This window comes from Methanofollis fontis (assembly GCF_004297185.1).
Classification (GTDB): domain Archaea; phylum Halobacteriota; class Methanomicrobia; order Methanomicrobiales; family Methanofollaceae; genus Methanofollis; species Methanofollis fontis.
Genome location: NZ_PGCL01000004.1, coordinates 52,977 through 110,186, shown reverse-complemented (window position 1 = coordinate 110,186; position 57,210 = coordinate 52,977). Strand labels below are relative to the sequence as shown.

Sequence of the window (57,210 nt, the reverse complement as noted above, 5' to 3'; positions counted from 1 at the left end):
AGAAAGGTTTGATTGAAGGGTAACTACATGAAGAGAATTCTGATGCTTGGTGAGGCGTTTGCGCAGATCACTGCCATAGGGGGAGTCAGATAAAACCAGGGGTCATGATATTCCGGTAAATTGGAGTTTTGTCCCAAAACGTCTTTGCCGGGCGGGAACACCCACTTGAAACTCTTCGAGTTTCTCATGCACCCAGCAAAACAGGGGGTGCACTTCTCGGCCCCCCCCTGTAGAGCGATATCAGGACAACACCTTCCCTGTTCTGACCTCTGTTATGGCCTAGGGGGCGGAAATCTTCTAGAAAGATGTTCCGATAAGGGTACAACAAAATTTTGCAAACCCTTTTAAAATGACCTCAGAGATAGGTATTTGGTGATGAAGGAGCAATGATTATGGACGGATATAGAGTCAACTGGGAATCAAAAAAGATTCATTACACTTCCAAATTGTGTGACGGAATGTTTCCCATTACAATGCGTGAGTTCATAACATCTGATTGTAACGGAGTTCTCCTGCTATCAGGGGAAGTATCCATTCGAAGGGGATTCAGTTGCGCAGAATGTGAGCAAAAGAGTTGTGCCTGCCGATGCATGATACACTTGAAACAGAGACTGTAAAAAAATGTCAAAAATAAGGAGTAGATAGCCAATATGTGTGCTTCAATATTCACTGGCGTTGATATAATCGCCATCTCCCGCTTCCATGCTCCAACCACACAAAAGAAATCCTTCCTCAACCTCTGCTTTACCCCGCACGAACAAGCGTACTGCTTCTCCAAAGCAGATCCAGCGCAGCACCTTGCCGCACGCTTTGCTGCAAAAGAAGCTGTAATCAAAGCACTCTCTGGTCTCGACCTCTATCTGGAAAGAAACAAAATTGAAGTATTCAATAATAAAACAGGCAGACCCTATCTCGTACTCCATACAAATAACGACAAAATCCTATCTTTAAAATCAGATATAAGTATAAGCCACTCAGAAACCTCCGCAATTGCTTTTGTTATCCTCTACACAGATACAAAAAAAACTATATGTTCATATAAAGAGAATAGTAAAACAACTCAGATTCAAAGAGGTCATGAGCTTGTCAAATTTGGAAAAATACAACAACGCCTTCCAAGAGGCGTTTGGAATCGACGAATCAAAACTCAATGCAGACTTAAAGTATCAGAGTATCCCCGAATGGGACTCGGTTGGTCACATGAGTTTAATCGCCGAACTCGAAGACACCTTTGATATCATGATGGAAACAGATGATATCATTGATCTCTCATCTTATGAAAAAGGACGGGAAATTCTTGCAAAATATGGTATGGAGTTCTAACCAACTCAATACATTCAGGTAGTGCCCATGACATTTACTTTTTTCAACTCCCTTGATCAGTATGGAAATAAAACTGCCCTCATAACTAATGCAGGAGTTGAAATCTCTTATCACACATTGCTATCCGTGGCAGACAAAGTCGCTGGAACGATTGAAAAAAGATGTCTCGTTTTTTGTGTCTGCAACAATAATTTTGAATCAGTAGCAGGTTATATCGGTTTTTTACGAGCGCAAATTGTCCCTATTTTAATTAATCCTGATATTGACACAGCCCTTTACACTGAACTGGAACGTACTTATCAGCCTTCCTATGTATGGGCTCCAAAAAATTTTGCAAAAGGAACTCTCAGTTATGCATATGGAAATTACGAACTCAACAAAACCAGATACAATATCGTGCATGAACTTTATGATGAACTTGCGCTTCTCTTAACTACATCTGGCAGTACAGGCAGTCCAAAACTCGTCCGTCAGTCCTACAAAAATATTGAGAGCAATACCAATTCGATTATTGAATACCTCAGCATCACAGAAATCGACCGTGCGATAACCACACTTCCTCTGAGTTACACCTACGGTCTCTCTATTCTTCACACTCACTTTGCAGCAGGTGCAACAGTTATTCTGACCGATGCGTCTCTCATGAGCAAATCATTCTGGTCTCTGTTAAAAGAACAGAAAGCAACAACATTCGGTGGAGTGCCCTATACCTATGAAATGCTGAAAAAACTCAGGTTTGATAGAATGGATTTGCCGTCTCTCACATATCTGACACAGGCTGGGGGCAAACTTTCCAAAGAACTCTCACTTGAATTTTCGGAAATCTGTGCAAAGCAGGAAAAGAAATTCATTGTCATGTATGGGCAGTCTGAAGCGACTGCACGCATGTCTTACCTTCCATGGGAATATGCAATTATAAAAGCAGGCAGTATAGGTATTGCAATTCCTCACGGCAAGTTTACTCTGATTGATCCCAATGGTGAGGAGATTACAACACCACATGTTACTGGCGAGTTGGAATATGAAGGAGACAATGTCACCCTTGGCTATGCAGAGTCGATTGAAGATTTGGCAAAGGGTGATGAAAATTATGGTGTTTTGCAAACTGGTGACATGGCGGAGTTTGATGAGGAGGGATTTTTTTATATCGTCGGTCGCAAAAAACGATTCCTAAAGATATTTGGCAACCGTGTGAATCTCGATGAAGTAGAAGGTCTGCTAAAATCAAAGGGCTATGACTGTGCAGTTGGTGGCGTTGATGACCACATGAAAATATTTGTCACGGATAAACGTCAATTGGAAAATGTAAAGCATTTTGTCAGTGGAAAAACCGGCCTGAATCCTGCGGCATTTACCTCAGTGTACATCGAATCAATTCCAAGAAACGAATCAGGTAAAATTTTATATGCGAATCTGGAGGAGATGTAGTGTCTGCGGTTGATGAGTTATTATCAGCGGCTCCGTTCTCACTGAGCAAAGATGAGAAGAGTGAGTTGTATGCCAAATCTCTTTTTGAACTGACGAAGAACAGTTATGATAACTGCGACTATTATAAACGAATATTACAGATTCTGAATTTTTATCCTAATGTGTCACATAAGAAAGAAGACTATCCTTTTCTTCCAGTCAGATTGTTCAAGGACTTTAATTTGCTGAATGTCCCACACGAAGAAATTGTAAAAACGATGACATCATCAGGGACTACTGGTCAGAAAGTTTCAAAAATTTATCTTGACAGAACTACGTCAACCAATCAGACAAAGGTTCTTGCAAAAATCTGTTCTGAGTTCTTGGGAAGTCAACGCAGACCAATGTTGATTATAGATTCCAAATCTGCTTTAAAAGACAGAAATATGTTTTCTGCCCGTGGTGCGGGAATTATTGGTTTTTCTATGGTTGGCAGAGGAGCCACGTATGCTCTTGATGAGGAGATGAACCTTGACCTTGATTCAGTTAATGCATTTCTGGCGAAATATCCAAACGAACCAGTACTGCTGTTTGGGTTCACCTCAATTATCTGGGAGCATTTTTTCAAGGCTCTTGAGCGGTTGGATGTAAAACTGCCTTTAGACGGTGCGGTTTTGATCCATGGCGGCGGATGGAAGAAACTTATTGACCAACAGGTGGATAATGAGACATTTAAAAAATCACTCATAAGCCGTTGCGGAAACATTACTGTTCTGAATTATTACGGGATGGTTGAACAGACAGGCTCCATCTTTATGGAGTGCGAGTGCGGACGGCTTCATGCTTCAAACTACTCTGATGTGATTATCAGAAATCCTGATGATTTTTCAGCATGTGGAGTTGAAGAGAGAGGACTTGTGCAGTTGATTTCACTGTTACCGGAAAGTTATCCCGGACACAGCATTTTAACCGAAGATATTGGTGAACTTACCGGCGAGGATGACTGCCCCTGTGGACGACGCGGTAAGACATTTATTATCCATGGGAGAATTAAAAATACAGAGCTACGGGGATGCAGTGACACCTATGAAAAACGATAATATTACCTGGCTCGTAGGAGACAAAATTCCCGAATACAGAGTGTTTGAACCGTATTCTGATGTGGTATGCAGTTTTCTAAGTGATTTATCTCAGACATTACTGAAGGATAAATCTGCCACACAATATCCAGATATTGCATCCTTCGCATATTTCTGTCGTAAGGCAAATATTTTGAAAAAGAAAGAATCTTTTGTTGATAGGAAGATTCGGCTTGGACGTGGCATCATATTTCACATTTCTCCATCAAATGTCCCCATCAATTTTGCATTTTCCTACGTCTTTGGTCTTTTAGCAGGGAATGGAAACATCGTGCGGGTTCCATCAAAAACTTCTCCTCAGACTGACATTGTCTGCAATGCAGTAAAAATACTCATCACCGATGAAAAATACGGTGACATTCATGCCTCCACCGCATTTGTGAAATATGGGCATGAAGATGAGATCACAGCATATTTTTCATCAATTGCACAGGGAAGGATTATCTGGGGAGGGGATGGAACAATCGCATACATCAGAAAGTTTGCACTTCCTTCGCGAGGTGTAGATATTGCCTTCTCTGACCGGTATTCTTGTGCAGTAATTGACAGTGATGCGGTGATGGATGCAGATACAAAAGAGATTAAGAGACTTGCCAATGCTTTCTACAATGATACCTATCTGATGGACCAAAATGCATGCTCCTCTCCACAGTTGATTGTGTGGAGGGGTGATGCCTGCAAGGAAGCACAGAAAAAGTTCTGGAATGCAGTTGCAGATTTTGCATCAAGAAAGTATGATCTCCAGCCGGTCTCGGCAGTTGACAAGTACACGAAGCTTTGTTCTGAAGCTATTGAAAATAAGTATGTCTCTGCTGTTTCACGCTACGGGAATATCCTGTATATTGCTGATTTAACTGAACTTCCTGATACAGTAGATAATTTCAGAGGGATCTGTGGGTATTTCTATCAGTATCACTGTGACGATTTGGCTGAGATAGCGCACATCGTGAATGAAAAATATCAGACGTTAGTTTACTATGGGTTATCCCCGCCAGAGTTATCTGAATTTGTAACAAAGAATCAGTTGAAAGGAATTGACCGCATTGTCCCGATTGGTCAGGCACTGGATATTGATGTCATCTGGGACGGTTATGATTTGATTAAAACACTATCAAGAATTATTGACGTGAGGTAAAAATGTTATTAAAAGGAAAAACAGCGGTAATTACTGGTTGCCTTCGGGGAATAGGGCGGACAACAATGGATCTGTTTGCAGAAAACAGAGCAAATATATTTGCCTGTGCACAGATCGAAGATGTTGAATTTTCCTCACATATAGAGAAAATCGCAAAAAAATATGATATATCCATCACTCCAATATATTTTGATTTAATGGATGAAAATGCCATAAAATCAGGTATGAAAAAAATACTTTCTGCAAAGCAACCTATTGATATTCTAGTAAATAACGCTGGAATGACCTCCAATGCGTTATTCCAGATGACAAGTATCGCAAAAATGCGGGATGTTTTTGAAGTAGATTTCTTTTCTCAGATGCTGATAACGCAAAGCATTGTAAGAGTCATGCTTAAACAGAAATCAGGCAGTATCATTAACATTTCATCTATCGCCGGAATTGATGGAAATGCCGGCCAAATTGCCTATTCCGCAGCGAAAGCAGCTCTCATCGGGGCTACAAAGACTATGGCATTGGAACTCGGTTCATCGGGCATTCGTGTAAATGCAGTTGCACCAGGAGTTATTGATACCGATATGACACGCTCCCTCTCTGATGAAATTAAAACTGAATTAATTGCTCCTGCATCAATACCCAGACTTGGAACAAAAGAAGAAGTTGCCAAAGTTCTCCTTTATCTTGGCAGTGATTTGTCAGAATACGTCACAGGGCAGGTAATACGCATTGATGGTGGAATAGGGTGTTAATGTGCTATTAAAAGGAAAAACGGCAGTAATTACCGGATGTAATCGAGGTATTGGGAAAGCAATCCTTGAAACCTTCGCAGAGAATGGTGCAGATATATGGGCTCTCGTTAGAAAAGAAAATGATGAATTTACTAATCTTATTACCTCCCTCTCTAAAAAATATGAAGTGACTATCACCCCCATCTATGTTGATTTCGCAGACATGGAACAGATCAAAAATGCTGCTAAGGCTATTATCTCATCAAAACAACAAGTTGATATTTTGGTGAATAACGCAGGGATAACCTATAATGCTTTGTTTCAGATGACATCACTGGAAAAAACGCATGAAGTATTTCAGATAAATTACTTTGCACCTCTTATATTGACCCAGTATATTGTAAAAATGATGGTAAAATATGGTGGAGGGAACATTGTTAATCTATCTTCATCTGCAGCAATTGATTCGAATCCTGGGCGTGGAGTTTATGGTGCAAGTAAAGCAGCACTGCTCTGTTCTACCAAAACAATAGCAGCAGAACTTGGAGAAAAGGGAATCCGTGCAAACTGTATCGCTCCTGGGATAACAAGTACAGATATGGTCGCCGAAAGTATGTCTGACGCGGTTATTGCAGAGACTGTTTCGAAGACAATGTTGCACAGGATGGGAAAACCAATGGATATTGCAAACACTGCCTTATTCTTAGCATCCGATTTATCAAGTTATATAACGGGTCAGGTTATTCGTGTTGACGGTGGATTAAGGAGATGACTGGTCATGCAGCCTCAAGCTAGATTAAACGACTTAAATGCAATGTCAAAACGCATGCGCCTGAATATCATCAAACTTGCTTATCAGGTTGGCAATAATGGTGCTCATATCGCTCCCGCGTTATCATGTAATGAAATTATAGCTGTTCTCTATGGTGACGTGATGAATCTTAATCCAAAAAACCCAGTATCGCAGGAGAGAGATCGTTTTCTTATTGGAAAAGGTCATGGGGCGCTTGCATTATATGCAGCATTATGCGACACTGGATTTTTTTCAGAAGAGTTACTTTTCACTTACCAGAAAAATGGAGGCGACCTGCCGGGGCAGCCTTCAATGAATCTATCACTTGGTATCGAAGTTTCCAGCGGGAGTTTAGGCAATGCACTGTCTGTCGGAGAAGGGATAGCTCTTTCCGCAAAGAAGAATGGGGATAAATACAAGACCTATGTTTTACTTGGAGATGGTGAATGTAATGAAGGAACAATCTGGGAAACTGCAATGTCCGCATCTCATTTTAGACTTGATAACCTGATCGCTATTGTAGATTTAAATGGTATGCAAAGTGATGGTCAATCTGCTAAAATTCTCAATATGGGCAATTTCCGCGAAAAATGGAGTTCATTTGGGTGGAATGTAATTGAAGCAGATGGTCATGATATTGAGAGTTTGTACAATGCCTTTCATGCAATAAAACAGGAACGAAAACCAACTGTCATTCTTGCTCATACCATAAAAGGTCACGGAGTCTCTTTCATGGAAAACAATAATTCATGGCATCATAATCACCTCTCAAGTGAACAGTATGAACTTGCGTTATCTGAATTGGAGGCAAAGTAATGCTTGATATATCATCAAAGAATGTCAGAACTTGGTCAAAACTCGGTTCACGCGGAACATTGGGGTCTGCTCTTCTTGATTTAGCCTCCTCCAAAGAAGATTTAGTTGTTCTGAGTGCAGACCTAGGCAATACTTCCGGTCTTGGAAGATTCATGAATGTGCATCCTAACAAATTCTATAATCTGGGTATTGCAGAATCAAACATGGTCGGTGTTGCAGCGGGAATGGCGAAAGAAGGAAATTGTGTGTTTGCAACAACATTTTCCAATTTCCTTGCCATGCGAAGTTATGAGCAGATTCGGCTGAATATGGGATATATGCAGTTCCCGATAATTCTGGTTGGTGTTGGGAGCGGTTTTGAAATGGGTATGTTTGGAAACACGCATTATGGAATTGAAGACATGGCATTAATGCGTGCTGTTCCAAACATGACTTTACTATCACCCGCAGATGGTGCAGAGATCATAAAAACTGTCAATGCTGCTGTTGAGTATGCTAGACCCGTATACATTCGTCTTACAGGTGGAATGAATCTTCCAATTGTCTACAAAGAAAATTATGAATTTGAAATCGGCAGGGCAGTTACCCTTCGTGAGGGTGATGACATGACGATTATTGCGACCGGAACTATGGTGTATGAGAGCCTGTGTGCCGCTGAGTATCTTGCAGAACACGATATTGAGGCTGAGGTTGTTGATATGCATACTATTAAACCACTTGATACATCAGTGATTGATCGCGCTGTTTCCAAAAAACTGATCATAACTGTGGAAGAACACAGTGTTGTTGGTGGGTTGGGTGGAGCAGTTGCCGAATATAAGACAACACTGCATAGTGCCCCGCCACAGTTGTTTATCGGTGTTCCTGATACATTTGGGAAAGCCGGTGAATACAAATGGATGCTAGAACATTATGGTTTGACTGCGAAGGGAATTGCGGAAAAGATATTTGATATGTATGTTGTCTAATATACTATTATTTAAACACTTTTTTGTCTTCATTGGTTTTCATAGGTCTTGCCGGATTTCCTAATGCAATTACTGTATCAGGAATCTCACGAACAACGACTGAAGCTATACCGATAATAACCTCGTTGCCTATCTTTAGACCTTCTTTTACACAAGCATTCATTCCAATATACGATTCATGGCCTATGTGGCACGACCCTGCAACATGTACTAAGCCAGAAATAATCGTGTTGTCTGCGATAACCGTGTTATGACCAACTAACGCATTGGGCTGAATATAAACATTCTTCCCAATTACAACATCGCAAGATATTATGGCTTGAGCGCAAATCACTGTACCACCGCCTATTTCTGTTGACGCAGGGATGTGGACGTTGGGGTGGATAAGTGTTGCAAATTTATATCCCTCAGTTTGAAGTGTTTCAGCTAACATCTTTCTATTTTTAGGTTCACCCACTGCGACGATAATTTCGATGTCATCGTGATTGTTAATCTGTTTTAGTTCCTGAAATGAAGTAACTTGACAATTTTGAAAATTCTTCTCATCTCTAAAATCATCAATAAAGAATATCTGATTCCACCTGTGTTGTACATTATTAATTTGTTTAGCGAGTTCCAAGACTTCTCTACCAAGGCCCCCTGTTCCATAAATCCCAAGTATCATCATTTACTCTTATGTTGTTTTCATACTTGAGGATGTTGAAGAGAGGAGAGGCGCATTGGCGAGTAAAAATAAAATAAGAAATAGATAATTAATTCTTAAACTGCATAAAAAAACCATGTCCTATGAAACATAGGGGTTGTCCTAAAATATCTTCACCGGGAGGGAGACACCCACTCGAAACTCGTCAAGTTGTCATAACCCCGCCGTTTCGCCGGATGCGCCTCTCAGTCCATTCACTACGTGACGATTACCTAGGCAAAGACCCTTACCCCATTCTGACCTCTGATAGGGTCTTGGTAGCCGAAATATTCTAACAAGGGGTGAAAGACTCAAAACCGTAACCTCAAATAGAAACGAACCCAATAAAATCCCACTCGTGCATGCCAGAAGATAATCTCAAAACCAGCGTACTCACATCCCTCTTCTGGAAACTTCTGGAGCGAGGAGGAGTAACCGGAGTACAATTCATTGTACAGATTATCCTCGCACGCCTGCTCCTCCCCGAAGACTTTGGCGTAATCGCACTGATTATAGTATTCATCTCAATCTCTCAGACATTTGTGCAAAGCGGGCTTGGAACAGCCCTCATCCAGAAAAAAGAAGTAACAGATGAAGATTACTCGTCTGTATTCTACCTCACTCTTGGGGTTGCAATCGTATTCTACTGCATCCTCTTCCTGGCATCTCCCTTCATTGCGGCATTCTATAACCAGCCATTAATATCCCCGGTCCTCCGCGTACTGGGTCTCACGCTCTTCTTCGGAGCCATAAACTCCATCCAGAACGCAGTCATCGCAAGAAACTTTCAGTTCAGAAAACTCTTCATCAGCAGCCTTGGTGCAGTCCTCCTCTCGGGAGGCGTAGGAGTTGCCATGGCCCACGCAGGATACGGCGTCTGGGCACTTGTCGGCCAACAACTGACATCGATCATAGCACTCTGCACCATTATGTGGTTCACTGTACAATGGAGACCAAAACTCCTCTTCTCACTTACACGGGTAAAAGAATTATTCTCATTTGGCTGGAAACTCCTGGTATCAGGCCTTATAGACGTAACATACAATAACATCAGTTCTCTGGTTATCGGGAGACTCTATCCTGCAAGCATGCTCGGGTACTACACAAAAGGGCAGGAGTTCCCGAAAGTACTTGTATCAAACATCAACAGTTCGATTCAGGCAGTGATGTTTCCTGCATACTCCAGAAACCAGGACAACAGACCCCTGGTAAAACAAATTGTGCGCAGATCATTGGTCACCAGTTCATTCCTAGTCTTCCCTGCAATGGCTGGTCTTGCAGCCATTGCAGAGCCCCTGATCGAACTGCTGTTAACAGAAAAATGGCTCATGTGTGTTCCATTTCTCCAGATATTCTGTGCAGTGTATGCACTCTGGCCGATCCATACAGCAAATCTTCAGGCAATCAATGCCCTTGGGCGCAGTGACGTCTTCCTGAAGCTTGAAATCGTGAAGAAAGTTATCGGGTTGTCCGTGCTTGCGGTTACTATCCCGATCGGTATCTATGCCATGGCTCTGGGAATGGTTGTGACGGGAGTAATCGGAACACTCATCAATGCATATCCCAACAAAAAACTGCTAGACTATAGTTTCACCGAGCTGTGGAAAGATCTCATGCCAGCCCTTACGCTCTCTCTGGTAATGTGTGGGATTGTATACAGTATTCAGTTTCTGGGATTGTCGATTTGGGCCACGCTTATTTTACAGATCATGGTTGGAGTTGGCGTATATGTGGGACTTGCGTGGTTGTTGAAGTTGGAGTCATTAACATACATGATGAATACGGTGAAAGAATACGTGCCAGGAAGAAAAGGGTCGTGCTAGAAATAGTTCTATTTAAGCACGAAGGCGACCACAACGGGTAAAGATAAATGACAGGATCTGAGTGAGTTGGAGATCACCCCGATACCTTTTCGATTTGGGTAGCTACTTTTCCGTGGAAGATATCACTTTATTTATTAATTTTTCTATCTTATTTAGTACCACTTTTTGGCCATACAGTGACAATAAAATCTGCCGATTATGTTCAATATCGACTTCAGATAAATGTGAATCTAGTAAATCAGGGGAATCAAATAATTCATCGATTGAAAAAATAACTGCACCTTTTTCTTTTAAAAAAGAATATAGGGGGTTTATTTTATTTAAAAAAACATTTGCTCCCAATGCCAGCATCACTACGATATTGCCAACAGCTTGTTGTCGGTGATGATTCATTATCACATTGGAACAGGTACCAATCAGCTCGGTATACTCTTCATATGGCATGAAAGTATCCAAATCCAAAAAACTTTCCCCAAAATAAGATTTCCCTCTATTTTTTATAACACTAGCATAGTCAGAATTACCATAACTCAATGGGCAAATAATTTTTCTGTTGCCTATGTTTCGGGTTCTTAGGAGGTCAAAAACCTCTATATGATTATTTGTGGGTTTAGCACTGTTCCCTATGAGTATATTGTTGCCATTTGGATTACAATGACTCTTTCTTTCATTATTAAAGAAAGCTGCCGGAGAACCATAGTTCCAGGCAACGTATTCTGGAAAAGAAGAGCCAAATATTGAAGCAACTATATTATATTCATTTTCTAAAACAGGGGCGAAAAAGTTGATCTTCTCTACTATCGCTTTTTTATCAAAGTAGTTATAAAATATCTTTCGACCTATTGGCCTAAGAATACGCTGCTTAGATATAGTAAGTAATGAATTTTGATTAGAGTCTAACTCTCCAATTATTGCCTTAGTTTGCTCCTGGTACAGCCAATTGCGGTCTTCATAAATAAGATTATAGTAATCATAGCCATATCCGATCCATACAAATGTTAGATTCGGATTGGCATTTGCTAACAGTCTTTGATTAAATGTGTTGAGCGAGTGGAGCATAATGAAATCATATTTCTCCAACGACTTCATAAAGAAGGGATTTTTAAATGAGAAAGGATTAATAAATTTCACAGGTGTATTCTTAATATATTTCAGTTTTTTATCCCATGAAGGAACGAAGAACGTATTGCATGAGGGCGCAACAGATTCAAAATTCTTATATGCAATATCGATAAACTTTTCATCAGAGACAAGATGAAGAATACTAATGTTTTTAATCATAATTCACAACTCATTTAGGATTCACTGCAATACGCGTCTATAAAGGTCCTCTTTACTCTGTACCTCATTTAATGCTATTGCTCCCTGTGCTCCACCACCTTAAGGTACTATATTCCAATTATTTAAGGGTGTTAGTTGAGATTAATTCTTAGTGTATCTTGCCCTTTATTTTTATAACCCAACCTTTCGCAGGAGCACCCCAATTCCCAGAATTATCAAACCGCAATATCCTTGTACTTTCAGGAAAAACCTCTGCTGTGCCCTCCTCTGCTGACTTCATCGAAGGCTCCAACATCTCGATCGGCCATCTCGGGCTCGTTGCCGGTGCCTTCGACACCCTTGGCATCGCCCCGGTTATCGACCGTGCCATCCCCAAAACGCGGCAGTATCATCTCACCCATGGAGATATCGTCAAGGCCGTGGTGCTCAACGGTCTCGGGTTCGTAGAACCGCGCCTCTATCTTTACCCGGCCTTCTTCTCGGATATCGCCATTGAACGTCTTCTTGGCGAAGGCGTGACCACCGACCATCTTAACGATGACGTCCTGGGCAGGACGCTCGACGCGATCGCCTTATTTGGCCCGACCGAACTCTTCAACGAAATCGTTGTGGAGTGCCTGCTTGCCAGCGATTACGGTACGCACTGCCTCCATGTGGATACCACAGCTTTCAGCGTCAGCGGCGACTATGACGTTGATTTCGATTCCCGTGATATCACCCTCACCCACGGCCGTCCCAAGGACGGCCGGTGGGACCTCAAGCAGTTCGTTCTCGGGACTGCAACCGATCAGCATGGCATTCCCCTCTTCTTGCAGGCTTTCTCCGGGAACGAGTCGGATAAGAAAACTCTGATGCGATCATCACCCAGCTCACCGAAAACCTGCAGTATCCGGGCAAGGTCTACCATATCGCTGATGCCGCGTTCTATACCGCCGAGAATGTCACCGCCCTTGGCACCCATACCTTCTTGGATCAGTCGGGTGCCGGCGACCCTGAACGAGGTGAAAGATCTTGTCGTCGCAGACCTTGATCTGCAGCCATGCGCGGACGAGCGCTACCAATATGCGGAGCATGCATCCGAATATGCCGGCATCCCTCAGAAGTGGGTGGTGTATCACTCGGTACCAATGCAGGAACGGCAGGAGAAAACGTTTGAAAAACGGCTGGAGACAGACAAGAAACAGGCCGAAACATCGCTGCGGAAACTTGGTGCACGGGAGTTCGCCTGCGAGCCGGACGCCCGCATAGCCGCCGAGAAGTGGCTGCAGGAGCACCCGCAGTTCTGCTTCACTTCCCTGGACATCAGAGTAATCACCCGGAAGAAAGAGAAGAAACGGGGTAGACCGAAGGCAGATGAGCCGGTGGAGTTGGCCTATACGGTCGTTGCAGAGATTGAGCACGACCCCTGTGCTGTTGAAGAGAAGCGGCAGAAACTCGGGCAGTTTATCCTGGCAACGAATGATCGGGATCTCTCCCCCGACGAACTCCTGAAGAACTACAAGCAGCAGGGCGCGGTGGAGCGGGGGTTCCGATTTCTCAAGGATCCCTCGTTCAGGGTGGCGGAGATCTTTCTGAAGAAGCCGTCCCGGATCCATGCACTGGTGATTACCATGGTGATCTGCCTATTTATCTATGCAATGACAGAGTTTCGGCTGCGCAGGGGACTGCAGAACGCCAGCGAAACGGTGACCGGACAGACGAAGAAGCAGAACCAGAACCCAACCCTGAAATGGACCTTCTTCCTCTTTCGGGGAGTTATGGAACTGAGTTTCAGGGCAATAGATGGTGTAAAAGTGCTTGTTACCCCATCATCCGCAGTAAGATAATCCTCTTTCCGAATTCTCAAAACCGCAAGATCTTTGTACTTTCAGGAAATACCTTGCAGTATGCCCCTTGTCGACGGTTTCGATGACACCTCAATCCTCTCCATCGGCCACCTTGGCGTTGTCGCCGGAGCCTATGACTCTCTCCAGATCGCCGCTGTGATCGATACCGCCATCCCAAAGACCCGTCATCACAACCTCAGTCACTCCCAGGCAGTCAAGGCAATGGTGCTCAACGGTCTCGGGTTCATTGAACGCCGTCTCTACCTGTTCCCAGAATTCTTCGATGATATCGCCGTTGAACGCCTCCTCGGCGATGGTATCACCCGCGAACACCTCAACGACGATGTGCTTGGCCGAACCCTCGATGCGATCACCGCCTACGGTCCCACCGAACTCTTCAACGAGATCGTTGCACAATGCCTCCTTCCGACCGAATTCGGCTCACATTGCATCCATATCGATACCACCAACTTCAGTGTCACCGGGGCGTACGAACCCGACTTCAATGTCGGAGAGATCGAGATCACCTACGGCCATCCAAAGGATGGCCAGTGGGATCTCAAGCGGTTCGTCCTCGGCATGGCCTCAAACCAGTACGGTGTACCCCTCTTTCTCCAGACTTTCTCCGGGAATGAATCAGACAAAGAAACGATCATGACGATCATCGAGAATCTCAAGGAGAATCTGAGATCCGATGAAAAGGTCTATCATGTGGCCGATTCTGCGTTTTACGCGGCAAAAAATCTGCAGAACATGGGGCAGCATCTGTTCTGGATCAGCCGGGTACCGGTGACGATCACCGAAACACGCACCCTGATCCATTCTGAGTGTTCATTCTCTCCCTGCACCGACGAACGATACGGATACTCCGAGCATTTTAGCGAATACGCCGGGATCCAGCAGAAATGGGTTCTTTATCACTCCGCAGAGATGCATACACGCCAGGAGAAGACCTTTGAGAAGAATCTGGAGAAGGATCTGGCGAAGGCGAAGACCGCCCTTCGAAAACTCGGTGCACGCGAGTTCGTCTGTGGACCGGATGCCCGGATCGCAGCTGAAAAGTGGCTGGAGGATCACCCAGGATTCCGGTTCAACTCCCTCGATATCACCGCAGTCTCCCGAAAAATGGAGAAGAAGCGTGGGAGGCCAAAAACGATGAACCGGTTGTTCTCTCCTACCGGATCGACGCGGAGATCGAACTCGATCCAGAAGCCGTTGAAACGGAACGGCAGAAACTCGGAAGATTTGTGCTGGCAACGAATGATACAGGGATTTCTGCCGATGAACTGCTCGCAAACTACAAAGGGCAGGGAGCGGTTGAAAGAGGATTCCGGTTCCTGAAGGACAAATCGTTCCGGGTTGCAGAGGTCTTCTTGAAGAAGACTTCCCGCATTCAGGCACTGGCGATGATCATGGTGCTCTGTCTGTTTATCTACTCGATGACCGAGTTTCGGTTGAGGAGGGAACTGGAACGAACCGGAGAGTCGGTGACCAGCCAGACGAAGAAGCAGACCCAGAAGTCCACCCTGAAATGGATGTTCTTCCGGTTTCGGAGGGTGCGGGAGTTTGTGGTGGTTGAGGATGGGAGGAGAATGAAACGAGTGAAGAACCTGAATGAAGAATTGATGAAGATTTTAGGGCTGCTTGGGGCAGAGTACGAAAAATACTACTCATGAAGGAGGATCTGCGGAATATCGGGTGGAAGATACTCCGGTTGCTTGGGAAGGAGTACGAAAATTACTATTTGTGATCAAAGATCTGCGGAATGTGAGCTCAAAGACTAGAATGTCGCAATAAACTTTGGCTTAACGCCAGCCCAGATCAGTTACGTGATTTTAGAGTCACACATCTCTTTAGATAAGTAATTAAACTAAATGGTGTAATAATATAACTAAGAAATACCAAATTGAGATACTCTTTTTTGATATTCCAAATATAATCAAAAGACTTTAAGAAATACTGCATCCCCAACTTTGCATTGTCTTTTTTAAAGCAAAATCCAGACAATTCTAAGTATTGTAAAAGTGATATGGGCACGCCATTCATTTCAAAATAGTCTATCTCACGTTCAAATTTTTTAAAAAATTTTTGTTTAACCTCTATAAGTACTTCAGGAGATAAGTCCCTTTCACCCTTATCTAGAATAACAAGTGGTTGATCTAGGTATGCTAGTTTCTGGTCCCTCAGGAAAGTAATTAAGAACTCCCGATCTTGGTGTCTTTTAAAGGTTTCATCGAATCCACCCATTGCCAATATTGCATCCCTATGAATAAGAAGGGTTGAACCAGTATGTCTTACGTTATTTAGAAATACACTCTTTATTAATTCAAAACCGCCTTCTCGGGGCAATTTTCTACGCGAAAATTCAAAAAGTACGCTCGTAAGAGCTTTTTTATTGTTTACTGCTTCGCAATAAATTGCGGCATAATCGCTGCCTTTTCGGCCCAGGTGTATGAGTTGGCATTCTAACTTTGATGGGAGCCACTTATCATCTGAATCTAGAAAGCAAACATATTGACCATAGGAATGTTTAATTCCTGTATTTCTCGCAGAAGATCCTCCTTTGTTGTATTCATGCTTTATATATTTGACCCTTTCGTCCTTATTTATATACATACTTACGATATCTTCAGTATTATCAGTAGATCCATCATCTACAATGATTAATTCAATATTTCGATATGTTTGATTTAATACACTATCAATTGCGTTTGTTATTCTATTTCCTCTGTTATACGTTGGAATTATAACACTCACACAACTATTCATTGCCAGTGAAGAGTTTTTCCCCTCAAACTCTTTTTTTGGAACATTATCTAAGTTCTCTAAGTAGTTGGGCATATTTTCATTAAGCATGTGCTAATCTACTCCAGATAACTCAGGGACACGATTATAATTTGCACGCTATAGTTATTATAATGGTCGGTAACGTAACGAATGCTATGGTGTGAATAACATTCCCGGTGTTTTCGCCGTTGTTACAAAGCATCTGCTCGTCCTAATCCGGTTCCGGCGTGCCGTTCCTTTCTCCTACCCTGGTTCTCTCAGGTTCCTCACCACGTATCCATCATCGATGAGAGTCTCAATCATTTGTTGCACATCGTACTGTTGAACCGGCATCGGTTTAGGTAACCAGCTATTTCCCTATGGTTTCTCCTCGCTCTCAAAGAACTCCTGCTGCGTGAGCAGATAATGAATAATGGTCAGGAGTTTTCTGGCAAGAGCGACGATTGCAATCTTGTACCCTTTCTTCCGTCGAATTCTCTGGAAGAATTCCTTCAGGAATCTGGGGCCTCCTCGGGCGATCACATGGGTCGCTTCGATGAGAACCGTTCTGGGGTGTTTTGAGCCGCGCTTGGTGATATGACCATGAGATGGTTTGATAACGTCTCAGATCTTCTGTAATTTGCCTGAGCCCTGTCTCCTTGCCTGATCATTCCTTCTCCATCGTCAAATACCTTCTGCCGGTGACCCACTCCTCGTTGATGTCCATCAGGATGGATCCAACCAGCCGGGGAAGGGATTCCTCATCCAAGAATGCCCCTAAGACCTTGATCCTCCGTTTGAGCTCCTTGTTGACCCGTTCCATCATGTTGGTGGTTCGGATCCGCTTCCCGTGCTGTTTCGGGAATGCCGTGTAACTCATAAGCCCGGGGAGGAATCGCTCGATGTTGTTGGCGACTTTCCGGTATCCCCGGGCATTCAGGTCATCGGCGAGATCCTGAAGTCTTTGTTCACTCCCATACGCCTCCTTCAGACCCTCTGCAACCTCATTCTGGCGTTTCGGGGGAATATTTCTCAGTACCGCCCGGGTACAGTGGACCGAGCACATCTGCCAAGATGCGCTGAGGAAGGCGGTCTCAGCCGCCTTCTGGATGCCGGTATGGCCATCCGAGACGACCAATTGAACCCCAGCAAGTCCCCGTTCTTTGAGGTCCTCGAAGATTCCCGACCAGAACGCTTCATTCTCACAATCCGCGATTCTTGCGCCCAGGATCTCCCGGTAGCCATCTTCTCGCACTCCAGCAACTACCAGGACAGCCTTAGTGACGTACCGTGCTCCGTCCCGTACTTTGTAGTAGGAGGCATCCACGAAAAGGTACGGGGTTGCCTGCTCAATTGGCCGCAGGAGAAATGCCTGAACCTGATCGTCGAGGTCCTTGGCCATCTGGGAAACCGAAGCCGGGGAGAGGTGTTCGATGCAAAGATGGGCAACGATCTCTTGGATCTTTCTCGTCGAGGCCCCCTGGAGATACGACTCAAAGATTGCATTCACCAGAGCCTGCTCTACCCGGGCATACCTCCCAAAGACCTGCGTCTCGAACGAGAGCTCCCGGAAATGCGGTTTCCGGAGGATCATCTTGCCATACCGGGTCTTGAGGGATCGGTCCTTGTAACCGTTTCGATGCGCCTTCCGCGCATCGGTTCGCTCGTATGAATCAGCTCCGGCCTGCTGGAGAGCCTCCTAGAGCATCGCCTGGTTGAGGAACAAGGTGATGAGAGTATTCATGCCGTTCTCCTGATCGGAAAGATAATCTTCGATAAACGCGAAGGGATCCATGGCCCTGTTTCTCCTTTGTGCAAATCTAGGTTGGATTCAGGGCCAATTCAGTTTTACAGAAGATTCGTTACACTATCAAAATGGAGAAGAAGCGCGGGAGGCCAAAGAACGATGAACCGGTTGTTCTTTCCTACCGGATCGACGCGGAGATCGACCTCGATCCAGAAGCCGTTGAAACGGAACGGCAGAAACTCGGAAGATTTGTGCTGGCAACGAATGATACAGGGATTTCTGCCGATGAACTGCTCGCAAACTACAAAGGGCAGGGAGCGGTTGAAAGAGGATTTCGGTTCCTGAAGGACAAATCGTTCCGGGTTGCAGAGGTCTTCTTGAAGAAGACCTCCCGCATCCAGGCACTGGCGATGATCATGGTGCTCTGTCTGTTCATTTATTCGATGACCGAGTTTCGGTTGAGGAGAGAGTTGGAACAGTCTGTCGAGACCGTGACCAGCCAGACGAAAAAGCAGACCCGGAAGCCCACCCTGAAATGGATGTTCTTCCGGTTCCGGAGGGTGCGGAAGTTTGTGGTGGTTGAGGATGGGAGGAGAACAAAACGAGTGACGAACCTGAATGAAGAATTGATGAAGATTTTAGGGCTGCTTGGGGCAGATTACGAAAAATACTACTCATGAAGGAGGACCTGCGGAATGTCGGCTGAACGAGGAGTTGAGGAAGATTCTGGGGTTGCTTGGAGTAGAATACGAAAATTACTACTCATAAAATATTGGTGCGGAATGTCGGATCAAGGTTGGATTCAGAGCCAATTCAGTTTCATAGAAGATTCGTTACGCTACTTTTTCATGGATTTAGGAAAAGGATTGCACCCCCAGGTCACTGGACATCATAAAGGATATCCGCCCTCTGATTAGAAAATAGTTTATGCTGCTCATGAAGAAAATTAGTTATAATATAATTATCATAGAATCCATCAGATATTTCAAAGTTACCGAAATAAATGTAGGAATCATTATGGTCCCTAGTATTTAATGAATTTAGAGGAAATCTACCTGCACTCCATAATTCCTTGAGCCCGGACTTTGGACGTAGTATATTTGTATTTTTATCATGCTTTTCTTTTAACCATATTGCGGCGAATTTCTCACCTTCGTATATGTTCACCTGCATATAATCGATTGAATCTTGACTCAGATGACTTTGTTGAATTCCTGCAATTTGATAGGGTAAACCAAGAGTGAAAAGAGAGTAGCTAATAATAAGAATTATAACGCAGTAGCCAGCGATTCTATTAATGTCAAAATATGTCTTACTTAATGAACCTCGCATTTTTACGATGCATCTTACGATGTACATTATACCGACAATTAAAAACGGCGACAAGACTATTGCCGTCAGGGAAAAAAGTCTAGGTGAGTCATATGAATTAGAAATTGATTTCAATGATATAAACAAACCCAATAAAATAGCAGAGATTACACCAAATATGATATATTCTATCCCAATTTCAGGTAATCTGGTGTCTGGCGCCTCCCTTCCAACGCTCCAGAGATGAAGTTGTTTTTGTATATAGGATGTTAAACTATATAGCGTACCCAATCCAATAAATAGAAAACTGCTCCACACAGTGATCCAGTGAGCGGCAGTTAAATATCCATTTTTAAATTCTGGATTAAATGTCATTTTTGCTTCAGTCGTCTGTAAATTCGGTCCATTATCGGTCAGAAATTCAAGTAGCGAGTCTATAATTATTTCTATTCCAGATGTTAGAGCATGTCCTTTGAATAAGAAAAAAGTCCACGATATGATCAAGACAAAATAGAATAAGATTATACTATAATCTATGTAATTTGATCTAGATTTTAACCCATGAATACTATTTATTATAAGAACCCCTACAATTAGGATAAAGAAAAATATGTATGCAGTGGCATAATGAGACACTATAATTGCAGCGATAAACAGCAATATCAGGGTTTTTTTTAATTTCTTTTCAATATCATTATCGATTAGGAGATATAGAGTTAATGCACAAAAAAAGACTGCAATGTTCGTTCTCGGAGATCCTGCTGCATGTAGATACCCTGATTGAAAGATAAAATAAAGGGTTGCACAAAAAGCTAAAAAAGGATCGAAATATCTTTTTATAGTATAATATATTGCAACGGGTGAAAATGAACATACAAAAACATAGATAAATTTAAATAATAATTCCACATGATCTATTTGACATATTGAGTAAATAACTGTGGGGAGGAGAGTAATACTCAAAGCAGTGCCAAGATTGCCCCCTAAATATGTCCAGCAAAGATTATCATAAGTAGTTAAAAAGAACAATCCATACTCTCGTTGGATATCAACACCCCAAATAAACTGATATCGAAGCATGAAAAGCGATAATAAAGAGAATGATAGCACTAAAAGCGAGAATGGGAAAATATTGCTATTCACACGATCTCTATGAACTGTAAGAAACAATAAATAAACTGGCACCAAGAGGAGTGACCCCAGAAGGGGGACGTTATTCTCTTGCACGTTAAGAATACACACAGATATAAAAATTGCAGTTGGTATAACAAATAAAAATATAAGGATGCTCTTTTCAATTGGGGAGAACTGCAGGAAACTACAGGTATTAACTTTGTAGTATTGATTTTTGCTGCCAAGCAAAATTAAAATAATGTATAAAATATCGAAAGTGATCAATATGGAGTTTGTAGACAATGGCAGCATATAGCCCATTGACATAAGAATAATATTGATGGCTAGCCCATAAAAAAGTATAAATCCGATACTGATTCCTACAATTAAAAGACATTTTTCGAGAAAGTTGATTCTTTGAATATCTATAATGGGGAGAATTAAGAAACCAGGTAGAATAGTTAGGAAGCAGAAGCCAAAAATGAACCTTATATATGGGATATCTAGTACAACAGATAGATTGGTTAAAACTATAAATGGAAGTATACCTAATAGATACCAATGTTTGTACTCAAGTTTTGGCATAACCAAATCCTAATATGTATAAGTCTCTCTCAGTAAAAATTCATTTCTGCTGCTAGGATCTCAAGACCTGGATTGACTCGACCGCCTGTTATCATAGATCTTTTTGTACTTTTTTCCATCTTTCAACCACACGCTCAAACGTAAAATTCTCCTCCACAAACCGCCTCCCGTTCTCTGCGATCTGCTCCAGGTCTGGCGAGTCCAGCGCCCTCTTCACATTCTCAGCGATGCACTCCGGGGAGTTATTCTCCATTATAAATCCGGTCTTCCCATCTATTATAACATCTGGTATCGCCCCGACCGGCGTCGCAAGCACCAAGGTCCCACAAGCCATCGCCTCGAGCATGATGTTCGGGAGCCCTTCGGAGTAGGAAGGGAGGACGATGAGGCGCATCTGGTTCAGGTAACCAGAAAGGTTGTCACGGGAGATCCAGCCAGGGAGGTCTACACGGGCGGCGATCCCATCTTCCTGCAGAGAGGTCTCAATCGCCTCCATCAACTGCCCGTCCCCACCGAGGACCACACGAAGATCCTGCTGTTCACTGAGGATAGCAGGGAGAGCCTGAGTGAAATTCAGGACACCTTTTTCCCTGCTCAATCGACCTATGTAACCGATGATTGGGGATCGGCCAGAAAAGAGGGCAATGACAGTGAAGGTATTGAAGTCAAGAAAGTGCCGGTGAGCGATAATGATTTTACTACTATAAGGGGTTAAATCCCAGTCTCGGATTAAATTTTCAGAATATAAAATAATACGATCTGCAAAAATAAATGTAATGGACTCGAATAAAATCAATAAATTATTTAGCCAATTGTTTTGCGCCTTTGCAGATCCTTTAATTGAAGCAGCCAATGGAAATACTAATTTATTCCCTAATATCTTAGCAACTATCACCGGGAGTATAAATACATGGGAATCTAGAAAGAACACCCAAGTATTAATATTTTTACGTTGTTGCAATATGCTAAAGGATATTCTAGTCTGTAGCGAAAAATTTTCAAATATTTTTCCAAATACATCTGTCCTATATTCATAGTGAAATGAATTAATTATAATTTTTTCATTTTTTTTAGGGTTTAAATTTGCTCCTTCATTAGATGTGACGATAAATACCTGGCCAGAAACAGATGCTAATATATCCACTAAATTGGAGACAGGTACGGTCCCTCCACTGCCAAGCGGTTTAGTAATTATTCCAACATTTTTTGAATCTGTCATCTTATGCCTCTTTTTGGTATCTGAATCTTAAATAAACAGATCGTGATCCCGGGTTAGAACTCTATTATATAGATTTAAAAGACGATTTCCCATAATATCCCAGGAATAATGTTCATCATATGCTTTTCGACCATTGAGCCCAGATTGGATACATAATTGGGGATTATTTTTCAGCATATTGACTGTTTCAATAATTTCATTTATACAATTGGCATTTACAACAAATCCACAATTTGATTTTCGTACGATTTTCGCCGTAGAGCTTCCATCATTTACAATGATGGCAGTCCCACACATCATCGATTCTAGTACCTTGCTACCACAGATGTATTTATTGACAGGAAGAACAGGATCTCGGAGCATAAATAACAGATCAGCACCTATACTCCGCTGAAGGACCTCTGCATGGGTTATTTCACCGATATATTCAAGTTTCTCAGGTATTCTTTTTTCAACACTCTGTATATAGGGCACTAAGTCACCATGACCAGCAATGACAACCTTCACATTGCTTAGATTTTCTAGAGCATCAAACATCTTATCCAAATTTAGATACTTGCCCTTTTGCAAAGCACCAGCAAAAAATAATGTAAAAACACTATTTTGAGTATTTTTTGTACCTATCTCCTTGTTAGTCTCAGGAGAATCATAGATCACTTCAACATTATTATTAGGAATACCATTTACTTCTCGGATCTGCTCTTCATCCGCAAGAACTACAGCATCGACAAGCCTCATAAACAATTTATCAACTGCCACACAAAAATTACGAATAATCCGTGGCAAAAAAACAGAGTCCTCATAGTTATCAAGCATATCATATACTACAGGTTTTCGCTTTATCTTGCTTGCAACAATTGCAGGAGGGAGCGATGTGACTTGAATTACATGCGCAATATCCCACTCCATTTTCAGGAGATTGAAAAATATGAAAGCCCACCAAAAAGGCAAAGAAATAAAGCTTTTTGGACCCCAGTGAGCTTTAAAGTTGAAAGACGTTTCACTAAAACGGGTACCTGCCTCACCCCTCTCAGAACGTTGAACTTTTGAGCCTCTATCCCACCATAATAAATGTACGTCATAGTTGTTATCTGTTAGTGATTTTATGATCTTTGTGGCCCTTGTTTCCCGATCTAAGGAACTGCCTCTGATAATTATAACTTTTTTATTCTCCATCGTAAACACCAAGCGTCACCAAGGATTTGCTATACACCAGCAAGTAACTCTGATCAATGCTGCAGATATTGGCGGTAAAAATGGAGTACATTTTGGAGGAGAAATCTAAAAATTTCATTTTTTCCCTAATTCTGAGTTAACTCTGATCCCGGCCCATTTGTTACTCAAATTGGCCGTCCCAAGGATGAGCTTCAGCACCCTCCAAGAGGTATCTGGGATCCGGTACTCAGTAGGAGCCTCCATCTCCAGGCGCTCCGGCCCCTCGGCCATCACCAGCCCGACTGCGTCCAGCACCGTATCTACATCGAGGCCGGTGAGAACGATGCTCCCGGCATCCAGTGCCTCAGGCCGCTCCATCGCCTCGCGGATCGTCACCGCGGGGAAGGAGAGCACCGCGGACTCCTCGCTGATCGTACCGCTGTCCGAGATGGTGCAGAGGGCATGCATCTCCAGGTGGACGTAGTCGAAGAATCCGAAGGGCTTCAGGAACCGGATCCTCGAATCCATCTTCACATTCAGGAGGCCCTCCAGCCGTTTTCTTGTCCTCGGATGGGTGGAAACGATGACCGGCACATCATACCGTTCTGCAAGACGGTTCAGCACAGCCAGAACTTTCTTCAGGTTCCCAGGGTTGTCGACATTCTCCTCCCTGTGGACACTCACGACAAAATAGCCCTTCTTCTGGAGGTCAAGCTCGCTCAGGATAGCAGAGGCGTCGATCCTGTCCCGATAGTAGGTCAGGACCTCGTACATCGGCGAACCGGTGAGATAGATCCGCCGGTGGGGCAGCCCCTCTGAGAGGAGGTGGCGGCGGGCATGCTCGGTGTAGACCAGGTTGAAGTCCGCAATATGATCGATGATCCTGCGGTTGATCTCCTCGGGCACGTTGAAGTCGAAGCACCTGTTGCCGGCCTCCATGTGGAAGATCGGGATCTTCAGCCGCTTCGCCATGATCCCGGCAATACTGCTGTTCGTGTCCCCGAGGATGAGGACGGCATCAGGCTTCTCCTTTCTCAGGACATCCTCGATCTTGATGAGGGTGTCCCCGAGCACCGTCCCCAGAGATCGGGTATCGACCTGGAGGAAATAGTCTGGTTTTCTGATCTCCAGGTCATTAAAGAAGACCTCGTTGAGTTCATAGTCATAGTTCTGGCCGGTGTGAACGATGATATGCTGGACATGCCGGTCGAGCAGGGCCATGACCCGGGAGAGCCTGATGATCTCCGGCCTTGTGCCAAGGATGGTCATGACTTTCAGCGAACTTTTCTCCATCTGATCAAACCCCCTCGTAGAAGGTATCGGGATCCGCGGGATCAAAGAGTTCATTCGTCCAGAAGAGCGTCAGAACATCTGTGGTCCCGATATTGGTGATGTTGTGGGTGTAATAGATCGGGATATCGACAAAAGACGGCTTTGAACCATGAACATGGTACTCTATGGTCTGGTCGGCCCCGATCCTCCGGAGGCGGATCAAAGCCTCGCCCTGGATCACGCAGAACCGTTCGATCTTGCGCATGTGGAAGTGGTTCCCCCTCGTGATCCCGGGCTTCGTCACCGAAAAGAACACCTGCCCACCGGAGCGTTCCTTGAGAACCTCAGTAAGATATCCGCGGTCGTCTGTGTGAACCTCGGGATAGACCGGGAAATGATCGGACTCGATGAAGGATCTGAAGGTGTTGAAGAGGGCGGTGTCAAAAGGACCGTTCAGGTCTGGGATGATGTGTTGGTCAAGGTACCTTCCCTTGAACTCCTGCAGACGGGCGAGGATGTCGCTCACCTTCCTCTCTGCTGTGGCGTCCAGACAGACCGCCGGCAGATCATAAGCGCCCCTGATGACCTCGAAGATCTCCCTGGCAAGATCTTGGACATAGATGAGAGGAAGCGAGGCGTCCACCTTGATCTCAGGCTCCTGATGATGGGTCAACTGGTGGCAGAAGGTTGCCACGACCGAGTTGTAGAACGGCCGGCCAAAGGGCCCAAAGACATTCGGAATCACAAGAGAGGTATAGCGGGCATTGTTCCGTTCTGCCCATGCCGCAAGCAGGCGGGCACCCTCACGTTTGGACCGACCATAGGCATTGTCCCTCTCCTCCTGCGTGGAAGAAGAGAAGATGACATGAGGAGCATGTCCGGCATCTTCAAGTGCCCTGATCAACTGCTCCACCAACCTGATATTTGTCGCGTAGACTTCATCTTCAGAGCCACGGTTCATGGCAGCAAGGTGGACGACCGCGTCGCACTGCTGCACGAACCGCATCAGATTATCCTGATCCTGGAAATATGAGGGATCAAAGGGAACAATCTCGACCTCGTCCATATGCAGGCGCAAATACTGGGTAAGGTGGTAGCCGATAAAGCCGGACTGGCCAGTGATACCAACTTTCAGCAGACTCATGTGCTAACGTCCTGAGATTTTTTCAGAGACGCAAGAGACTCCCCGCCATGAGGTTTCAGGGCAAGTTCTTCCTGGATCTCTTTCAGGGTGAGGATCAGTTGTTTTGTCTCCTCAAGGGACAGACGCTGAGTGTTGGCAGAGGTGTAGCCTTCTTTTGGGATAGGGACGCCATTGCCCTCGGAAAAATACTTCTCATAATCAATTTTTTCGAGGTTCCGGATGGCATAATAATTCTTATACTCCTCTGCCTTCATGAGTTCCTCCTGCGTAACAAGGGTCTCATGCATCTTCTCGCCTTCACGGATACCGATCACATCGATACCTACATCAGACCCAAAGATCTCGAGCATCGCCCGGGCCGTATCTTCCACCGTTGCCGCGGGAGATTTTCTGACGAATATATCTCCGTTCTCCCCATGACTTAATGCGAAAAGGACCAGGTCTACCGCAATAGGCAGGGGGAGTAAAAAGCGGGTCATGCTGGGTTCTGTGATCGTCAGGGGGCGGTGATTGCGGATCTGCTCGGCAAAAAGGGGCAGGACAGAACCCCGGGAGTACATGACATTCCCATACCGCACACCGCAGAATATGGTGTCGGAACGGGTGCTCCGAGCCTTCGCAAGCATCAGTTTCTCCATGAGGGCCTTGGTCATCCCCATGGCGTTGATGGGGTATACCGCTTTGTCGGTGCTCAAGACCACGACTTTTTTAACATTATTCTCTTCGGCAGCGTCAAGGACGTTGGAGGCCCCAAGGACATTCGTCTTCACCGCTTCAAAGGGGAAGAACTCACAGCTGGGGACCTGTTTCAATGCGGCGGCATGGAAGACATAGTCTACGCCCTTCATTGCTTTCCGGACGGAGTCTTTGTCCCGCACGTCTCCGATGATAAAACTGAGCTTGGGGTTCTGGAAGTGGTTCCGCATGTCGTACTGCTTCTTCTCGTCCCGGCTGAAGACGATGACCTCTTTAGGATTAGATTCGGCGAGTATCCTCTCGACAACCTGATGACCAAATGAGCCGGTACCGCCAGTGACCAGAATGGTTTCATTATCCAGAAAATGACTTATTTCCATAATTGTGCCTCACGAAGTGCATAATAATTTAACAATACACGTTCCGCTATTCTCATCGCCAAACGGATTCTTCCACCCGGCTTCCAAGGACAACATCCTCTGCGATGCGTTTATAATCCGGTCAGGATCCGTTCCTGCAAGGACATTGCATCCGATCGCCAGGGTCTCAGGCCGCTCAGTGTCATCCCTGAGAGTAACACAGGGTACGCCAAGTATACACGCCTCCTCCTGAATGCAGCCGGAGTCGGTCAGCACAAGCCGTGCGTTTGCCTCCAGGTACAGAAAGTCAAAATAGCCGAGGGGACTGGTGCTCTGGATTCCATCAAGAGACAGACCGAACTCCCTGATCTTTTTTTCGGTCCGTGGATGGAGTGGAAAGACGACAGGAAGAGAGAGTCCGGCAGAAAGCGCTCGGAGGGCGGTCAGGATACTTTCGAGCCGCTCCTTAGAATCAACATTTTCTGCCCGGTGAGCAGTGACCAGGAGATAGCCCTTCGGAGTCAGATGCATCTCTTCAAGAATAACGGATGTTTCTTGTGCAACGGCCAGGTTCTCTCGAACGGCACTGACGATGGGATCGCCGGTGAGGATGATCTTTCTCTCGTCGATCCCTTCTTTCAGGAGGTTCCCCCTCGTGACCTCTGTGGGCGTACAGAGACGGTCTGCGATCTGATCGATGATAACGCGGTTGATCTCCTCGGGCATCATCCGGTTGTAACTTCTCCGTCCGGCCTCCACATGGCAGACAGGGATGTGCAGCTTTGCAGCTGCAAGGGCTCCCGCAAGGGCAGAGTTGGGATCGCCGAGGGCCACCACATAATCGGGGGATTCCTTCAGGAGTACGGCTTCTATTCCTGCAAGCATCTTCCCGGTCTGCTCACCATGTGGGCCTGAACCGACGTCCAGACGGTACCTGGCAGCAGGGAGACGGAGTTCTTCAAAAAAAATCCGGTCCATCTCGTACGAGTAGTGCTGGCCGGTGTGGAGGATGAAATAGTCAACCCCCCGGGCCTCGCATGCCCTGATGATCGGAGACATCTTGATAATCTCGGGGCGGGTGCCAAGGACGATCGCGATCATGGCTTAACACCTTGCCTGTGCCACATCACATATGTCCTCAAACCATCCCCGATCGTAGTTTCAGGTTTATATCCAATCAACTCGCTCGCGAGCCCCACATTCGCAAGGGTGTGCTCCGCATCCCCCTTCTGCTTGTCAGAGTACACCACCTCAGACACGCTCCCGGTAATCTCCCGAATATGAGCGATCAGATCGTTCACCGTGATCCGGTGACCGCCGCCGACGTTCATCGCATATCCATCAGCGGCACTCGTCTTCAGTAGGTCCAAGTTCGCCTTCACGATGTTGTCGATATAGGTGAAGTCGCGGGTCTGCTCGCCGTCGCCAAAGATGGTGATCGGCTCGTTCGCAAGCATCTTTCTGGTGAAGATAGAGATCCCAAGATCAGGACGCATCCTCGGCCCATAGACGGTGAAGTACCGGAGGGAGACCGTCGGGAGGCCATAGACCTCGTAGAAGACCCGGCAGTAATGCTCTGCGGCAAGTTTCGAAACCCCATATGGTGAAACGGGCTGGGTCGGGTGTTTCTCGTCAAAGGGGAGGTACTGCACCTTCCCGTAGACCGAAGAGGAAGAGGCATTGATCACCCGCTTCACGCCAGCATCCCGGGCGACCGAGAGCACATTGAGGGTGCCGGTCACATTGGCATTGTTCGGCTTGAAGGGATCCTCGACAGAGATCCGAACTCCAGCCTGGGCTGCCTCGTGATAGACAAAATCGACGGTGTCGTCGATGACACTCCTGACAAGTTCGAGATCGGTGATATCACCCCTGATAAAGGTGGCATTGCCCTTCGCCATGACACAGTCAAGGTTCCGCTGCTTCAGTGCGAGAGGGTAGTAATCGTCCAGATTGTCAACGATGACGACCTCATGGTCCTGAACCAGCGCCTCTGCAATATGTGAACCGATAAAGCCGGCCCCTCCGGTAATCACAATCTTGGACATGCTCAGATCTCCATATGTTCAGAGTGTGCCAGAACAGCCCCTTCATCACCCTGTACCTGCATGGCAGTACGCAGTCCGGCCGACCTCAGGTGCTGGAGGACAGCGTCCCTCGTCTCAGGGTTCTCAAGGGCGAAGTCGATGATCGCTTCAAGATACCCACATTTGTCGCCGGTGTCGTACCGCTTCCCTTCGAATGCATGGGCATAGACGTCCTGCCGTTGCAAAAGAATCCTGATCGCATCGGTGAGCTGGATCTCATTCCCGACGCCAGGTACCGTTTCATCCAGACAGTCAAAGATCTGGGGGGTGAACACATACCGCCCGATGGCGCCGATGCGTGAAGGAGCGTCGGCGAGCTGCGGCTTCTCGACAATATCGTCGATGTGCAGGAGGGAAGGGCCAACCCTTGTTCCCCTGATGATCCCGTAACTGCTGACCTTATCATCGGGGACCTCCTCAACCGCGATCACCGACTGTCCCTCCTGCTGGAAGATATCGATCAGCTGTCTGGTGCAGGGCGTATGGTTCTGGATGATGTCGTCACCGAGCAGGACGGCAAAGGGTTCGTCGCTGATGTGCTTCTCGGCCCGCATGATCGCATCCCCCAACCCGAGGGGCTCTTTCTGCCTGATGTAGTGGATGTCGATGAGAGAGGAGATGTCCCTGATACGCTTGAGCAGGTCCATCTTATTATGTTCCCGCAGGTGCATCTCCAGCTCTGGGGAATCGTCAAAATAATCCTCAATCGCACGCTTTCCCCTGCCGGTAATGATGATAAGGTCGTCAATGCCTGAGTTCACCGCCTCTTCGACAACATACTGGATCACCGGGCGGTCGATGAGGGGGAGCATCTCCTTGGGCATCGACTTGGTGGCAGGGAGGAACCTGGTGCCGAGGCCTGCCGCGGGTATGACTGCCTTCGTGACCTCTCTCACCAGCACACCCCCTCATAGGACTCTGCCGTGAGGGAAGCCTTCGACAACCGGCGACCATCGATGACGATCATCCCACTGAAGTCAAGGTGCTCAAACTCCTCCCATTCGGTAGTGATCAGGACAGCATCGGCGCTGAGAACCTCTTGGGCTGAGGATGCGTACTCGATCTCCGGGAAGAAGGAGGCAAATGTCCCCATCGCAAGGGGATCGTAGGCGATGACGTCTGCGCCGGCACTTAATAATTCCCGGATGACCGGGATCGCCCGGCTCTCCCTGATATCATCGGTGTTGGGCTTGAAGGCCAGCCCGAGAACACCGATCTTTCTTCCTTTCAGGTTGAGGAGGTGTTTTTGCAACAACCGGATCAGTTTAATGGGCTGGTCTTCATTCACATGCAGTGCCGCGTCGAGAATCATGAGGTGCTCCCCATAGTCCCTGGCACCGGCGATCAGGGCCCGGACATCCTTGGGGAAGCACGAACCGCCAAAGCCGATCCCTGTTCTGAAAAATGCAGGGCCGATCCGGCTGTCAAGCCCGACACCCTCAAAGATCTTTTCCGAGTCGATCCCCAGTTTTTTCGCCAGGTTGCCGATCTCGTTGGCAAAGCTGATCTTGGTGGCAAGGAAGGCGTTGCTGGTGTACTTGATCATCTCCGCTGTCCTTATCGTCGTCTCGATCTTTGGACAGGTAAAGGACGTATAGAGAGACCTCAGTGCCTCCATCGTCCTCTCATCCTCCGCACCGAGAACGATCCGATCGGGTACGCGGAAATCTTGAATTGCATTCCCTTCCCGCAGGAACTCAGGGTTTGAGCCCAGCCCAAAATCGACATATGCCTCTTTTCCTGATTCCTTCTCAAGGACAGAGCAGATCGGCCCCTCCGTGCTGCCGGGAAAGACGGTACTCTTGATGATGATGGGATGGAACTGAGGGATATCTTTCAGCGTTTTTCCGATCGCAGAGCATGCAGATAGGACATAGGTGAGGTCGATAGAACCGTCCTCCCGTGAGGGGGTGCCGACACAGACAAACGTGAGATCGGTGTCATGAACGGCCTGGATGAGATCAGAGGTGGCGGTAAGGCGCTGTTGGTTTTTCTGGATCAGTTCTTCAAGGGAGGGCTCAAAGATGGGAGCCTTTCCGGCACTGAGGGTCGCCAGTTTCTTCTGATCCACATCATAGAATACGATGTCATGGCCGAGATCTGCAAAGCAGACGCCGGTAACCGTGCCGACATACCCACAGCCGATGATTGATATCTTCATTGGGTCTCACCTTTCAGATTCAGAATGTGTTTCCTCACAGAGATCGCCCTATCCTTTCAGAATCAGGGGATCCCGATATCTTTTCCAGAGCTCCTGTCCTATCACAGTCCCCGGACACCGGACGGCCCAGAGATCGTGAAGAAATAAGTGAATCATAGAGATCAAGAGTCCTCGAAACCGTATCCTCCCAGGAAAAGTGTGAGACGACATTCACCCTCCCGGCCTTTCCAATAGAACTGGCCAGATGCGGATCCTCGGCTAATCTTGAGAGTGCATCTGCCAGAGCCTCTGAATCCCTGAGAGGAACCAGCATGCCACACCCGGAAACAATATCGACAAGTTGTGGGAGTTCAGTGCATACCACCGGTTTCCCACAGGCCATCCCCTCCAGAATCGTCCTTGGTACACCCTCTTCGAGGCTTGGAAGCACGAAGAAGGAGGAATCCTGGTAAAGCCCGGGGAGTTCATGATTCGGGATGAAATCCTGGAGAGTTACCTTATCTCCAAGTTCCATCTCCTTGATCATGTCGATGAATTCGTCCTTCAACGGGCCGCGTCCGATCATCATAAGAGAATAGTCGGGATATTCTCTGGAAAAGATCTGAAAACCTTTCAGGAGATATTCTACACCCTTCCCGGGCGTGAATCTCCCAATCCAGAGGATCTGTTTCTTTGGAGAACAGGATATTGAAGGTATAAAAACGTCGGTTTCGATGCCATTGTGGATGACATGGATCTTTGAGGAAGGCACGCCAAGGTCAATCAGCTGGGAGCGTTCTGTTTCAGTGTAACAGATAATAGCATCCGCCGATTGAAAGATCCATTTTCCTACCGTGGGGATATAGATCCGTTGCAGCCACGCAGGTGCGGTCTGTGATACAAGCCCATGGTTCGTAACCACCAGTGGCGTGGAACGGAACCTATGTACGAGTGTACAGAGTAGTGTGGAGAAAAAGAGGTGCGAGTGAGCATGAACGACATCATAGGAGTTAAAATTTTTTAAGAGGCGTTGAAAGAGGGAAAACGAAATCGAATTGCCAAATATTTTTATCGGGGCATTTAACCTGAAAATCTGATACCCATCTCCTTCTTCGGATGAAAGTTGCTGTGAGTCAGTCCTATAGGTGATGACAGTGACCTCGTGCCCTGCTCGTGCCTGCAGCCGTGACATCTCATGGGCATGGAGACCGACACCGCCGACCACAGAAGGGTAGAGATCGGATACGACGCGCAAGATCTTCATATTTTTTGTCCTGCCTTCTGCGCCTTCACAATCAGCACCAGCTCATTCAAGATCAACGCCACCGCACAGAGCAGCATCCCGGAAAACATCAGGAACGCCGTCAAAATCGAGAGCTCGTACGGGAACTTATTGGTTACATAGTACGCATGAAACGCATGCCAGCCGAGAAACGCCCCCAGTACCATCGCCAGAAACCCGGGCACCCCAAACGTGAGCATCGGTCGCCGATACCCGATCAGCGAGATGATATTCCCGAGCACACCGAGCCCGTGGCTCACCGGGTTTTTCTTGTGCTTGTGCGGGACGTCGTACCGCACCGAGATCGGCACCTCCTCGATCACGAGACCGCGGGAGGCGAAGTGGGCGATCATGTCCGATTCGACCGAGTAGCCCTCGGAGGCGAAGTCCAGGTTCGCCATCGCCCGGCGGGAGAGGGCCCGAAAGCCAGACTGGGAGTCGGTGGTCCTGCAGGTGCTGCTCGCATTCGTGCAGAGGGTGAGCACCTCCTGGCCGAAGCGGCGGTAGACTGGAATGTCGGCCTTCTCCCCGATGAAGCGGGAGCCGATGACGAGGTCGGCCTCGCCCGCGAGGACCGGTGTGGCGACGGTCATGATCTCCTCGGGGTTGTGCTGGCCGTCGGCGTCGATCATCACGACGGCCTCGGCGGAGTACTCCCGCGCACGCTCGAAGCCGGCCATCAGGGCGGCGGCCTTGCCGCCGTTCTGGGGCATCACGACGACGTCGGCCCCGGCCAGGCGGGCGATCTCGGCGGTGTTGTCCTTCGAACCGTCGTCGACGACGATCACCGTGTCGGCATTGCGGCGTGCACGCAGCACAACGCTGCCGATGACGAGTTCCTCGTTGTAGGCCGGGATCACGACCACGATGTGCCGTTCAGTGTGCCCCCCCTGGGCCGGGAGGGCGGATGCCTGCGGCAGACCGGCATAGGATCCGGCGACGAGTCCTGCACTCTCTGCTGATAACGGCAGTTTCCCTGTTTCCACGTTCCACCAACACCCTAAACCCTCCCCCCATACCCTCGCCCACCATCAAAAATTCCTGGAATTTCCGCACAATGGAAAACGCCGGAAGAGGGGGATGGGAGGGGCCGGGGGGGCCGGTTTATGTAGTGATGAATAAATTTACATGAAAGTATAAAGGGCTTCGGTTTTGGGTCATTGGTGCTAATCATTGGAATGTGGGATAATCCGGCGTGCCTGGGGAAGGTTAAAATAGGGAAAGTGGTAGCGGCCGGGAGGGGGCGCGAGCAGGGATGCGGGGTGGAGATAGGCACGGGGTCGACTTTTAAAGGTTCTGATCGGGTTTTGTGAGTGTCCTCCCTTCCCGGAGGATTTTCCGACATCCGGAAAAAAAGGTTAATGAGGGTGGGGGGCCCAGTAGAGGAGGATATGCGCACCGCCAAGTACATGGCCGCCGGGGTGCTCGCCCTCTGGGGGGGGATCGTGGCCTTCTTCATGCTGCTGAACCGCACGCTCGACCTGCAGGTCTATTTCGTGCTTGCCCTGATCGCCCTGCTGGTGGTGGCGGTGCTGATGGACACCCCCTTCGTGCAGGGGCGGCATATGCGGAGGATTAAGTACATCATCGCCGCCGGGGTGGCGGTCTTCGGATATATTGTGGTGATGAAGGTGATGGAGATCGTGGCGCGATGAGGCGGGCGACGGCTCTCCTGGGGGTGCTCGTTGTCGTCTGCGTGGCGCTGCTGGCGGTCCAGGCGGGCGACCCCGTGCTCTGGACAGCGGTGAACGCCAGCGCCACGCTCTCTGATGAGGACCTCTCCATCGCATCGAAGATGAGCGCCGATAAGGCGGAGTCGGTGCTCCCCCTGATGCAGGACCTGCTCTCGCAGTCCGGAACGGTGGTGCTCTCGGTGAAGGTGAAGGACTGGGAGAGCGCGCAACGGGATCTCGAGCGCTACGCCGAGATGACCTCCTCGATGAACAACCTGGTCGTCTCCCTGGACCTCTCGGAGACCGATATCGAGGATTTCAGGCGGAACTCCGAGGAGAACGTCGATGCCCTGCAGACGCTCGTGAACGGCACGCAGCGCTTTGCCGAGATCCAGGAGCTGCGGATCGAGTACCGGGACAGCGACGACCCCTCGAAGCTCTACTCGATCATCTATGAGGGCGAGGCCCTCAAGGACGAGCTGGCGCAGGCCTACACCTCCTATGCCGGGCGGGAGGCATCGATGGTGGCGGCCGGCCAGAAGTACGAGGCCGACACCGCGGAGTATGAGGAGTCGGTCGACGGCTACGAGGAGATCGTCGAGGAGATCGCCGACCTGCAGGAGGAGAGCAGCAGCGGGAGTGCGGCGCCCACCCTGCCGCCGCCCGGGATCACCATCTTCATCTCGCCGGATGCGGGGCGATTCGGCGATGAGATCATGATCCGCGGCACCCTGGCCACCCATGAGGGTGGGGCCGAGGTCGTGGCCTTCATCGATAGCCGCCGGTATGCGAACACCACCACCACCGACGATGGGCGCTACACCTTCACCTACCGGATCGGGCGGGTGCGGGCCGGGACACACCTGGCCTATGTGCAGAGCGGGCGCTCGGTCTCCGACCTCGCCCTGTTCACGGTGAACACGGCGCCCTCTGAGGTCACGCTCCGGGCCGTCCAGAACGCCACCGCCGGCACCGTGGAGTGCAGCGGACGCCTCACGGCCCTCGGGCAGGGGGTCGGCGGTGCCGAGGTCGCCCTCATCGCCGACGGCGCCCTCGTCGGGAGGGTACAGACCGGCGCCGATGGAAGGTATCAGGGAGATACTGTGCTCGAGCCCGGCGAACATACCCTGAAGGCGGTCTTTGCCGCCGAGGGCTTCCCCCTGGAGCCCTGCGAGAGCGAGGAGGTCCCCTTCACGATCCGCGAGCCCCTCTTCACCCTCCAGACCCTGCTGGCGACGGCCGCCGCCGTCTCGGTCGGCCTCCTGGGTGGGCTGGCCTACCTCCGCTGGGGGCGGAGGCGGAGGAGGGGAAGTGCCCAGGCAGCGGAAGAGGAAGAGGCGCCGGCACCGGTTGTGGAGGCCGTCGCCCCCGAGGAAGAGGAAGCGGTCCTGGAGGTAGAGCCCCCGGAGCCCGAGGGGCCGCTCACCCCCCTGGACGAGGCCGCCCACCTCTGGGAGCGCCTGGCCCTTGCCGCCGGAAGGCGCTACCTGATACCAAACCCCCGCGCAAAGACGCCGCGTGAGATTGCCGCCACCCTCAGAGGGACACCGGTGGAGGAGGAGGCGCGGGCGTTCGTCCGCCTCTATGAGGGTGTGCGCTATGCCGGCATCCCCTGCGGGGAGGATGAGGTCGGAGAGCTCCGGCAGCTGTATGAGGCGGTCGCCGGGGGATAACGATTGTCCCCCCCCCGGATGGCACTCCAGGCGAGGAGAAGATGCCCACCTGCAAAACCCCTATATAATGCCATATACCATTCTCCAATGGAGGGATAGATTGTCAGAGAATCGTCTCCGCTACACAGTACTCATGGAGCAGAACGAGGACGGGGGCTACACCGTAACGGTTCCATCGCTCCCCGGTTGCATCAGTGAGGGGTCCACTTGGGAAGACGCGCTGGCAAACATCGAGGAAGCGATCGCGGGCTACCTTGAGGTAGCCAGAAAACTGAGAATGCCCATTCCCGTTGAAGTTTCCGTATCTCTCAATACAATCAATGCAGTATGAAACTTCCAAGAATCACGGGGGAAAGAGCGATCAGGGCCCTGAAAAAAGCGGGCTTTGAGGAGGTTGGCGTGTGAGGCAGCCACCACTACCTCCATCATGCCGGGGGCGGTGCCATCGTCACGATTCCGGTACACTCCCGGAAGACCCTTGCTCCAAAGACACTTCAGACAATTCTATTTCAGGCCGGTCTCTCTGTCGACGAGTTTCGGACACTCCTGTAATTCCAGGATCTCCCGCACCACCCGGTCTCGGAGATGTCGTCACGCGGAGTAACCACAGTGCAGTCATTCTCCCGGATGACAGATGCCGTGATGGGGATGTGTCCAGGGAAAAAGGAGACTGGATCCCGGGCATTTGATGAAGAAGGTAATTTTCCGCTCAAGAATAGATGATATCCTCAGATATCGCCCTGAAGAGATGTTTTCTCCCCACGACCCCACCTTTCAGAACAAGGTCCACGAGCTCTCCAGTTCCTCTTTGAGGCCGACGATAGGTTCTGCCAGGTCGACGAGACGTTCGAGACCGCTTCCTCCGGCCTGTTCACCCCGTGCATACGAGCCGAAGACGCCAGATTTTTTCCTCAGCATCGATCGCCCTGAGCTGCTCGATCACCGGTTCAACCGTTCGAAGAGGGGATACGCTTCCGGCCATATCCGGGAGGGTATGGTCGCACCCTGAAACCGGACGGAGTGCGGCATCCCCTCCTGTGGCCGCAAATCTTTTCCACTCCATCTGTGTCTGTTTCCCGATTGCAGGTGTTCGGGTTCCATCTGGCTCCTGCCGGGCGGGTTTATACGCTATCCCTGGCCGGAGAGATAGATCAGCAGAACGCCGTTCACGTTTTCATCATTCTGGTGCAACAATGGTACCTTCCCTATCGCATGGGGGGTGGGTCCGGGAGGGGTGCTCCCCTCCCGGTGGAGGCGGATCCGGGTTCATGGTCGTTCTATCGGGAGGGTGAAATCTACCAGTTCGTCCCGACTAAGGGTCCCCGCCCTGTGAATCCTCTGCATCCGGGACTGGCATTTGCGTGTGCTCATCTCTCCATGGGGTCTAGCCTTCTTCATCGAAAATCGTATGGATGCACTGTTTGAGCAGCGGAAGGTCGTCTCGAACTGTCAGGAATACTGCTTCATAGTCCACACCAGAGGAGTGGTGAACGGTCCTGTCCCGCATGCCTGCGATCTCTTTCCACGGTATTTCCTTCGCAGTTGCGGTGAAATATTCTTTGCCGCCTCGCCGATTATTGTGAGCATACGCTCGATCCCGGCACGCTGGAGCGGATGACTGTTGAGTTCTGCTGCCGATGAAATGTCTCTCGAAAAGTCCTCAATGCTGGAATCAAGGATATGATGGAGGTACGCGGGATCTTCCGGCGTCATAGATCACCACTTCGTCACGGTGTATTGTATCGGCAAGGTAGGGGCTGACCGCCTTTTCTGTGACGAGATCGACGTTTCTATGGAGGGCAGCCTTGAGCTCGTCCTCTATCCGCACGATCTGGAGAAGACTTTTTGTGCGGCCGAACCTGACCAGGATATCGATGTCGCTCTCCGGGCCGGCCTCCCCCCGCGCATAGGAGCCGAAGACTGCGATCCGCTCGGCATCGTTCTGTGTCAGTACACGAATGATGGTTTCACAGATTTTCTCGGTCAGGGTATACATTCCTCTTGCTGTAGCCTGCCCCATCATCAGCCTTTCGGCAGAGGGGCGGTTTCGCCGTCACCCCTGTTCCCGGGGCGATTTTCTACAGGTCAACGCCCTCTAAGAGCGCCTCGATGATGAACGGGTTCTTCTCCTCCACAAGACGCTCGAACTCCGCCGGCGTATAGCAGAGGGGCTCGATCGGTAGATCGGTGAGGTCGAGCAGGGCGGCGATGCGTTTGTGGAAGCGTTCGGAAAAATCCCCGATCACGATCAGGTCGATATCGCTCCCTTCGTGAAGTGTCCCTGTCGCCGCCGAACCGAAGAGGATGATCCGTTCGATCCTGAACCGGGAGCGCACATCCGCCGCAAAGGCGAGGAGGGCCGCAATCAGGTCGGGAGAAGGGGTCGTGCCGCCTGTATGCATTCCTCTGCATCCTCCTCTTCGAAATATTCACAGGGTGCGAGACCTCCGGCGATGCTGTCCGGGTACGGGGTTGTGATGTATACACTGGTGTTTTGCATCACGCCGGAAAGAGAGGAGAGCGGGGTCGTCGATCTCCCTGAGCAACTCGAAGACCGAATGGGTGATGATCCGTCGCATCCCCCTCCCATAGAGCACCGCCTTCAACGCCTTTTCGGCGCTCTGCTGTGCTTGAAAGCAGGCCCATTCGAAATCTTCACTGAAATCCAGCGCTGTGCCTCCCCGAGGTTTTTATCCATGTATATACGGGTTGTATGACCCTTATGACCCTATAATAATTCTGCCGTCTACTGGCGCCGCCGAACAGAAAGGTTCATGCCCGCTCCCGTGGCGAAAAAGATGAGAATGAACCCACCAAAACGGGCCATCACCGTTCTTCTCCTCATGGCCCTCCTCATCGCCCCGGCCCCCGCCGAGAAGGTCGTCATCTCGGCCAATATCGGCCTTGCGATCACCAACCTCACGGTCTCGGCGATCGGCTGTGATGGCGCCACGGTCTGCTGGGAGACCGACCGCGAGGCGGTCGGATGGGTCGACTACGGCCCCCTCCCCGGCAACTATACGGCCCGTGCCTCCGGGGGCGAGGCGCCGGAATACCACCACTGCGTGGCCCTTCCACCTCTCACCCCGGGCTCGACCGTCTATCTCCGGGCGGTCTCAGAATGTGCGACCCTCCGGGCAGCATCGGACGAGGTGGCCTTCACGACGGCCCCTGAAAACACCGGCGACGATGATACTCTCCCCACGGTGCAGACGGCCCGGACTCCCGCGGTTCCGGCCCCCATTGAAATCGTCCAGACAACCGGGGAGAGGGTGCGTCCTGCACCACCTCCCCCCACAACAGTAGCGACGGAGGGGACGCATGGCACGCCCGGCAGCACGGTCCCCGTCCTGCCGGGCGTCCTCATCCTCCTGTTCGCCGTCGCCGCCCTGCGCTGGCGCTAACCCCACCGCCGGCGGAGGAGGGCGACCCCGATCCCGCCGACCAGCACCAGGCCGAAAATCGGGAGGACGGGGATGTCCTCGCCCCCGGCGACGACGACCACCGACCATGTGCCAGGGCGGTCCGATAGGGCGCTGAGGCTGACGCTCGCGGGATCAAACACCGTCTGGACCGGTGTCCACCTTCCCTCGACACTATCCCACCAGGCGAGGCAGAGTCGGTCGGCATCGCCGCCGGCCGAAACCAGGTCATCGGTGGAGGGGACGACCTCGATCGTCATGGGGAGGTTCAGCCGTCCGGGTATCCCGCCGATCAGGAAGGCCGTGGCCGCCGGTGCGACCCCCTCCGAAGCGGGGGGCACCTCCTGGCACGGCCCGAGGCTGAGGGTCGCCGGTGTGGAGACCGCGCCCGCCGGGATGTGGAGCGTGATCCGTCCATCTGGAGAGGTGATCACCGCCGGAGAGGCGGGGTCCAGATCGACAGAGACCTCAGAGAGGACCGGTGCCGTCTCTCTCTCCAGGCTGATCCTCTCGCTCCGTTCGTCCAGGAGGCGCCCTTCGCCGTCATAGATGCACGAACAGAGTGTATAGGTGCCCGGGGGCAAACTGACATCGACCGGCACCTGCAGGAGGACCGAACTGCCGGGGATGAGGGCATGGTGCGACGGATCGGTCCCGCCCGTCCAGATCACAGAACCGTTGGCGTCATGGATCTCGACGGTGTTCGAGAGCCCGTAGAAGTGGTGGTTGCCGGTATGGCTCACCCCGCTCACCACCGTGCACCCGCCGTCGTTGAGGAGGTCGAGGGAATCGATGTGTGCCGTTTCGGTGCAGGCGCTCCCGGCCACCGTGAGCATCACCGGTACCCGGACGGCGGTGACAAACGCCATCGACCCCTCTGCTGAGGGCAGTGGGCGAAATGAGATCAGGGCGTAGAGACCACCTGAGGCGGATGCGGGCGGCGCACATGTCACCTGCACCGTCGCCCGCTCTCCAGGGCGGAGGTGCAGGCTCGACGGCTCAACAGAGAGATAGGGGCTGGCTGAATGGGGGGAGGTGTCCTCTGCTGTGTAGGAGAGGTCGGGTCCGTTCGAAAAACCCATCACCTCGACGGCCACGTCCATCTCCCCTTCGCCGGGACTCGGTTCCACCACGATCTGATGGGGGGCCGCTTCGCCCGGTGAGATTTCCTCTGTCCACTTCACGCCCGAGACCTTGAGGGCGGCGGCGGGGTGGAGAACCGCGCTGAGGAGAATGAGGAGGACCAGGGCGACAATGCACTGATTGAGGTATCTCATGTGCAGAATTCACCTAGAGGGCCGTGATCACGAAGGTGACGATGATCCGGTATGTATGCCCGGCCGATGGAATGCGGTCGGAGGGGGCTAGTGCCTGTTTTATCCCGATATCATAGGAGTCGCCGCCGTCCTCCGAGGCACTGGCCTTTGATTCAATCGTCTGCTCATCGCCGCTCAGGCTGACATAGGCGTCCGTTCCAGAGGACTTGATCTGCAGGGCGTTTGTCAGATGGCTGTCAATATAGGCCGCTCCCGTGTAATCGGTCATATGTCCTGCCGAATCGGCGCCTTTCCCGCTGTCCAGGGCGTCATAGACCGTCACTTCATATCCGTCCGCATTGTTCGAGAGCACGGTCATGTCGATGCTGGTGGTATCTTCGTTCTCCCCGACCGTCAGGCTCCAGTCGGCGATCGATCCGCTGACCGTCAGGTCCACCGACGACCCGAAGGTGTCGGTTGTAATCTCGGCAGAGCCAGTGGAGGCTGCAGTAGACGCCTGGATGAGCAGAAACCCGGAAACAAGTGTCAGAAATATAAATTTGTTCATTATTGTTGCCCCTCGAATAATTCGACCAGATTATATTCGTAAAGAATATAAATCTCTCGATCCGGATAAAATCAAATATTTTATACGTTATGGTCGTTGGTCGCTCCAGATCTCTCTGTCAGGGCTATTTGTCGCTCCAATGATCATCGGGACCTGTCCTTGCGACATCGTGCACATGGCCCTGGATCTGTGGCTGTCCCGACAGGTCTGCGGTTTGGCGTTCAGGTAACGTGTTGAGCCCACAGGGTTGCCTGCCCCCCCGATGGATGAAAACCTCTAAACCTCCGGTTTCATACCGATCCGCATGTGCTGGTCACGGTCGAGGGCGGCGGTACAGGATACGGGGAGCGTGAGATGGCCCATGGCCCCTTTTCAATCGCCATCACGGCCGGGATGGTGCTGGCCGCCATCGCGTGTATGCCGGGCACCGTCGGTAAGGGGATCACACCCCCTCCAGCTCCCTGAACCGGAAGACCACCCGCCACTCCTGCTGCTCCCGCAGCATCACCTCGTTCGCCTCCTCGAGGAGGTCGCAGAGCTCGCCCATCCTCTCGGCCCGGCGGATCCGGAGGGTGATCGAGGAGAGGTGGCGGAGCATCGCCGCCGCCCGTTCGGCATTGTGGCGGTACTCCCGCTGGGTGCGGATCGCCGAGAGGGTGGCGGCCACCGCCGGCAGCACGATGGTGGCGGCGGCGAGCAGGGCCCCGCCGGCGTGTATGGCACCGCTTGCATGGGCGGCGGCGGTGATGAGGGTGGCGATGAAGAATCCTTCGCCGGCCAGGAGCAGGAGTTCGTAGCACCGGCGGTTGTGGCGTTCGGTGGCGGCGTAGAAGTCGACCTGCCGGTCGATCCAGGCCGAGAGCAGAAACTGCTTGAGGGGTTCGAGCGGGATGGCCAGGGAGCAGTAGTCCAGCGGGCGGACATCGAGCAGCCCCTCAAAGGCCCGGGACATCCAGTCGTCGGCATGGTGGGTGAGGGTGATCCCCGGGTGGGCGCCGGGCACCGAGCAGCGGATGCAGACAAAACAGAGGAAGATGGCGGAGCGGATCCGCTCGGCAAGAAAACGGTAGTCCAGCCACTTGCGGTGCCAGTCAAGGATGCGGGCGGCGCTGAGCAGCAGCAGCACGGCGGCGATGAAGGCGACCTCGATCCAGATGAGGAAGAGGGCCGCGGGGAAGAGGAGGGCCTGGAGGGTGACGATGGTGATCGCTGCCGCCGAAAGGGCGTAGACGGCTGTCCCGGCGCCGAGGTGGAGGAGGCCGTAGCGGTCGGCCAGGATGCGGGTGCGCACATAATGGGGGAGGAGGGAGCTGGCGAGCGGGTCCAGGAGGTCTGGCTCAAGCCCGGCAGAACGGAGGTGGGCCTGGAGCACGGCTTCACGCTCCCTTGAGACCCGCCGGATTCGCCTCCCGTCCACCCGTTCGGCGTTATAGGCGTCGGTGGAACGCAACATCTCAAGGATCCTGGGGGCGCCCGGGCCCTCGGCGACGGCGCCGCCGTCCAGCACCCGCAGCAGCGGCACCCCCGCCTGTCGTGCCGGCCCGAGCACCGATTCTGATGCGTCCGAAAAGGCGACGAGGAGGTCGAAATCGTCAAGACCCTCCGTCCCCGCCGTGCCGATCGTAACGGTATGGGGCGTATGGGCCAGGATGGCATCGATTCGCCCGATCGCCGGGGCAGGGTCGCCCGACCCGACCGTGCCAACGGTGATATCGATCGGCAGGGCGAGGGAGTCCATGGGGATCACGGCCTGCCAAGGGCGTCGCGGATCCCGCGGCGCACCGACCCGGAGGGCTCGCTCTCGAGCGCCGCCTCAAGGGCCGCCTCTGCCCCGCCGATCCGTCCGAGCGCCAGTGCCGCCGCCTTCCGTGCCGGCGGGTTCTGGTCGTGGAGCGTGCGTGAGAGGGCATCGATCGCCGCCGGATCGCCGATCTGCCCCAGGGCCTTCGCACTCATATAGCGGACATGATCCTTTTCGTCGGAAAGGGAACGGATCAGGGGGGAAACGGCCCTGGGATCGCCGATCTCACCGAGGGCCTCGGCCGCCCGGTAGCGGATTCGCCAGTCGGGGTCCCGCAGGGTGGGGATGAGAACGGTCAGCGCCTGAGTGCCGATCCGGGCGAGCGCCTGCGCCGCAGCGGAGCGCACCCCCATGTCTGGATCGCGCAGGGCCTCGAGGAGCGGCCCGGTCGCCGTTGCCGATCCCGTCCCGCCGAGGAGGAGCGAGGACATCCGCCTGACCCGGGCGTCATCGGCACCGCCGAGGGCCTGGCTGAGCGCCTCCTCTGCAACCGCTCTGTTCTCCTGGTTCATGCATCTTTCTCGCTCTCACGGCTAAAACTACTTGTGGCCGGAGGGCGGAGATCAGATCAGTATGGAAGAGGCCATCACCCCCGGCGATCCTGCCCTCTACATCAACCGGGAGCTCTCATGGATCGAGTTCAACAGGCGTGTCCTGGAGGAGGCCTTTGACGACACCCATCCCCTCCTTGAACGGGTGAAGTTCCTCTCGATCTTCTCCTCGAACCTGGACGAGTTCTTCATGATCCGGGTCGCCGGGCTGAGGCGGCAGATCATCTGCGGCGCCCTCGAGGCACCGCCGGACGGCATGTCGCCGCAGGAGCAGATGGAGGCGATCCGTGCCCGGGTGCTCCCCCTCATGGAGGAGCAGCGGCGGTGCTGGCATGAGGCGCTGCTGCCGGCGCTGCGGGAGGCCGGGATTCATATCCGCCGCTATGGCGACCTGGACGGGGATGAACGCGCCGCCCTCCGCCGCCTCTTCACCGAGGAGATCTTTCCGGTGCTCACCCCGATGGTCATCGACCCCTCGCATCCCTTCCCCGCCATCTCCAACCTCTCCCTGAACCTGGCCGTCGCCGTCCGAGACCCGGTGCGGGGGGTGCGGGCCCTGGCCCGCGTCAAGGTGCCCGCCGGGCTCGTGCCCCGCCTGGTGCGCATACCCGGCCGGCAGGGCCACACGGTCTTCATCGAGGAGGTGGTGGAGGCCAATCTGGACCTGCTGTTTGTGGGGATGGAGATCGAGGGGTGCCACACCTTCCGGGTCACCCGGGATGCCGATATCGAGATCGAGGAGGACGAGGCCTCTGACCTGCTCACGGCCATCGAGGAGGGGATGGAGGTCCGCCGGCGGGGCGCACCGGCCCGCCTCGCCGTCACCACGGCGATGCCCGAATGGATCAGGGAGCGGCTTGCCGCCTATCTCGGTCTCCCCCCCGTGCAGGTCTATACCCTCGACCCTCCCATCGGCATGGCCGACCTGATGGAGATCGCAGGGACCGACCGTCCTGACCTGCGGGATACGCCCTTCCTTCCGGCCGTCCCTGCCCTCTTCAACCGTGCCGGACCGGTCCTCCCCCGCCTGGAGGATACGGACCTCCTCCTCTACCACCCCTACGACAGCTTTGCGCCGGTGGTCGCCGTGATCAGGGAGGCCGCCCAGGACCCGGACGTCCTGGCCATCAAGCAGACCCTCTACCGGGCCGGATCGAACTCCCCGATCGTCGCCGCCCTGATGGAGGCGCGCCAGAACGGGAAACAGGTCACGGCGATAATAGAACTGAAGGCGCGTTTTGACGAGGAGAACAATATCGGCTGGGCCCGGGCGCTGGAGCGGGCGGGTGTCCATGTGGTCTACGGCATCATGGGGCTGAAGGTCCATGCAAAGGTCTGCCTGATCGTGCGGCGGGCCGGGGGGCGGATCGTCCGCCACGTCCATCTCGGCACCGGCAATTACAATGCCGGGACGGCGAAGATCTACACCGATATCGGCTACTGGACCACCGATCCGTCGATCGCCACCGATGTCTCCGATCTCTTCAATGTGCTCACCGGCCTCTCCAGAAAGGGGCGCTATGAAAAACTGCTCGTCGCCCCCCTTTCCATGCGGCAGGGAATCCTGGAGCGGATCGAAAAAGAGATCGAGCGCCGGCGGAGCGGCGGCGATGGCTGGTGCGCCTTCAAGATGAATGCACTCGTCGACCAGGAGATCATCGACGCCCTCTACCGGGCCTCGCAGGCCGGTGTCAGGATCGACCTGCAGGTGCGCGGCATCTGCTGCCTGCGCCCTGGTCTGCCCGGGATATCGGAGACGATCACCGTCACCTCGATCGTCGGGCGGTTCCTTGAGCATGTGCGGATCTATGCCTTCGGCAGCGGCGAGGTGCTCGTGGGGAGCGCCGACCTGATGCCGAGAAACCTGGACCGCCGGGTGGAGGTGCTCTTCCCGATCGACGACCCCGGGGTGCGGGAGGCGGTGCTCCGGCTCCTGCGGGTGCACCTGGCCGACGATGTGCGGGCGAGGCGTCTCCTCCCGGACGGCGCCTATGAACGTCCATTGAACGGAACATGCGATGCCCAGGCATGGATGGTCGGACACCGCGGCTGCTGGCGGGAGGACGGGGAGCAGTGACCGGCGAAGCGATCCCTCCCGGCGGGAGGGTGGTGGCGTTCGTCGACCTCGGCACCAACTCGGTCCGTCTGCTCATCGTCAGGCTTGACCCGAACGGTTCATATGCCGTTCTGACCCGGCAGAAGGAGACGATCCGTCTCGGCGAGGGCGAGTTCGAGACGGGACTCCTCCAGCCGGCCGCAATGGAACGGGCGGTCCTGGTCTGCAGCCGTTTCATGGAGGTCGCCCGGGGCTTTTCCGCCGATGAGGTGGTGGCCGTGGCGACCTCGGCAAGCCGCGAAGCACAGAACAGGGATGAATTCCTCGCCCTGCTCAGGGAACGGGCCGGGATCGCCATGCGGGTGATCTCCGGTGTCGAGGAGGCCCGTCTCATCCACCTGGGCGTGGCGTCGGGCGGCGGTGTCGGGGATGAAGAGGCGGTCTTCATCGATATCGGCGGCGGTTCGACCGAGGTCTCGGTCGGCACCCACCACTCCTCCCGCCACCGTGCAAGCCTCAGGCTCGGGGCGATCCGCCTCTCCGCCCTCTTTCCCCCTGACGGCGACGGGCGATACGGTCCAGACACCCATGCGGCGATGCGGGTGCATGTGCTCGAGGGGGTGCGCGGCGCCCTCGGTGGTTTCGGCGATATCGGCACCTTGTCCGCCTTCGGCAGCTCAGGGACGATCGAGAACCTGGCGGCGATTGCCGGGGACAAAAATGTGCTCACCTATAACGGCCTCTGCAGCACGATCCGCCGCCTGATCGGCATGACCCTTGCCGAACGGCGGGTCGTCGCCGGCATGAACCCGGAACGCGCCGACATCATCGTCGGCGGAGCGGTGATCCTGGAGGTGCTGATGGCCGAGATCGGTATACCGGAGATGCGGATCTCTGACCGGGGCGTCAGGGAGGGACTGCTCATCGATTATCTCAGCGGTATCGACGGCTTCCCGCAGGGCACACCGCTGCCCGTGCGCCGGCAGGGTGTGCTGCAGCTCGCCCGCCTCTGCCGGGCCGACGAGGGGCATTCGTGCGAGGTGGTGCGCCTCGCCCTCCGTCTCTTCGATACCGGGGGGGAGGTGGGCCTCCACTCGCTCGGCGAGACCGAGCGGGAGCTCCTCGAATATGCCGCCCTCCTCCATGATGCCGGCACCCTCATCTCGTTCCGCGGCCACCAGAACCATTCCTGCTATATCATCGAGAACGCATCCCTGCCGGGGCTGAGCAGGAGAGAGGTGCGGATCATCGCCCAGACGGCCCGATTCCACCGGAAAAAGCCCCCGACAAAGAAGGTGCTGGAGGCCGCCGGTGTCGCCGGCGGTGACGCCCGGACAGTCCGCATCCTCTCATCGATCCTCCGTATCGCCGAGAACCTCGACCGGAGTCATCGGGGATTCGTGCGGGACGCGGTCTTTGAAAAGAACGGGAATATGTTCAGGATCGTGGTCACGCCCGGGGGGGAATGCGACCTTGAGATCTGGGGACTCCGCGATGCCCTGCAGGACGTGGAAAAGGGGCTTGGAAAGCGGATCGATCTCGTAATTGCCGAAACCGACTGAGAATCTTTTTTGAATTCTTGCAAAAACATTCTGAAAATGCCTTGAATGGACAATTTCAACAAAAAGGAAGAACGCCCAGGACGGAATTCGAATCCGTGTCGATGCCGTGACAGGGCATCATGATAGGCCACTACACTACCTGGGCTCGTTGCAGATATCCCGCCTCCCGGATTCGAACCGGGGACATCGCGGTAGCCGCGCGGTCACCGTGACGGTAAACCAAACTACAGCCGCGCACTCTACCAGTCTGAGTTAAGGCGGGTATTGCGCTACATAGGTGGGTTAGACTTGTTATTAAAGGTATCGGTGGGCTCCGATGCAATCGTACTCATCTATTTATATCCGAAGGTCGTTTTTTGTGTATGTCTCGCACAGACGCAGACACAACCGGTACAAGGGGGTATCGTTTTCTTCACCCCCGGGAATGCACGTAAGAACATCGCTATTTTCGACACCACGCTCCGCGACGGCGAACAAACGCCGGGCGTATCCTTCACCATCGATCAAAAGGTCGAGATTGCACGCCAGATCGCTGCCATCGGAGTCCGCACCATCGAGGCCGGCTTCCCTGCCTCCTCGGCCGACGAACTGGAGGCGGTCAGGACGATCGCCGCCGCCGGAACGGGTGCACAGGTATGCGGACTCTCCAGGATGCGAAAGGATGACGTGGACGCCTGCATCGACGCCGGCGTCGACATGATCCATGTCTTCATCCCCACGTCCGACATCCAGCGGGAGCACACCATCAGGAAGAGCCGGACCGAGGTGATCGACGCCACGGCGACGACCGTCGCCTATGCGAGGGAACACTTCGATAGATGCCTCTTCTCGGCCATGGACGCCACCCGCACCGACTGGCCGTACCTGATCGAGGTATGCCGGACAGCGGTTGAGGCCGGGGCCACGACCGTGAACATCCCGGATACCGTCGGGGTGATGACCCCAACGGTGATGCGTGACCTCATCGCCCGCGTGGTGCGGGAGGTGCGGGCGCCCATCGACGTCCACTGCCACAACGACTTCGGGCTGGCACTGGCAAACACCCTGGCCGCCGTGGAGGCCGGCGCCTCGCAGGTCCAGGTGACGGTGAACGGCATGGGTGAACGGGCCGGAAACGCCGACCTCGCCCAGACGGTGATGGCCCTGGAACGGATCTACGGGATCGAGACCGAGGTGATCACCGAGCGCCTGGTCGAGACCTCCCGCCTCGTCTCCAGGTATGCGGGCATCAGCATCCCGCCCTGCCAGCCGGTCGTCGGTGAGAACGCCTTCTCCCATGAGAGCGGGATCCACTCGCACGGCGTGCTGGAGCGCCCCGACACCTTCGAGCCCGGGATCATGACCCCGGAGATGGTCGGGCACCGGCGGCGGCTGAAACTGGGCAAGCATGCCGGTCGCCATGCCGTCAGGCAGAGCCTGGCCGACGTCCATATCGCTCCCTCCGATGCCGAACTGGACCGGATCATGGAGAAGATGAAGTGGATCGCCGGACGGGGACGGCGGATCACCGATGCCGACCTCTATGCGATCGCCGAGGAAGTGACCGGCATGGGCGGCGTCGCTCCGGCCGTCAGCCTCAGGGACATCGCCATCCTCACCGGCAACCATGTGATGCCGACCGCCTCGGTGAACCTGACGGTGAACGGCGAGGAGAAGGTGGCGTGCAGCACCGGCAACGGCCCGGTGGACGCCGCCATGAAGGCGATCATCCACTGCCTGCCCGAACCGGTCCACCTGAAGGAGTTTGCGGTGGAATCGATCTCGGGCGGCACCGACGCCATCGGCCATGTGACCATTACCGTCGAGGACGCCACGGGCCACATCTTCGATGCATCGTCCTCCTCAGACGACGTCGTGATCGCCTCGGTGGACGCCATGGTGAATGCCATCAACCTCCTGCAGAGGGTGGCGGAGAAAAAACCCTCTCCCTGAAGGGGGGAGACCCCCTTATTTTTCGTCGAATTTTCTATTTTCTACACTATATTGGGGAATCCGCCTCTGTGCTTGTTCATGTGGGTGCCCTGCACCGGCGATTCGCCCCGTTACTGCCATTGGGAGTGGATTGAGAAAACTCTGGGAGTGTGGGTTCTCGATTGCCTTTCTCTATTTTCATCAATCGTTGGATCTGGTATATGGGGCGGCGCATCTCCCGGAAACACCGCCAGGAACCGTCCCGCCCCTATCGCAGCGACCGGGGGGTGGAACCTCCCGTCAGCACAGGGCCGGGACAGAGCAATCCCCTTCAGTGGGCGGGGCGCCCTTTCCCTGGCAAACGAGTGAAACAGGATGACATGGGCTGTACTGCACAGAAGGCACATAATGCCCGGCACCTGAATAGTGAGACGGCACCTGCCGTCCAGCGGGACAAATATCAGAACAAGAAAAAATATCGATTAAGAGGCCTGAGGGCTGCCGCTCATCGCCTGCTTGATCTGGGCCTGGAGCTGCTCGAACTTCGCCTGCATCGCCTTCTCCTGTTTCTCAAGGGACTTGATTCGCAGGTCCAGCGTTTCTGCCTTCTCGGTCAGTTCGGCGAGCACCTTCTCCTTCTCTTTCTGCATCATCACGGTCCCGACGTTCACGTACACCGGCGACTCGTCGGAAACCTCCTTCAGCTCCTCGATGGCGCGGTTCGTCTCCTTCACCGCCATCTCGTACTGGGCCTTCTGCCCTGCCACGGTCTGGAGCTGCTGCTGGATCTGCTGCAGCATTCCGAGCTGCTGCTGGACCTTGGGTGGAACACTACTCATGTATGATCATCTCCTGTAATTCGTCTGCAACGGTTATCAACCGGAGCCACATGTTCAGGGCCGCCCGAAGGGCATGGACATCGGCCGCCTGCACCCTGAGAACAAGGCGATCATCCCCCTCCAGCATGACCTCCTCACAGGACCGCGACCCCGCCACCTCACCGGCCTCAGGGGCGAGGACGCGGTGGAGGAGGGTCGCCTGCGGGGAGGTGAAGGAGAAGACTGCCTCATGCATCGTCCCCCACCTCCAGCACGATCCGTTTTTTCTGCTGTCCGTCGAAGACGATCCCGGGTTCGGTCGCCCCGGTCAGTTCTGCATCACAATATACTTTCAGGACATCATAAACCGATTGGTCGGCAATCCGGAGGCGCCGCTGGATGGTGCCCTCCCGTTCGATTATCGATGCCCGCCGGATCGTGAAATCATGGATCACATCACCCTCTTCAAGCACCTGAAGGTGGACTGAACCATGCTCCCGCGTAAAAAGGATCACCGCCTCGTCGGAAAGCGCCGCAAAACCGGTCTTTCCGCGGGGCAGATAACGGGCGCCCGTCGCAAAGGCGAGGTGCCGTGCGAGCGCCCGGAGGTCATTTGCTGCTTTTCTGGAGGTGGTGACGACGGTCATCGAGCCTTCAGCTCTTTGATCGCAGCCCCGCGCTCCTTAAACAGGATGCGGTGTCCACAGTAGGGGCATCTGACGTTCTGGTCGATTTCCACCTTCTGCTTGCACCGCGCACATTTATATGAACTTGCCACGCCGCTTACTCCTGGGTCTCGATCGCACGCTCGATGGTACGGAGGGCGACACGGAGGGACGGCGTCTGCGGGGCATAGGCGCCGCCAGCGAACTTGAAGCCGCACTTGCGACACTGCCAGATGCCGGTCCCGACACGGCGCACGGCCTTGTGGTCGCAGCGCGGGCAGGTGTGCGTGGCCTTCTGGACGCGCTCAACCTGGAGCACGCGCTTGCGGATGAATCTGCCGTATCTCGGGCCGAATCTCCCTGCACTTCCGGTGACTTTGCCTTTTGCCTTCTGTTTACGCCTCGCCATTCTGGATTACCCCTGATATGCTTACTAAGGTTAGCCGTTTTGGTTAATATACTTGCTCCAGCACCTTCACCTCTCCCTCCCCCCTGGAGAGACGGTTGACGACTGCATAGAACTCGGACTGAATACCCGCCGGGATGCGGCAGACGCAGATCCACGAACCATCCGACTGCCATTCCTCCCGTTCGACCGTTGCCGCCGACTGCATCTCGCCATAGGCGCGGGGGGCATGGTCGGCGGGAATCCGCACGGCAAGTCTGAGTTCCTCGAAGCGGATCGGGAGGATCGGGCGCAGGGCCTTCACCGTATCCTTCACCAGTTCGTCCACGTGCTTGAAGGGATCGATGTTCACCCGCGCCTCCTCCATCGCCATCTCGATCCGCTGCGGAGGGTGGGGGAGTTTTGTCTGCGGGTTGACGGCGTTTCTGGAGATGAAGGTGATGACCTTGCGCCGCTTCTCCTCGATCATCCGGCGCCGCTGGTCGGATGTCAGGTGAATCTCGCCCTTGCTGAGGATCCGGCGTGCGACCGTTTCGAATTCGGTGGTGCCAAAGACCTTCAGGAGCGCCTCATCCGAGGCGCGTTCGCCATGGGAAAAACTTTCAAAGACCGATTCGGCGGCAACAGCGTCTTCGATCGGGATCTCCTCGCCCTGCCTGATCCGCATGGCGAGATCGGGTTCGACCCCGATCTCAAAACGTTCGCCATGGCTCTCGAGACGGGCGATCACCGCCCGCTCCAGCGGGATCATCCCTCTCACTCACCCTGGTCGGCGCCGGTTTCAGATGGCGAGAACTCGACCTCGTCGACGAATGCCTTGACCTCGGCCGGTTCCATCTTGCGGAAGACCGGGTTCTGCGTCTCGATGACCCCGATCTCCACGGTGCCGACATCGAACTTGCCCTCGGTGGCGGCATGCAGGGCCTTCAGGCCGAGATGGACGGCGCCGCTGATCGTCATGGCCGGGTCGTACTCCTCCTCGAAGATCTTCATGGCGGCCGGGCGGCCGATACCGATGCCCGTCGCCTTGTACTCGAGGAGCGTGCCCGAGGGGTCGGTCTCGAAGAGGCGGACCTCGCCTTCGGAGATGCCGGCGATCAGCAGGGCCGTGCCGTAGGGGCGGGCGCCCCCGAACTGGGTGTAGACCTGCATATGGTCGCAGATCTTCTTGGCCAGACTCTCGACGTCGATGCTCTCGTCATAGGTGACGCGGTTGATCTGGGCCTCCACGCGGGCGCGGTCCACCAGCAGGCGGGCATCGCCGACAAGGCCGGACGATGCGACGCCGATATGCTCGTCGATCTTGTAGATCTTCTCGATCGACGAGGGTTCGAGAAGGCGGGAGGAAACCCGCTTGTCGACAAGGAGGATCACACCCTCGCTGCACTTGATGCCGACGGCGGTGGTCCCCCTCTTCACCGCCTCGCGTGCATACTCCACCTGATAGAGGCGGCCGTCCGGACTGAAGACCGTGATGGCCCGGTCATATCCCATCTGATATTGTGGTTGCATTAGATCTCCTCTCCTGTGTAATCTGACAAAAAGATGATGCCCTGCCTCTTATTACCCTCTTGCAGTACATCAATTTTATGCCCGCCATAGCGGAACATCTGCCTTCCGTTCTCGTCCCTCTCCTCATGCGGGGACGTGGCATGGACGCTTCCCTCCATCCGCCGCCTGAGCGCGGCGATCGTTCCGGAGGTGGCGACACTCCTGAGGGCGACAGGGTGCTCCCCGACTGCAGTGACGGTTGCGCAGGCCACGCCGAGATCCCCCTCCGTCCCGCGGACACAGCGGACGATCGCATGTCCGTCGCCGCTCCGGACGACGGCGGCACCGATCTCGGCCGCACGGGCATCGCCGAAGAGGCTGGTGACCGCCTCATTGATCGCCAGATAGAGGGCCTTACCGTCGACCTCCTGCCAGGGCGGCAGGATGCGGACGAGCAGGTATCGCCGCTTCCATCGCAGGGCCTTGGGTCGCGGCCTCATGGCACCACCCGCACCGGCCCTGAGGGCTCAAGCAGCCCCTCAACCGAGGAGAAGGCGGCGATGCACTCCTCCTCCCGCATCCCGAAGAGCGAGCAGAGCCCTGATGCCTCCCGGACGCTCCGCTGACCGAGGACCGATCGGGCATTGCTCCCGATGCAGAGCCCGAAACCGTAGCGGCGCTGGAGGTGGAGGATGTCAGCATAGCATGCGAGCACCCGCTGCCGCTCCCGACCGCGATAGGCGATGATGGGCGCAAGGTCGATCTCCACGCAGACTCCCTTCTCTGCGGCGGTCCTCGCCGCCACATGGTCAAAGGCGAACTTTCCTGCCAGGTGCACCCCCTTGAGGATATGGACGCCCGGAAAAGAGACCATCGATCTGGTGAAGCCTGCATCGCCCGCACACACCGAGACGATGGCATCGTCGGGCGCCCGCCGCACCGCCCGGATGGCGTCCTTTGCGGTTCGTTCACGGACGATCACGCCCCGGACGGCACGCACGCCATAAAACTCCCCTTCCCCGACATCCGAGACGATGATCGAATATCCGCACTCACGCGCCTCGAGGGCCATGCGTGGAAGCGAGGAATCGCCGGAAGGATAGGGATGCACGCAGGCATCAGCGTACGCCATCGGTGCGCTCCAAAAAAAATGGGGGTGGTTACTTTCCGCGGTTGCCGTGGGCGCGGATGCTCGGGCGGGTCTTCTCGGTGCCGGTGCCCTTGCGGCGCTGGCCGCGGCCCTTGCGTCCGGCCATCGTCTTACCGCGGTCGGCACGGCCGCGCTGGTTCGCCTGACCGATCCATGCAAGGTGCGGGTCGCTCATGACGGACGGGTGGCTGCCGTCGACCAGGATGACCTCATACCACTTGTAGCGGCCGTCCTGACCGACCCAGTAGGAGTTGAGCACCTCCATGTTCGGGTACTTCCGGGCGGAGCGCTCCTCGGCGATCCGCTGGATGCTCTTGCCCGAGGTGATCCGGCGCATGCCCATCCGGGCGGTGCGGCGACCGCGGATATAGCGGGACTTGCGGCGACCGCCGCGGCGGACGCGGGCACGGACGACGATGACGCCCTGCTTTGCCTTGTAGCCAAGGGTGTGTGCACGGTCGATACGGGTCGGGCGGGCGATGCGGACCACCGCACCCTCCCGCCTCCAGGTCTGCATCCGCTCCCAGAGAAGACGCTTAACCTCGGATTTCTCCGGGTTCTTCCACGCCTCGCGGACGTAGGCATACATTGACTTTGCCATGGATTTTTCACCTTGAGGTTCGGCGCATCTGCGATGCACCACATTCCTGAACGGGACGGATCCCGCAGTTCTGTACTGGTATGCGTCCGTCAGATATTAAAATCACGGTCCGGCCGGCCCCTTCCGCTTCTCGATCACCGCGATCCCCTCGATCCCGGTCCAGGGGTACTGCCCGTCTTCGTCCTTCTCCGCCGACTTCACCATGTCCCAGACGGTGAGCAGGGCGGCCGAGACGCCGGTGAGCGCCTCCATCTCAACGCCGGTCCGCCCGTAGGAGCGCACCCGCACCCTCGCCTCGATGGCGCCTTCGACCTCTGCAAAGTCCACTTCCACCCCTCCAAGGGCGAGGGGGTGGCACATCGGGATGATCCGGGGCGTGTCCTTCACCGCCAGGGTGGCGGCGACGCGGGCGGTGGCCAGCACGTTCCCCTTCAGCACCGTTCCCTCGCGGATCGCCGCCAGCGTCTCTGGGCGGAGGCGGATCCGGCCGGCCGCCACCGCCTCCCTGACGACGTCGGGCTTTGCCGAAACGTCCACCATCCGGGCGCGGTCATCAGCGATATGGGTAAACTCAACCATAGAGTACTTCTGCGATCCAGGGGAGCATCTCTGTTGCGATCAGCCCGGCGTCCCGTCCGCCGGCGGCGCGCTCTCCGGCGAGACCGTTTGCATGGGCGGCAGCGCAGGCGGCCTCAAAGGCCGGGAGCCTGCAGAAGAGGGCGGCCGCCACCCCGGCGAGCACGTCGCCGGTGCCCCCGACGGTCATCGCCGGGCAGCCGCTGCGGTTGAAGCGGACCCTTCTGCCGTCGGAGATGATATCGACGGCCCCCTTGAGGAGGATTGCAGAGTCCTCGGGGGCGGCGTCGCGCACCGTCTCCGCTCGCTCCCGCATTCCCGCCGGCAGGGGGCGACCAAAGGCGCGCCTGAACTCGGCGGCGTGCGGGGTGTAGATCGTCTCCGCCCCGGCCGGCAGGGGGGTGCGGAGGGCGTCGGCGTCGATCACGAGTTTTTTCGCATGGGGGGCGAGGGCCTTCACCACACCGTGGCTGCCGGGCCCGAGGCCGTTCCCGCAGAGCACCACATCGGCCCGTTCTGCTATGGGTATGAGCAGGTCGCTGTGCTCCTCGCCCACCAGCGTGCCGGAGAGGGGGACATGGATCAGGTCGGGGCAGGGGACATAGACCGGCGAGGCCACCCGCACGATATCGGCGCCGGCGCGCAGTGCAGCCATGCCGGCAAGGAAGGGTGCGCCCTGGTAGGGGCCGCCGCCCACGACGAGCACCTCGCCGCCTGCCCCCTTGTGCGCCGTCGGCCCCTTGGGGCGGAGGCAGAGGAGGTCGCCCGGGCCGGTGCAGATCTCGGCGGCGACCGGGATGCCGATCCCGGCGGTTCGCGCCCCTGCTGTCTTCGGGCGGTGGAAGGCGAGCACCAGGTCTGAGCGGGCGTCAGGTGTCGGCACATCGGCCGCCACCACCCGGGCGGCGCTCTCGTTCATCAGCCGGACCATGGCGGAGAGGGGCTGGCGCACCGTCCCGGACGCCCCGGTCCCGAGCATGGCGTCGACGATCACGTCGGCCTCCCTGAAGAGGGGTTCGAGCGCCTCCACCTCGACCGGTGTCCGCACCTCCCGGAGGTCCACGGCGGCGTGGAGCAGCGCCTCCCTCTGGAGGAGAAACTCGGGTGTCGCCCTCCCGTCTGCAGGAATGACCGCCGTGCACTCCAGGTCCTGCAGGTGACGGGCGGCCGCCAGACCGTCGCCGCCGTTGTTGCCGCGCCCGCAGAGCAGGAGCACCCGTTCGGGGTCGGACTCCCTCACGGCGACGGCAAGGGCCGCTGCCGCCGCCTCCATCAGCCTGATCCCCGGGACGCCGAGGGCGATGGCGTTCTGGTCCACGGCGCGCATCCGCTCCGGCGTGATGATTCCGCCCTCGCAAAAGCCGGCGAGGTCCCTGAGATCAAATGAGAAGGCATCCTGCATACCGGCAGGTAGCATCCCTGCCGATAGAAAGGTTGCGCTTCACTGTGGGCCGGTAGAGTCGGTTATATCTGCCCGCATGCAGAGATCCTCTGGCATGAGTCTTGAGGGCGACGTGCGGACGGCAACCGAGCAGATCCTCGGGGCCGAACAGGTGACGGTCATCTCGCATATCGATGCCGATGGGATCACGAGCATGTCGATCCTGATGCAGGCGATCACCCGCGCCGGTATCGAGGCGACGCCGGTGTTCGTCCGGCAGCTCGAACCCCTGATGATGCACCGGGTGCCGGAGGACGACTCCCTCAAGGTATTCTCCGATCTCGGTGCCGGCCAGCAGAACCTGCTCGAGGAGCGCGGCCTCACCGCCGATGAGGTGGTGATCGTGGACCATCATGTGACGCAGGACGTGGACACCCCCTATCTGCAGGTGAACGCCCTGCCCTACGGCCATACAAAGTTCTCCGCGGCCGGTGCCGCCTACCTGGTGGCGGAGTCGATCGACGCCGACAACCGCGACCTGGCCAAACTCGCCGTGATCGGGAATGTGGGGGACATGATGGCGCGTGAGGACTGCGGGCTCATCGGGCTGGCGCGGGAGATCGCCGGGGAGGGGATCGCCTACGGCAATGTCGAGGCCCGCCGCGACCTCAACTGTTACGGGATCTCCACCCGCCCCCTGGCCACGGCGATCGCCTACACCGACGATCCCCATATCGAGGGGATCACCACCAGTCCGCCGGCGGTCCGCCGCCTGCTCAAGGATATCGGCGTGCCCGAACGGACCGCCCGGGGCCGCCTGCGGGTCTGGGAGGACCTTTCCGCGGACGAGCG

55 protein-coding genes, 2 tRNA genes and 6 pseudogenes (2 of these 63 running past the window's edge) are annotated in these 57,210 nt (G+C 53.5%); 24 read left to right on the top strand and 39 right to left on the bottom strand.

The annotated features are described in order from the left end of the window. The 10 genes and pseudogenes from CUJ86_RS10240 to CUJ86_RS10195 form a co-directional block, all read left to right on the top strand. A protein-coding gene (locus CUJ86_RS10240; RefSeq protein WP_130647479.1) for a DegT/DnrJ/EryC1/StrS family aminotransferase crosses the window boundary here: on the top strand, window positions 1-23 show its final stretch. It extends 1,105 nt beyond the left edge of the window; the window shows 23 of its 1,128 coding nt (coding positions 1,106-1,128); the start codon falls outside the window, past its left edge; the stop codon is at window positions 21-23. 627 nt (window positions 24-650) lie between these two features. Next, window positions 651-947, top strand: a pseudogene (locus CUJ86_RS12380) (holo-ACP synthase); the annotation flags it as partial. Window positions 948-1,077: 130 nt separating this feature from the next. After that, window positions 1,078-1,323 carry an acyl carrier protein gene (locus CUJ86_RS12200; protein WP_235855648.1) on the top strand — a complete coding sequence of 82 codons (246 nt, stop codon included), beginning with the start codon at window positions 1,078-1,080 and terminating at the stop codon, window positions 1,321-1,323. A gap of 27 nt (window positions 1,324-1,350) precedes the next feature. Next, window positions 1,351-2,751: an AMP-binding protein gene (locus CUJ86_RS10225; RefSeq protein ID WP_130647478.1), complete on the top strand. Its 1,401-nt coding sequence runs from the start codon at window positions 1,351-1,353 to the stop codon at window positions 2,749-2,751. Further along, window positions 2,751-3,830: a LuxE/PaaK family acyltransferase gene (locus CUJ86_RS10220; protein WP_130647477.1), complete on the top strand. Its 1,080-nt coding sequence runs from the start codon at window positions 2,751-2,753 to the stop codon at window positions 3,828-3,830. The genes CUJ86_RS10225 and CUJ86_RS10220 overlap by 1 nt, the downstream gene beginning before the upstream one ends. Next, complete coding sequence (locus tag CUJ86_RS10215) at window positions 3,742-5,004, top strand: acyl-CoA reductase (protein WP_165394872.1); 1,263 nt, start codon at window positions 3,742-3,744, stop codon at window positions 5,002-5,004. The genes CUJ86_RS10220 and CUJ86_RS10215 overlap by 89 nt, the downstream gene beginning before the upstream one ends. Window positions 5,005-5,006: 2 nt before the next feature. Further along, window positions 5,007-5,753, top strand: coding sequence for an SDR family oxidoreductase (locus tag CUJ86_RS10210; RefSeq protein WP_130647475.1), 747 nt, complete (start codon window positions 5,007-5,009; stop codon window positions 5,751-5,753). Between the two features lies 1 nt (window position 5,754). Then, a complete protein-coding gene (locus CUJ86_RS10205) occupies window positions 5,755-6,504 on the top strand; it encodes an SDR family NAD(P)-dependent oxidoreductase (protein WP_130647474.1) in 750 nt (249 codons plus the stop codon). 6 nt (window positions 6,505-6,510) lie between these two features. Continuing rightward, window positions 6,511-7,341: a transketolase gene (locus CUJ86_RS10200; protein ID WP_130647473.1), complete on the top strand. Its 831-nt coding sequence runs from the start codon at window positions 6,511-6,513 to the stop codon at window positions 7,339-7,341. Then, entirely contained in the window at window positions 7,341-8,309 is a 969-nt protein-coding gene (locus CUJ86_RS10195; protein ID WP_130647472.1) for a transketolase family protein, read from the top strand. Before CUJ86_RS10200 ends, CUJ86_RS10195 begins: the two co-directional genes overlap by 1 nt. A gap of 7 nt (window positions 8,310-8,316) precedes the next feature. Here CUJ86_RS10195 and CUJ86_RS10190 read toward each other — a convergent pair whose 3' ends face one another. Then, entirely contained in the window at window positions 8,317-8,976 is a 660-nt protein-coding gene (locus tag CUJ86_RS10190; RefSeq protein WP_207231411.1) for a NeuD/PglB/VioB family sugar acetyltransferase, read from the bottom strand. Between the two features lie 377 nt (window positions 8,977-9,353). On the opposite strand from CUJ86_RS10190, the gene CUJ86_RS10185 reads away from it, so the two are divergent. After that, window positions 9,354-10,814 carry a lipopolysaccharide biosynthesis protein gene (locus CUJ86_RS10185; RefSeq protein WP_130647471.1) on the top strand — a complete coding sequence of 487 codons (1,461 nt, stop codon included), beginning with the start codon at window positions 9,354-9,356 and terminating at the stop codon, window positions 10,812-10,814. 102 nt (window positions 10,815-10,916) lie between these two features. Here the strand turns inward: CUJ86_RS10185 and CUJ86_RS10180 are convergent, their stop codons facing one another. Further along, window positions 10,917-12,095 (bottom strand): TDP-N-acetylfucosamine:lipid II N-acetylfucosaminyltransferase, encoded by a 1,179-nt coding sequence (locus CUJ86_RS10180; protein WP_130647470.1) that lies wholly within the window; start codon window positions 12,093-12,095, stop codon window positions 10,917-10,919. Window positions 12,096-12,352: 257 nt separating this feature from the next. Here CUJ86_RS10180 and CUJ86_RS10175 point away from each other — a divergent pair, with 257 nt between their 5' ends. Then, window positions 12,353-13,921, top strand: coding sequence for an IS1634 family transposase (locus CUJ86_RS10175; protein ID WP_165394871.1), 1,569 nt, complete (start codon window positions 12,353-12,355; stop codon window positions 13,919-13,921). A 60-nt stretch (window positions 13,922-13,981) separates the two neighbouring features. Further along, a pseudogene (locus CUJ86_RS10170) lies at window positions 13,982-15,597 on the top strand (IS1634 family transposase). A 145-nt stretch (window positions 15,598-15,742) separates the two neighbouring features. Here the strand turns inward: CUJ86_RS10170 and CUJ86_RS10165 are convergent. After that, on the bottom strand, window positions 15,743-16,777 hold the full coding sequence (locus CUJ86_RS10165; RefSeq protein WP_130647468.1) for a glycosyltransferase family 2 protein: 1,035 nt from the start codon (window positions 16,775-16,777) through the stop codon (window positions 15,743-15,745). Window positions 16,778-17,354: 577 nt separating this feature from the next. Next, window positions 17,355-18,482 (bottom strand): annotated as a pseudogene (locus CUJ86_RS10160) (IS256 family transposase). A gap of 89 nt (window positions 18,483-18,571) precedes the next feature. Between CUJ86_RS10160 and CUJ86_RS10155 the strand changes: the two are divergent. Next, a pseudogene (locus CUJ86_RS10155) lies at window positions 18,572-19,114 on the top strand (IS1634 family transposase); the annotation flags it as partial. A 199-nt stretch (window positions 19,115-19,313) separates the two neighbouring features. Here CUJ86_RS10155 and CUJ86_RS10150 read toward each other — a convergent pair. The 12 genes from CUJ86_RS10150 to CUJ86_RS10095 form a co-directional block, all read right to left on the bottom strand. Continuing rightward, window positions 19,314-21,443, bottom strand: coding sequence for a DUF2206 domain-containing protein (locus tag CUJ86_RS10150; protein ID WP_130647467.1), 2,130 nt, complete (start codon window positions 21,441-21,443; stop codon window positions 19,314-19,316). A gap of 91 nt (window positions 21,444-21,534) precedes the next feature. Beyond that, a complete protein-coding gene (locus tag CUJ86_RS10145) occupies window positions 21,535-22,662 on the bottom strand; it encodes a glycosyltransferase family 4 protein (protein ID WP_130647466.1) in 1,128 nt (375 codons plus the stop codon). A 27-nt stretch (window positions 22,663-22,689) separates the two neighbouring features. Then, a complete protein-coding gene (locus CUJ86_RS10140; protein ID WP_130647465.1) occupies window positions 22,690-23,838 on the bottom strand; it encodes a glycosyltransferase in 1,149 nt (382 codons plus the stop codon). 114 nt (window positions 23,839-23,952) lie between these two features. After that, window positions 23,953-25,110 (bottom strand): non-hydrolyzing UDP-N-acetylglucosamine 2-epimerase, encoded by a 1,158-nt coding sequence (wecB, locus tag CUJ86_RS10135; RefSeq protein ID WP_130647464.1) that lies wholly within the window; start codon window positions 25,108-25,110, stop codon window positions 23,953-23,955. 4 nt (window positions 25,111-25,114) lie between these two features. Then, window positions 25,115-26,233: a polysaccharide biosynthesis C-terminal domain-containing protein gene (locus CUJ86_RS10130; RefSeq protein WP_207231410.1), complete on the bottom strand. Its 1,119-nt coding sequence runs from the start codon at window positions 26,231-26,233 to the stop codon at window positions 25,115-25,117. After that, a complete protein-coding gene (locus CUJ86_RS10125) occupies window positions 26,230-27,309 on the bottom strand; it encodes a polysaccharide biosynthesis protein (protein WP_130647463.1) in 1,080 nt (359 codons plus the stop codon). The genes CUJ86_RS10130 and CUJ86_RS10125 overlap by 4 nt, the downstream gene beginning before the upstream one ends. A gap of 9 nt (window positions 27,310-27,318) precedes the next feature. After that, complete coding sequence (gene wecB, locus CUJ86_RS10120; RefSeq protein ID WP_130647462.1) at window positions 27,319-28,389, bottom strand: non-hydrolyzing UDP-N-acetylglucosamine 2-epimerase; 1,071 nt, start codon at window positions 28,387-28,389, stop codon at window positions 27,319-27,321. Continuing rightward, window positions 28,386-29,336 carry an SDR family oxidoreductase gene (locus CUJ86_RS10115; protein ID WP_130647461.1) on the bottom strand — a complete coding sequence of 317 codons (951 nt, stop codon included), beginning with the start codon at window positions 29,334-29,336 and terminating at the stop codon, window positions 28,386-28,388. Before CUJ86_RS10115 ends, wecB (CUJ86_RS10120) begins: the two co-directional genes overlap by 4 nt. 2 nt (window positions 29,337-29,338) lie before the next feature. Continuing rightward, window positions 29,339-30,271, bottom strand: coding sequence for a UTP--glucose-1-phosphate uridylyltransferase GalU (galU, locus tag CUJ86_RS10110; protein WP_130647460.1), 933 nt, complete (start codon window positions 30,269-30,271; stop codon window positions 29,339-29,341). Further along, window positions 30,268-31,536 (bottom strand): UDP-glucose dehydrogenase family protein, encoded by a 1,269-nt coding sequence (locus CUJ86_RS10105; protein ID WP_130647459.1) that lies wholly within the window; start codon window positions 31,534-31,536, stop codon window positions 30,268-30,270. The genes galU and CUJ86_RS10105 overlap by 4 nt, the downstream gene beginning before the upstream one ends. A 34-nt stretch (window positions 31,537-31,570) precedes the next feature. After that, a complete protein-coding gene (locus CUJ86_RS10100) occupies window positions 31,571-32,779 on the bottom strand; it encodes a glycosyltransferase family 4 protein (RefSeq protein WP_130647458.1) in 1,209 nt (402 codons plus the stop codon). Further along, window positions 32,776-33,783 carry a glycosyltransferase family 2 protein gene (locus tag CUJ86_RS10095; RefSeq protein ID WP_207231409.1) on the bottom strand — a complete coding sequence of 336 codons (1,008 nt, stop codon included), beginning with the start codon at window positions 33,781-33,783 and terminating at the stop codon, window positions 32,776-32,778. Before CUJ86_RS10095 ends, CUJ86_RS10100 begins: the two co-directional genes overlap by 4 nt. 405 nt (window positions 33,784-34,188) lie before the next feature. Here CUJ86_RS10095 and CUJ86_RS10090 point away from each other — a divergent pair, with 405 nt between their 5' ends. The 4 genes and pseudogenes from CUJ86_RS10090 to CUJ86_RS12195 form a co-directional block, all read left to right on the top strand. Continuing rightward, the gene (locus CUJ86_RS10090) at window positions 34,189-34,452 is read left to right on the top strand and encodes a hypothetical protein (RefSeq protein ID WP_130647457.1); all 264 of its coding nucleotides are present in this window, start codon (window positions 34,189-34,191) and stop codon (window positions 34,450-34,452) included. Continuing rightward, window positions 34,449-36,143, top strand: coding sequence for a DUF4129 domain-containing protein (locus CUJ86_RS10085; protein WP_130647456.1), 1,695 nt, complete (start codon window positions 34,449-34,451; stop codon window positions 36,141-36,143). Before CUJ86_RS10090 ends, CUJ86_RS10085 begins: the two co-directional genes overlap by 4 nt. 100 nt (window positions 36,144-36,243) lie before the next feature. Continuing rightward, window positions 36,244-36,474 (top strand): type II toxin-antitoxin system HicB family antitoxin, encoded by a 231-nt coding sequence (locus CUJ86_RS10080; protein ID WP_207231413.1) that lies wholly within the window; start codon window positions 36,244-36,246, stop codon window positions 36,472-36,474. Between the two features lie 86 nt (window positions 36,475-36,560). After that, window positions 36,561-36,695 (top strand): annotated as a pseudogene (locus CUJ86_RS12195) (type II toxin-antitoxin system HicA family toxin); the annotation flags it as partial. Between the two features lie 222 nt (window positions 36,696-36,917). On the opposite strand, the gene CUJ86_RS11885 reads toward CUJ86_RS12195, so the two are convergent. From CUJ86_RS11885 to CUJ86_RS12185, 5 genes and pseudogenes are all read right to left on the bottom strand, one after another. After that, window positions 36,918-37,061: a hypothetical protein gene (locus CUJ86_RS11885; RefSeq protein WP_165394870.1), complete on the bottom strand. Its 144-nt coding sequence runs from the start codon at window positions 37,059-37,061 to the stop codon at window positions 36,918-36,920. 466 nt (window positions 37,062-37,527) lie between these two features. Further along, window positions 37,528-37,856, bottom strand: a pseudogene (locus CUJ86_RS12375) (HepT-like ribonuclease domain-containing protein). Then, entirely contained in the window at window positions 37,816-38,139 is a 324-nt protein-coding gene (mntA, locus tag CUJ86_RS10065; protein ID WP_235855644.1) for a type VII toxin-antitoxin system MntA family adenylyltransferase antitoxin, read from the bottom strand. Before mntA ends, CUJ86_RS12375 begins: the two are co-directional and overlap by 41 nt. Window positions 38,140-38,221: 82 nt before the next feature. After that, window positions 38,222-38,545 (bottom strand): nucleotidyltransferase domain-containing protein, encoded by a 324-nt coding sequence (locus CUJ86_RS10060; RefSeq protein ID WP_130647454.1) that lies wholly within the window; start codon window positions 38,543-38,545, stop codon window positions 38,222-38,224. 27 nt (window positions 38,546-38,572) lie between these two features. Then, complete coding sequence (locus tag CUJ86_RS12185) at window positions 38,573-38,749, bottom strand: hypothetical protein (RefSeq protein ID WP_235855643.1); 177 nt, start codon at window positions 38,747-38,749, stop codon at window positions 38,573-38,575. A gap of 192 nt (window positions 38,750-38,941) precedes the next feature. Between CUJ86_RS12185 and CUJ86_RS10050 the strand changes: the two genes are divergently transcribed. Further along, a complete protein-coding gene (locus CUJ86_RS10050; protein ID WP_130647453.1) occupies window positions 38,942-39,547 on the top strand; it encodes a fibronectin type III domain-containing protein in 606 nt (201 codons plus the stop codon). Here the strand turns inward: CUJ86_RS10050 and CUJ86_RS10045 are convergent. Further along, window positions 39,544-40,842, bottom strand: a complete 1,299-nt coding sequence (locus tag CUJ86_RS10045) for a hypothetical protein (protein WP_130647452.1) — start codon at window positions 40,840-40,842, stop codon at window positions 39,544-39,546. The genes CUJ86_RS10050 and CUJ86_RS10045 overlap by 4 nt on opposite strands. Before the next feature lie 13 nt (window positions 40,843-40,855). Further along, window positions 40,856-41,389: a hypothetical protein gene (locus CUJ86_RS10040; protein WP_130647451.1), complete on the bottom strand. Its 534-nt coding sequence runs from the start codon at window positions 41,387-41,389 to the stop codon at window positions 40,856-40,858. Window positions 41,390-41,695: 306 nt separating this feature from the next. On the opposite strand from CUJ86_RS10040, the gene CUJ86_RS11880 reads away from it, so the two are divergent. Next, window positions 41,696-41,854, top strand: a complete 159-nt coding sequence (locus CUJ86_RS11880) for a hypothetical protein (protein WP_165394869.1) — start codon at window positions 41,696-41,698, stop codon at window positions 41,852-41,854. On the opposite strand, the gene CUJ86_RS10035 is transcribed toward CUJ86_RS11880, so the two are convergent. Then, window positions 41,832-43,127, bottom strand: a complete 1,296-nt coding sequence (locus CUJ86_RS10035) for a hypothetical protein (RefSeq protein WP_130647450.1) — start codon at window positions 43,125-43,127, stop codon at window positions 41,832-41,834. The genes CUJ86_RS11880 and CUJ86_RS10035 overlap by 23 nt on opposite strands. Before the next feature lie 5 nt (window positions 43,128-43,132). Continuing rightward, window positions 43,133-43,702, bottom strand: a complete 570-nt coding sequence (locus CUJ86_RS10030; protein WP_130647449.1) for a HEAT repeat domain-containing protein — start codon at window positions 43,700-43,702, stop codon at window positions 43,133-43,135. Between the two features lie 61 nt (window positions 43,703-43,763). On the opposite strand from CUJ86_RS10030, the gene ppk1 reads away from it, so the two are divergent. Together ppk1 and CUJ86_RS10020 are read left to right on the top strand one after the other, a co-directional pair. Next, window positions 43,764-45,818, top strand: a complete 2,055-nt coding sequence (gene ppk1 / locus CUJ86_RS10025) for a polyphosphate kinase 1 (RefSeq protein WP_130647448.1) — start codon at window positions 43,764-43,766, stop codon at window positions 45,816-45,818. Continuing rightward, window positions 45,770-47,359 (top strand): Ppx/GppA phosphatase family protein, encoded by a 1,590-nt coding sequence (locus CUJ86_RS10020; protein ID WP_165394868.1) that lies wholly within the window; start codon window positions 45,770-45,772, stop codon window positions 47,357-47,359. The genes ppk1 and CUJ86_RS10020 overlap by 49 nt, the downstream gene beginning before the upstream one ends. A gap of 72 nt (window positions 47,360-47,431) precedes the next feature. Here CUJ86_RS10020 and CUJ86_RS10015 read toward each other — a convergent pair. Beyond that, window positions 47,432-47,504, bottom strand: a tRNA-Asp gene (locus CUJ86_RS10015). A 12-nt stretch (window positions 47,505-47,516) separates the two neighbouring features. After that, window positions 47,517-47,621 (bottom strand) — tRNA-Tyr (locus CUJ86_RS10010). A gap of 140 nt (window positions 47,622-47,761) precedes the next feature. Here CUJ86_RS10010 and CUJ86_RS10005 point away from each other — a divergent pair. Beyond that, complete coding sequence (locus tag CUJ86_RS10005; RefSeq protein WP_130647494.1) at window positions 47,762-49,291, top strand: 2-isopropylmalate synthase; 1,530 nt, start codon at window positions 47,762-47,764, stop codon at window positions 49,289-49,291. 461 nt (window positions 49,292-49,752) lie between these two features. Here CUJ86_RS10005 and CUJ86_RS10000 read toward each other — a convergent pair whose 3' ends face one another. From CUJ86_RS10000 to CUJ86_RS09945, 12 genes are all read right to left on the bottom strand, one after another. Further along, window positions 49,753-50,109, bottom strand: a complete 357-nt coding sequence (locus tag CUJ86_RS10000) for a prefoldin subunit beta (RefSeq protein WP_130647446.1) — start codon at window positions 50,107-50,109, stop codon at window positions 49,753-49,755. Next, window positions 50,102-50,344 (bottom strand): KEOPS complex subunit Pcc1, encoded by a 243-nt coding sequence (locus tag CUJ86_RS09995; protein ID WP_130647445.1) that lies wholly within the window; start codon window positions 50,342-50,344, stop codon window positions 50,102-50,104. Before CUJ86_RS09995 ends, CUJ86_RS10000 begins: the two co-directional genes overlap by 8 nt. Beyond that, on the bottom strand, window positions 50,337-50,735 hold the full coding sequence (locus tag CUJ86_RS09990; protein ID WP_130647444.1) for a Brix domain-containing protein: 399 nt from the start codon (window positions 50,733-50,735) through the stop codon (window positions 50,337-50,339). Before CUJ86_RS09990 ends, CUJ86_RS09995 begins: the two co-directional genes overlap by 8 nt. Then, window positions 50,732-50,866, bottom strand: coding sequence for a DNA-directed RNA polymerase subunit P (locus CUJ86_RS09985; protein ID WP_130647443.1), 135 nt, complete (start codon window positions 50,864-50,866; stop codon window positions 50,732-50,734). Before CUJ86_RS09985 ends, CUJ86_RS09990 begins: the two co-directional genes overlap by 4 nt. Before the next feature lie 5 nt (window positions 50,867-50,871). Next, a complete protein-coding gene (locus tag CUJ86_RS09980) occupies window positions 50,872-51,162 on the bottom strand; it encodes a 50S ribosomal protein L37ae (protein WP_130647442.1) in 291 nt (96 codons plus the stop codon). Between the two features lie 43 nt (window positions 51,163-51,205). Then, entirely contained in the window at window positions 51,206-51,910 is a 705-nt protein-coding gene (locus CUJ86_RS09975) for a ribosome assembly factor SBDS (protein WP_130647441.1), read from the bottom strand. 5 nt (window positions 51,911-51,915) lie between these two features. Next, window positions 51,916-52,671, bottom strand: a complete 756-nt coding sequence (gene psmA, locus CUJ86_RS09970) for an archaeal proteasome endopeptidase complex subunit alpha (RefSeq protein WP_130647440.1) — start codon at window positions 52,669-52,671, stop codon at window positions 51,916-51,918. Next, window positions 52,671-53,150 (bottom strand): Rpp14/Pop5 family protein, encoded by a 480-nt coding sequence (locus CUJ86_RS09965; protein ID WP_130647439.1) that lies wholly within the window; start codon window positions 53,148-53,150, stop codon window positions 52,671-52,673. The genes psmA and CUJ86_RS09965 overlap by 1 nt, the downstream gene beginning before the upstream one ends. After that, window positions 53,147-53,782, bottom strand: coding sequence for an RNase P subunit p30 family protein (locus tag CUJ86_RS09960; RefSeq protein WP_130647438.1), 636 nt, complete (start codon window positions 53,780-53,782; stop codon window positions 53,147-53,149). Before CUJ86_RS09960 ends, CUJ86_RS09965 begins: the two co-directional genes overlap by 4 nt. A 28-nt stretch (window positions 53,783-53,810) precedes the next feature. Continuing rightward, window positions 53,811-54,401: a 50S ribosomal protein L15e gene (locus CUJ86_RS09955; RefSeq protein ID WP_130647437.1), complete on the bottom strand. Its 591-nt coding sequence runs from the start codon at window positions 54,399-54,401 to the stop codon at window positions 53,811-53,813. Between the two features lie 102 nt (window positions 54,402-54,503). Next, window positions 54,504-54,980: a cyclic pyranopterin monophosphate synthase MoaC gene (gene moaC, locus CUJ86_RS09950; protein WP_130647436.1), complete on the bottom strand. Its 477-nt coding sequence runs from the start codon at window positions 54,978-54,980 to the stop codon at window positions 54,504-54,506. Continuing rightward, a complete protein-coding gene (locus CUJ86_RS09945) occupies window positions 54,973-56,379 on the bottom strand; it encodes an NAD(P)H-hydrate dehydratase (RefSeq protein ID WP_130647435.1) in 1,407 nt (468 codons plus the stop codon). Before CUJ86_RS09945 ends, moaC begins: the two co-directional genes overlap by 8 nt. 94 nt (window positions 56,380-56,473) lie before the next feature. On the opposite strand from CUJ86_RS09945, the gene CUJ86_RS09940 reads away from it, so the two are divergent. Then, on the top strand, window positions 56,474-57,210 hold the 5' portion of the coding sequence (locus CUJ86_RS09940) for a single-stranded-DNA-specific exonuclease RecJ (RefSeq protein WP_130647434.1). Its footprint extends 658 nt past the window's final position; the window shows 737 of its 1,395 coding nt (coding positions 1-737); it begins with the start codon at window positions 56,474-56,476; its stop codon lies beyond the right edge, outside the window.

Excerpts from the sequence above, each read along its gene's own strand:
- CUJ86_RS12200 (WP_235855648.1), top strand. The coding sequence starts at position 1,078 with ATGAGCTTGTCAAATTTGGAAAAATACAACAACGCCTTCCAAGAGGCG.
- CUJ86_RS10225 (WP_130647478.1), top strand. The coding sequence starts at position 1,351 with ATGACATTTACTTTTTTCAACTCCCTTGATCAGTATGGAAATAAAACT.
- CUJ86_RS10210 (WP_130647475.1), top strand. The coding sequence starts at position 5,007 with ATGTTATTAAAAGGAAAAACAGCGGTAATTACTGGTTGCCTTCGGGGA.
- CUJ86_RS10200 (WP_130647473.1), top strand. The coding sequence starts at position 6,511 with ATGCAGCCTCAAGCTAGATTAAACGACTTAAATGCAATGTCAAAACGC.
- CUJ86_RS10195 (WP_130647472.1), top strand. The coding sequence starts at position 7,341 with ATGCTTGATATATCATCAAAGAATGTCAGAACTTGGTCAAAACTCGGT.
- CUJ86_RS10190 (WP_207231411.1), bottom strand. The coding sequence starts at position 8,976 with ATGATGATACTTGGGATTTATGGAACAGGGGGCCTTGGTAGAGAAGTC.
- CUJ86_RS10185 (WP_130647471.1), top strand. The coding sequence starts at position 9,354 with ATGCCAGAAGATAATCTCAAAACCAGCGTACTCACATCCCTCTTCTGG.
- CUJ86_RS10180 (WP_130647470.1), bottom strand. The coding sequence starts at position 12,095 with ATGATTAAAAACATTAGTATTCTTCATCTTGTCTCTGATGAAAAGTTT.
- CUJ86_RS10165 (WP_130647468.1), bottom strand. The coding sequence starts at position 16,777 with ATGCTTAATGAAAATATGCCCAACTACTTAGAGAACTTAGATAATGTT.
- CUJ86_RS10150 (WP_130647467.1), bottom strand. The coding sequence starts at position 21,443 with ATGCCAAAACTTGAGTACAAACATTGGTATCTATTAGGTATACTTCCA.
- CUJ86_RS10145 (WP_130647466.1), bottom strand. The coding sequence starts at position 22,662 with ATGACAGATTCAAAAAATGTTGGAATAATTACTAAACCGCTTGGCAGT.
- CUJ86_RS10140 (WP_130647465.1), bottom strand. The coding sequence starts at position 23,838 with ATGGAGAATAAAAAAGTTATAATTATCAGAGGCAGTTCCTTAGATCGG.
- wecB (WP_130647464.1), bottom strand. The coding sequence starts at position 25,110 with ATGGAGAAAAGTTCGCTGAAAGTCATGACCATCCTTGGCACAAGGCCG.
- CUJ86_RS10130 (WP_207231410.1), bottom strand. The coding sequence starts at position 26,233 with ATGAGTCTGCTGAAAGTTGGTATCACTGGCCAGTCCGGCTTTATCGGC.
- CUJ86_RS10125 (WP_130647463.1), bottom strand. The coding sequence starts at position 27,309 with ATGGAAATAAGTCATTTTCTGGATAATGAAACCATTCTGGTCACTGGC.
- wecB (WP_130647462.1), bottom strand. The coding sequence starts at position 28,389 with ATGATCGCGATCGTCCTTGGCACCCGCCCCGAGATTATCAAGATGTCT.
- CUJ86_RS10115 (WP_130647461.1), bottom strand. The coding sequence starts at position 29,336 with ATGTCCAAGATTGTGATTACCGGAGGGGCCGGCTTTATCGGTTCACAT.
- CUJ86_RS10105 (WP_130647459.1), bottom strand. The coding sequence starts at position 31,536 with ATGAAGATATCAATCATCGGCTGTGGGTATGTCGGCACGGTTACCGGC.
- CUJ86_RS10100 (WP_130647458.1), bottom strand. The coding sequence starts at position 32,779 with ATGAAGATCTTGCGCGTCGTATCCGATCTCTACCCTTCTGTGGTCGGC.
- CUJ86_RS10090 (WP_130647457.1), top strand. The coding sequence starts at position 34,189 with ATGCGCACCGCCAAGTACATGGCCGCCGGGGTGCTCGCCCTCTGGGGG.
- CUJ86_RS10085 (WP_130647456.1), top strand. The coding sequence starts at position 34,449 with ATGAGGCGGGCGACGGCTCTCCTGGGGGTGCTCGTTGTCGTCTGCGTG.
- CUJ86_RS11885 (WP_165394870.1), bottom strand. The coding sequence starts at position 37,061 with ATGCTGAGGAAAAAATCTGGCGTCTTCGGCTCGTATGCACGGGGTGAA.
- mntA (WP_235855644.1), bottom strand. The coding sequence starts at position 38,139 with ATGTATACCCTGACCGAGAAAATCTGTGAAACCATCATTCGTGTACTG.
- CUJ86_RS10060 (WP_130647454.1), bottom strand. The coding sequence starts at position 38,545 with ATGCATACAGGCGGCACGACCCCTTCTCCCGACCTGATTGCGGCCCTC.
- CUJ86_RS10050 (WP_130647453.1), top strand. The coding sequence starts at position 38,942 with ATGAGAATGAACCCACCAAAACGGGCCATCACCGTTCTTCTCCTCATG.
- CUJ86_RS10045 (WP_130647452.1), bottom strand. The coding sequence starts at position 40,842 with ATGAGATACCTCAATCAGTGCATTGTCGCCCTGGTCCTCCTCATTCTC.
- CUJ86_RS10040 (WP_130647451.1), bottom strand. The coding sequence starts at position 41,389 with ATGAACAAATTTATATTTCTGACACTTGTTTCCGGGTTTCTGCTCATC.
- CUJ86_RS10035 (WP_130647450.1), bottom strand. The coding sequence starts at position 43,127 with ATGGACTCCCTCGCCCTGCCGATCGATATCACCGTTGGCACGGTCGGG.
- CUJ86_RS10030 (WP_130647449.1), bottom strand. The coding sequence starts at position 43,702 with ATGAACCAGGAGAACAGAGCGGTTGCAGAGGAGGCGCTCAGCCAGGCC.
- ppk1 (WP_130647448.1), top strand. The coding sequence starts at position 43,764 with ATGGAAGAGGCCATCACCCCCGGCGATCCTGCCCTCTACATCAACCGG.
- CUJ86_RS10020 (WP_165394868.1), top strand. The coding sequence starts at position 45,770 with ATGGATGGTCGGACACCGCGGCTGCTGGCGGGAGGACGGGGAGCAGTG.
- CUJ86_RS10000 (WP_130647446.1), bottom strand. The coding sequence starts at position 50,109 with ATGAGTAGTGTTCCACCCAAGGTCCAGCAGCAGCTCGGAATGCTGCAG.
- CUJ86_RS09995 (WP_130647445.1), bottom strand. The coding sequence starts at position 50,344 with ATGCATGAGGCAGTCTTCTCCTTCACCTCCCCGCAGGCGACCCTCCTC.
- CUJ86_RS09990 (WP_130647444.1), bottom strand. The coding sequence starts at position 50,735 with ATGACCGTCGTCACCACCTCCAGAAAAGCAGCAAATGACCTCCGGGCG.
- CUJ86_RS09980 (WP_130647442.1), bottom strand. The coding sequence starts at position 51,162 with ATGGCGAGGCGTAAACAGAAGGCAAAAGGCAAAGTCACCGGAAGTGCA.
- CUJ86_RS09975 (WP_130647441.1), bottom strand. The coding sequence starts at position 51,910 with ATGATCCCGCTGGAGCGGGCGGTGATCGCCCGTCTCGAGAGCCATGGC.
- psmA (WP_130647440.1), bottom strand. The coding sequence starts at position 52,671 with ATGCAACCACAATATCAGATGGGATATGACCGGGCCATCACGGTCTTC.
- CUJ86_RS09965 (WP_130647439.1), bottom strand. The coding sequence starts at position 53,150 with ATGAGGCCGCGACCCAAGGCCCTGCGATGGAAGCGGCGATACCTGCTC.
- CUJ86_RS09960 (WP_130647438.1), bottom strand. The coding sequence starts at position 53,782 with ATGGCGTACGCTGATGCCTGCGTGCATCCCTATCCTTCCGGCGATTCC.
- CUJ86_RS09955 (WP_130647437.1), bottom strand. The coding sequence starts at position 54,401 with ATGGCAAAGTCAATGTATGCCTACGTCCGCGAGGCGTGGAAGAACCCG.
- moaC (WP_130647436.1), bottom strand. The coding sequence starts at position 54,980 with ATGGTTGAGTTTACCCATATCGCTGATGACCGCGCCCGGATGGTGGAC.
- CUJ86_RS09945 (WP_130647435.1), bottom strand. The coding sequence starts at position 56,379 with ATGCAGGATGCCTTCTCATTTGATCTCAGGGACCTCGCCGGCTTTTGC.